The organism is Catenulispora pinistramenti, from assembly GCF_018274385.1.
Taxonomy (GTDB): domain Bacteria; phylum Actinomycetota; class Actinomycetes; order Streptomycetales; family Catenulisporaceae; genus Catenulispora; species Catenulispora pinistramenti.
Map to the genome: position 1 here is coordinate 1 of NZ_JAAFYZ010000029.1, position 57,671 is coordinate 57,671.

Sequence of the window (57,671 nt, forward strand, 5' to 3'; positions counted from 1 at the left end):
CGGCTGGTTTTCGGTTCGTTCCCCTCGGTCGCGTCGGCAGGGCTTCGCCTACAGTGCCGGTGGCCGGGGGTCAAGTTCGCGCTGCACAAAACCGCAGCTCACACACCCAACCGCAGCGCGCGGACTTGACCCCCGGACACCGGTGCTGTACCCCCCGGGCTGACGACGCGACCGAGGGGAACGGACCGCACCACCCCACAAACCGCAGCCGCTGAGACTCACCCGGCCACCCGAGGGAACCGCGCTAGTTTCCCTGAGGTTGTCGAGGCCCGCCGGAGGCCCGGCTCTTCATCACAGTTTTTGATCTTGATCTGACTTGCTGGAGTTGAAGAGGCCTGAGGTGCGGCGGGGTCGTGAACGCGAAAACCGGCAGCTGATCGACACACCCGCCGCCTCGAACCCCGAACCGGCTCAACTATGACCGAAGGCCGTAAAAAGCTTTGAAAACCACAGACCAACCGCAACCCGGTTCGCAAATTTCATCCCCCTGCAAACTCCACCCCCGCCCACTTCCACTTCCAGTTCCAGTTCCAGAATCCCGCAGCACCAGCCGGGAACCGATCCCGTTCGGCGACCGACACGTCGCGAACCACCGGGCAACGGTTGCCTGATGCGGTACCAGCGAAGCTTGTCACCACCCTGAATCAGTAGTCTGCGGCAGCCAGTAGCTGGCGGCCAGCAGCCGCAGTCATCAATCAGTTGTCTGCGATCCGCTCCATCAGCCCCGCAGCCAGCCGCAACACCTGCCGCTCCGTCTCGCTCAGCCCGGCGAGCGCCCCGGCCAGCCAGTCGTCGCGTTCGGCCACATCGTGCCTGAGGGCCGCGCTCCCGGCCTCGGTGAGGCTGATGATCGACTGCCTGCGGTCCTCCGCGCCGGAGGAGCGGATCACCAGCCCGTCGCGTTCCAGCTCGGCGAAGACCCGGGTCAGCGACTGGGGCTGCTGCCGGTCGGCCGCCGCCACCTCGCCGGGGGTGGAAGGTCCGTGCCGGTACAGGTGGCTCAGTACGTTGATCTTGTTCGTGCTCATCGCGCCGGCCGAGCGCGCGGTGCGCAGGCGTCGGGCCAGGCGGGTGGCGCCCTGGCGGATGGTTTCGGCGGCGGCGAGCAGCTCCGGCGTGGGTGGGGTGTCGGCTGGGGCCTCGGTGGCGGGCATCGACTGTGTTGGCACATCGGTACGCTATCACTTACTATTTTTACTGCGCTAGGGTCGCCGATCTTAGGCCTTGCCTGCCTTTCGAATCAGAGGATAGTAAGTGATAACCACCAATCCGCTGCGATTTCGACGGGGTGCGCTGCGGATGGGCACGCTCCGCCTTGGCGCACTGCGCGCCGCGACGGTCGCCACGGCATCGGCGCTGGCCGCCCTGGCCTCGGCGATCTGGCTCGAACACCATGCCCACCTGGGGATGGACGTCGTCGTGACCGCTGTGGCGTTGAGCGTGACGCTGGCGCGGGTACAGCGCGGCACCGGTCATCTGGACCGGCTGATCGGCGTCGTGGTCATCGCCGCCTCGGCCGCTGTCGCCTCCGAAGTGGGCTCGCTGCTGGTGCGGCACCCGATCCTCGGGGACGCGGCGTTCGTGACCGCTATGTCCGGTGCCATCTGGATCCGGCGGTTCGGCGCCCGCGCCACGATTGCCGGCACGTTTCTGGTCCTACCGTTCGTGGCGCTCCTGGTCACCCACACCGAAGGCGCCCGCCCCTACGCCGCCGACCATGACGCGTGGAGCGCCCTCATCGCCGTGGTCGCAGCGTCCTGGGTCTGGCTCGGCCAGCTACTCGCCGCGGCGGTGCGGTTCGATCGGCCGCGTCCCCGCCCCGCGGCGCGCCCTGCTCCGGCCGGGGGCACCAAGCGGCGGATCCCCGCCAGTACCCGCATGGCGTTGCAGATGGCCGCCGCGCTGGCCGCGGCGTTCGCCGCCGGCCACCTGGTCTTCCACGCGCACTGGCCATGGGCTGTGCTCACCGCGTTCATCGTCTGCAGCGGCGCGCGGGGGCGTGGCGACGTCCTGCACAAGAGCGTCGAGCGTGCCTGCGGTGCGGCTGTCGGGACCGTCGTCGCGACGTGGATCGCCGGGTCGTTCCCCGCGCACGACAGGTGGTCGATCGTCCTCATCTTCACTGTGCTCGCCATAGCCGGCTGGCTTCGCGAGATCAGCTACGCGCTGTGGGCCGGATCGGTGACCGCCGTCTTGTCACTGCTGTACGGCTACTACGGCCAGAGCGCCCCGTCACTGCTGCTGACGCGTCTCGAAGCGATCCTGGTCGGCGCCACCTTGGGCGCGGCCGCGTCCTGGCTCATCCTGCCAGTCCGCACCGGGGACGTCTTCAAACGGCGCGTGGCCGACGCACTGGCCGCACTGGCCGACTTCCTCGGCACCCCGATCGGCGACCGGGCCGAAGCCCGACAGCGCGGCGCGCGCTTCCTCCAGACCGCTGAGCTCCTGGAACAGATCGCCAAGCCGATCCGCACGCATCGCATGCTGCTCCGGCACGCCCGCAGTGCCCGCAGTGCCAGCCGCCCCCGACGAACCACCGGCCTCGTCTCGCATCCCGCCGCGCACCCCGCAGACGCCATCGACGCCGTCCGCGCCTGCATCGCTCCCGTGGAGCTGCTGGCGAAGGCCTTCGCCGACACTCCGCCGGAGCCGACACCAGCCTGGGCGGGGCTGCAAGGCGCGGTCGCCGCGAACGTCGGCACGGTCCGTCTCCGCCTGGGCGGACGCACCGGCCCCGCCTACCGGCGGCTACCGCACCTGGCGAGCACCACCGCCGGATCGGCGCTGCTGGATGTGGACGCCGCGCTGGCTGTCCTGGACCGGACGGTTTAGTGCTGGTGGGTTCCGGGTTCCGGCCGGACGGCGTGAACTGATACGGCCGCGCAGTTCCCTGCGCGGCCGTTCCCCTACGTTCCCTTAACAAGCGTCAACCAGCGGGGCTTGACTAGCGGGCGTCAACTAGCGGGCGTCAACGAAGCTGCCGCGTCGACGGCGGACGGCGTATCCGATGCCGAACAGACCGGCGAGACCGGCGGCGCCGATGGCCATCTCAGCGTTCTCATTGTGCGTGCCGCTCGCGGGCTTCGCCGGACCGGTGCTGAATCCGCCGAGCATGTGCTGGTTCGCGTACTCGGTGCCGGGAACCTTGTCGGCGTAGCGGCTGTTGACCAGGCGCTGGTAGCCCAGGAGCGAGATACCGGCCGAGCCCACCGAGTGGACCGCGTCGTTGTTGAGCGGGGTCACGTGCTCCTTGAGCAGTCCGTACCAGGCGTGGATCTGCGGCTCGTAGAACGCGATCGCGCCGTTGCCCAGCTTGGCGGCGGCTGCCGTCATGTCGGTCTCGGTGCTGCCCGAGGCGATGTTGAACTCGGTCCAGGCGTTCTGGTGGGCCGCGCTGCGGGCGGTCCAGACCGAAGCGCGTTGGCCGGAGGCCGAGACCGCCGCGGTGGCCATGAACTCCTGCTTGGCGACCGTGGCGGTGCCGTACGGGGCCGTCACGAAAGCCGGGTTGAGGTAGTACACCGGCACCGTGGCGCCGACCAGGTGCGGTGCCTCGGCCGCGACGGCCGCGGCCGCCGGTGCGGCGGCGTGCACCGCCAGCGGGGCGCCGGCCGGGCCCAGCTGGGCGAAGAAGCCGCCGAGGCGCTGGAGCACCACCGGGGACGCCGCCGCGTGGCTGGCGGCGGAGACGTCGGTGCTGGACGCGCCGGGGACGGCCGGGACCGCGGTGGCCGCCGAGCTCAGCGGCGCGACGGCGACCACGAGCGCTCCGGCCACGGCCGAGGCGCCGATCAGGGTGCGCAGGGCGGACACTTTGTGGGTACGCACGGTCGTCTCACGCTCCGATCTGGGAAAGGGTGTCGTCCCAGGTGAACTGGTCGTTGCTGACGTAGCTGTTGTAGTCCATCTGGTTCATGCGCTGGTCGTCCGGCCACGGGTCGCCGAAGCTGATGGTCTGGCTGCCGGAGTCGTAGCCGTAGATCACCTCGGAGTGGCCGCCGCCGGCGGTCCAGGAGATGCCGGTCTGCAGCGGGTGGCCGGCGTCGATGTCGGAGACGATCTGATCGAAGCCGACCGCGCCGCTCTCCACCCCGGGCGATATCCCCAGGGCCTGGTAGGCGGTCTGGTCCCAGGCGAGCTCGCCGGCCTGGTTCGGGCACTGTTGCGACGTGTCCTGGCCGATGGCCAGGTCGCAGAACGAGTTCTGGTCGGTGCCGTGGCCCAGGAAGGTGGCGATGGTGTCGCCGGAGGCGGCCCAGCACCACTCGTCCTGCTGCTGGACCTGCATGTCGATGCCCAGCTCGGCGGCCGACGCCGTCGTGGCGAACACGAAGGCCAGTACCGCGGTACAGGCCGCGACGAAGGCGCCGCGCCGGGCAGGCGCGCGCAGCGGAGTTCTTGCTCCCATTCCAGTCTCCTTGCAGTGGCGGTGGGTGTGCTGATGGGGAAGCGGAGCGGCTGACGGCGCCGCCGGTTGAAAGCGCCGACCGGTCCGGGCTTCGGCCGACGTGAGCCGACGTGGGCCGAGGTGGCAAGTCGCCCGGACCGAGCAGCGCTTTCGACCGCAAAGATAGGCACCGGCAAGCGCCTCGAACAGCACCCTGCGACGCCTTCGTCCACGTACCGGGAACGCCTGTGAACGCCCCGCCCGCCGCCGCGGCCGCCGGCTTCGGTCCCGACGTGCCGCGACGCACGATTAATCAAGGCGCGTGCATGGAAGGACCATGGATAGCCGGTAAATTCACACCGGCCTGCAGGCATCCACTCGCCCGTGCCAGCCGCCGAACGGCCGCGAATCGGAGTTCTGATGGCACACCCGGACAAGATCGGTGCCGCGGACACCGCGGTGGCGGCGGCCATCCACACCGGGCCGTTCGACGTCGCGCTGCGCACGGCGATAGCCGCCCGCGGCCTGAGCCTGGAACGGCTCCGGAACCGGCTGGCCGACCACGGCCTGAACGTCGGCGTGACCACCCTGAGCTACTGGCAGCGCGGCGTCCGGCGGCCCGAGCGCCCCGAATCGCTGCGCGTGGTGGCCGCGCTGGAGGGAATCCTGGGCCTGCCGCCGCACTCGCTGACGGTCCTGCTCGGGCCGCCCAAGCCGCGCGGCTTCGCCCTGCGCACCGGCCAGTGGCCCAATCCGTTCGCCGACATCGTCCGGGTCCCCGGCGACCTCGGCCGCCAACTCGCCGACCTGGACAGCCCGGCCGCCGGCAAACTGGACATCGTCGCGGAGTACAACACGGTCACCGTGGGGGCCCGGCGCGAACTGGCCGAGGTGGACGTCATCTGGGTGCTCCGCGCGCACTACGACGGCGTGGACCGAGCCCTGATGATCTACAACGGCGACCCGGGAACCGACGCCGACGCCATCGAGATCGTCGTCGGCGACGGCTGCCGGATCGGCCGCGTCCGGCGCCACACCCAGACCCGCTCCGTCGTCGCCGAGCTGCTCTTCGACCGGTCCCTGCGAGCCGGGGAGACCCAGGTCCTCACCTACGCGATCCGTCCCCACAGCGACATCGAATGCTGTCAGCACTTCAACGGCTACCGCTTCCCCGGCGGGATGTTCGTGCTCTACATCCGCTTCCACCCGGACGCCCTCCCGGTACGCTGCCAGCGATTCACCGCCCGCCACACCCAGGGACCGACGGACGAGAGCGCCGAACTCACCGTGGACAGCCATCGCGCCATCCACATGGTGGTGCCCGACATCCGGCCGGGGATCATCGGCGCGCGCTGGGAGTGGGATTGAGTCCTGGCACGGGGGAGCAGGATCCTTATCGAGGCGGCAGCGCGAAGTGCAGGTGTGCCAACCGCTGCGGATCGCCGATCACCGAGTACTCGATGATCCTGCCGTCCTTGATGTCGAACGTGAGCGCCAGCAGCAGCCGGCCGCGCGGTGCGACGACCAGTCCCATCCCTCCGTTGACGAGTACGACGTCTGCGAACCTGGCGTTGCGGGTGAGCAGCAGCGTCTCCTCCACGACCGCGTTCGCTCCCGTGACCTCCAACGGCACCCCGGGCGGCAGCCCGGCGGCGTCGGCGTGCCGGACGACGCCGGGGTCCAGGACGGCGAGCAGTCCGGCGAGGTCGCGGCCGCGTGCGGCGGCCAGGAACGATTCGACGACCTGCCGGTGCCAGGCGAGGTCGACGTGTCCGGCTGAGGAGGCCGAGGCGTCGGTGACGCGCAGTCGTGCGCGGCTGGCGAGCTTCTTGGCCGCGACCGGCGTCCGGTTCACGATGGCGGCGATCTCGTCGAACGGCACCGAGAACATGTCGTGCAGGACGAACGCGACCCGCTCGGCGGGACTGAGGCGGTCCAGGACGACGAGCATCGCCCGGCCGACCGACTCCACCAACAGCGTCTCCTGCTCCGGTTCGGCCGTGCGCTCGTCGGGGATCGCGGCGACGGTGTCGTCGTGGCCGCCGATCTCCCGGCGTGCCTTGCGGGAGCGGAGCATGTCCAGGCAGATGCGCCCGACGACGGTCGTGAGCCAGCCCGGAAGGTTCTCCAGCTGGTCCGCACCGGTGCGGTCGAGCCGGACCCAGGCCTCCTGGACGGCGTCCTCGGCGTCGCTGAGCGACCCGAGCATGCGGAAGGCGACGCCGCGCAGATGGCCCCGGTGGGCTTCGAACCGCTCGGCCAACTGGTCGCGGTCGTCCATGAGGTCACCTTTCCGAGGGCCGATCCGTCATACCCACGCCCGGCCCGAAAGCCCTCGGAGTCAGGCGTGGAAACCTCCATGAAAGAGCATGACATGCCCGAAACGACGCCGCCGAGCGTCCTCCTGAACGAGCCCATCCGCATAGCGGTGGCCTTCCACAGCGGCTACGGCCACACCGCCCGACAGGCGCAGGCCCTGGCCGACGGCGCCGGATCCGCCGCCGGGACGGCGGTGGACCTGGTGACCGTCGACGACCCCGACGACCCGGTGCTGTGGTCCACCCTGGACGCCGCCGACGCGATCGCCTTCGGCACGCCCACCTACATGGGCGGCTCCTCGGCGGTCTTCAAGGCCTTCGCCGAGCGCACCAGCCGGGTCCTCGCCGACGACCTGCGCTGGCGCGACAAGATCGCGGCTGGGTTCACCACCAGCGGCGGCAAGAGCGGGGACAAGTTCAACACCCTGGTCGACCTGGCGGTGCTGGCCGCCCAGCACGGCATGATCTGGGTCGGCCTGGACCTGCCCGCCGGCTGGACCACCAGCACCGGCTCCGAGCACGACCTGAACCGGCTGGGCAGCTGGCTCGGCGCGATGGCCCAGGCCAACGCCGACCAGGGCCCGGACGTCGCGCCCCCGGCCGCCGATCTGCGGACCGCGTTCCGGCTCGGGGAACGTGTCGCCGAGGTGACCCGGATCTATCGGCTGGGGGTCGGGGCACAGGGCACCGGGGCACAGGGCATCGGGGCACAGGGCATCGGCGCGCAGCACGCCACCGGATTGTCAGCGGTGCGCTGAAACGATCGCGGTGCGGCCGTGGCCGAGGCCGAGGCCGACCGATCGCTTTTTTGCTTCCGCAATGCGCGTGGTTCCACGGATACGAGAGCCCTGAGACGCCTCCTAACCTGATCCGGTAATCGGGAATTCGGGCTTTTAAGGGAGTGACATCGTGGGAGCTTTCACACGTATCACGCTGGCCGGCTGCGCGGCCGGGATCGCGCTGAGCGTCGGCGGTACGGCGGCGGTCGCCGCGGCGAGCAGCACCTCCAGCACGCCGCGTCCGGCCGGGGTGGCGCACGCCGCGGCGGCCATGTCCTGCGCGGATCTGGACCAGGTGTTCCAGTCCCCGCAGACGAACGGCACCTATCCGGTGACCGTCGTGTCCAACCAGCCGGACGGGATCGTCGGCTACGGCGGCGAGCAGTACGCCTACAGCTACCCCTCCGGCGGGGTTTCGGGCCAGTTCGCGAACGGTCAGCTCACCGGCAGCACCAGCAACTACCTGTTCAGCGACCGGGCCACCTTCATCCCGCCCACGGGCGGCGGGTTCGGCGGAGCGTCCCAGCCGTTCTCGATCAACGCCCCGGTGCCGCTCAGCTACACGCTGGCCCGGACCGGAACCGGCCAGTACACGGTCGGGCTGAACTTCGGCTCGGGAATCAACCGCCAGTTCTCCTTCGCGGCGCAGTGCATGGGCGAATCGCTGGTCGGCTACACCCGGGCGATCGGCAACAACGAGTACACGGACGACGCCACCTACACCATCACCATCGGCACCTTCGTTCCCACCACCATCATCCACTAGACGCTCAAGCCTTGGACGCTCAAGTCCTGGACGAGCGAGCCCCAGCGCGCTGCCCGCGATCTGATCGCGGGCAGCGCGCTGTCTTAGACCACTGATACTTCATGGGCGTCCGGTCTAATCCGGTCCGCAGAAGCAGCCGATGCAGGAGTTGACGAAGACCCGCACGGCATCGCGCCGATCCGGGCCGCGCCACGCGACCCCGAGTTCGCCGGGCGACAGGCCGTGCACCGGCCGGTAGACCACGTCGTCTCGCTGGTAGATCTCGACATTGCCGGCGGGCAGCAGGGCCATGCCGAGTCCGGCGGCGACCGCCTCCAGGGTCTCCTCCGCGGTCTCGGCCTCCGCGGCGACTGTGGCGGGGCGCGGCCGGTCCGCGGCGGCCAGCCAGAACTCGCGGAGCGGACCGGCGCTTGCGGGGAGGGCGATGAAGGGCTCGTCGACGAGGTCGGCGAACGGGATCGCGTTCCTGCGGGCCAGGCGATGTCCGGGAGGCAGGGCCACCCATCGCTGTTCGGTGGCGATCACCCGCCAGGACAGGCCGGTGTCGCGGGGGAGGGGCAGCCAGGTGATGGCCACGTCCACCTCGCCCTTGGCGAGTCCGATCGACGGATCGCTCCACGGCACCTGACGAAACAGCAGCCGCCAGTTCGGCAGGTCTTCGGCCAGCCGGTCGGTGACGGCGGGAATGAGCCCTCGGCCGATCCGGGTCTGGAAGCCGACCGTCAGGATGGCTTGCTCGGTGGCGGAGGCCTCGGCCGTTTCCTGGCGTGCCTGTTCCCAGAGTTCGATGATCCGCCGGGCGCGCGGCAGCAACGCCGCGCCGGCCGCGGTCAAGGTGACCGTGCGGCGATCCCGGTCGAACAGGGTCACCCACAGGCAGGTTTCCAGCTGCCGGATCTGTTTGCTCAGCGCCGGTTGCGAGATGAACAGCCGGTCGGACGCGGCCCGGGTGAAGCTCAGTTCTTCGGCGACCGCGATGAAGTAGCGCAGGTCCTGGAGGCGGGCATCCATAACCGCAGGCTATAAGAACTTGTCTTGGACGCGCGGTCCGATCGGTCGCAAAGATCGCAGCATGGGACTGACGGGAAAGACGGCTCTGGCGGGAAAGACGGCTCTGACGGGAAAGACGGCGCTGGTGACCGGCGCGTCTCGGGGAATCGGACGGGCGATCGCGACCAGACTGGCCGGCGCCGGTGCCCTCGTCGCCGTGCACTACGGACGCGACGACAACGCGGCGCGGGAAACGGTGGCCGCGATCGAGCGCGCCGGCGGGAAGGCGTTCGCCCTCCGCGCCGAACTCGGTGTGGACGGCGATGTGGACACCCTGTTCGAGGGACTGGAACGGGGGTTGGCCGGTCAGGCGCTGGACATCCTGGTGAACAACGCCGCCGTGTTCTCCGGGACCCTCGACCAAGTGACACCGGACGAGTTCGACCGGCTGTTCGCCGTCAACGTGAAGGCGCCGTACTTCATCATCAGGCGGGCGCTGCCGCTGCTGCCCGACGGCGGCCGGATCGTCAACGTCTCCTCCGCCGCCACCCGGATCGCCATGCCGGAGACCGCCTACGCGATGACCAAGGGCGCCTTGGACGTCCTCGGCCGGAACCTGGCCCACCGACTCGGCCGGCGGGGGATCACGGTGAACACCATCGCGCCCGGGATCACCGAGACCGACCTGAACTCCTGGATCCGGGACTCGCCGCGGCTGGTGGAACAGGCCACCGGCCTCATCGCGCTGCGCCGCGTCGGCCAACCAGCCGACATCGCCGATGCGGTGGCGTTCCTGGTCTCCGACGACGCCCGCTGGATCACCGGCAACTGGGTCGACGCGACCGGCGGCATGCTTCTGGGACCCGGCACGCTCGGTGACCAGACGGTAGAGGCCTGATCCACGAGTGCCCTTGATCACAGAGCTGTTCCAGCTCGACGTCTCCCGCCACAATGATCACCATGGCGATCCGTGGAGTGCTGTTCGACGTCGATGGGACCCTGTACGCGTTTGAGGGCGCCGAGGAGGCCGGCCTTCACGAACACCTAGCGGCCGAAGGGCTCACCGACCGGTTCTCATCCCCGGCGGAGGCGCTGCGCGTGTGGCGGGAGATCAAGGAGGAGGAGTACGACCGGTTCCTGCGCGGCGAGTCGACCTTCACCGGCCAGAAGAACGATCGGACCCGACGCTTCCTCGCAGCGGCCGGAGTGGCCGACGCATCCGAGATGCCGGATGACGCGGCGGCGGCGTGGTTCGCGACCTACGCGGCGCGCAAGAACACGACCCGGCGGGCGTTCGACGACGCGCAGCCGGCGCTGGACGACCTGGCGGCCCGCTACCGCCTCGGCGTCGTGTCGAACTCGGCGACCGCACACCAGCGCGCGAAGCTGGAAGCGATCGGCCTACTCGGCTACTTCGCCGAACCACTGGTCTGCTCCCAGGAACACGGCGCCGCCAAGCCGGCCGCGAGCATCTTCCTCGCCGGCTGCGAGGCCCTGGGACTGGCCCCCGCCGAGGTGGCCTACGTGGGCGACAACTACGAGACGGACGCGGTCGGGGCACGGGACGCGGGGTTGCGGGCCATCTGGCTGGACCGCTCGGCTGGCGGCGCTACCGGCGGCGGTGTGGGTGTGGGTGCGGGCGCCGGTGCTCGCATCGCTCCGGACACCGGTATCCGGGTGATCGCCTCGTTGACGGAGCTGGAGCGCTTGTGACAGCAGTGGATTCTCACGCTCGTGCGCGGCGACAACTGGAGGCTGACAGGCTCGCCGGTCAGGGCTGGACGAAGTGGTAGCCGGCCTCCAGCAGCTGCGGTAGAAACCGCCGGAGCGCGGCGACGGTTTGTGACCGGTCGCCGCCGCCGTCGTGTTCGAGGATGATCGAGCCGGTGTGGGTGTGGCCCATGACGGTCTGCACGATGTGGTCGGTGCCGGGACGCGACCAGTCGCGCGGGTCCACGGACCAGTCCAGCGGCCGCAGGCCCATCTTCGCGCAGACCGAGAACACGGTGGGCGACCAGTTGCCACCAGGCGCGCGGAACAGCACCGGCTGCCTGGCGCCGCCCTTGGTGATGGCATCATTGGCGCGCTCGATCTCAGCGGTCACCCGCGCCTCACTCATCCGCGACAGGTCGGGATGATCCCAGGTGTGATTGGCGACCAGGTGCCCGGCGGCGCTGACCTCAGCGACCAAAGAGGCATGCTGCGCAGCATTCTGACCGATCATGCAGAACGTCGCCGCGATCTTGTACTGGGCCAGCAGCGCCAGCACCTGCGGCGTGTATTTGGAGCTGGGCCCGTCGTCGATGGTCAGCGCTATCGCCTTGTCGCCCTCATGGACGTAGAACTGCGGATGCCCCGCCGCCGGCGGAGCATCACCGCGATTCGTGGCGGGCGCGGTAGTGGACGACCCAGCGGCGCCGCCTGTGCTGGAACTAGAGCTAGAGCCGGCAGTGCTGGAACCGGACCCCGCAGAGCTGTGGCCGGGGAACGGAGCCCCACCGGTGGCCGGATGCGAGCTGGGCTCCGACCCGGTCGGAACGGTCGCACCAGTCGGCGTCGTCGCCCGAACCGGTCCCGCACCGGCGGACCCGCCGCTGGTGGAAGCACATCCGCTCAGCAACGTCACACCACCGACGCCCAACAACAGCCGACGTGACAGCCTCCCGCCGAGCCGGGGCCCGGCGTCGTGGCGAACTTCTCGAGGATCAAGGCCCGGTACGTTCATGCCAATGGGACGCGCCAGCCCCGCGCGGGGTTGAGCCCATCTTCGGGTCTTTAGAAAATGGAGAAGGGTGCCCCCGCCGCCAAGCAGCCTTTCGCCGGGCTGCCGGGACTCCGTAATGTTGCGAATCCGCGATACTGGGGTGACGTTCAGCCGCCCCGGGTTCTTCGCCGATGCCGGGCTGAGCGTCAGGCCAGGGCTCCCGTGGTCGCGGCAGCTTCCAGAATTCGTCGCGCAGTGCATGGCGGCCGCGCCTGAGGAGCGGTTGGACGCGGCCACGCGCAGAGCGTGGGCGAAGCTTTGCTCGGCCCATGCCCCGGCTCTGGTCGGAGTCGACAACCAGGCCCGCTTGGTCCACTCCGACCTGAACCCCAAGAACATCCTGGTCACCCGCGCTCGCGGCGGTTGGCGGGTCGACGCGGTCCTGGACTGGGAGTTCAGCTTCTCCGGTTCCCCATACGCCGACGCCGCCAACATGATCAGGTTCCGTGCCGATGCGCCCGAGGAGTTCCGGGCCGGGTTCCGCGCGGCGTTCGCCGAGCACCTGCCGGCCGACCTTCATCCCGGTAGGGACTGGCTCTACCTCGGACGGGTCATGGACATGTTCGCACTCAGCGATCTGGTCACCCGCCCCGTCGGGCATCCCGTCGCCGACCAAGCGGCGCGGGAGATCCGTCGTTGGACCGCCGAAGGAGTACCCGACGCGCGACCCGACTTCCGGTGAACGGGGCTGGTTGAACGGACCGGTTAGACGGCCGGTTAGACGGGCCGGTTAGACGGGAGCGACCGTACTCTCCCTCACCACCAACTCATACGGCGCCCAAAGCTCAGCAGGCGCCGTCTCATCCTCCTTGTCCAGCCGAGCGATAAGCCGGTCGACAGCAAGCTGCGCGATCGCCGTCTTGTCCGGCGAGATGGTGGTCAGCGTCGGCGTGTTGTACCGACCGGCCTCGATATCGTCGAAGCCGACCACGGCGATGTCCTCGGGGATCCGCACCCCGTTCGTCAACAGAGTGCGGATGGCACCCAGCGCGACCAGGTCGTTGTAGCAGAACACCGCGTCCGGTGGACCCTGCGGATGCTCCAGCAGCGCCGCCATCGCCTCGGCGCCGCTGGCGAGGTGGAAGCGGCGCGTGGTGACGATCAGTGACTCCTCGACGGCCAGGCCGCGCGCCTCGTGCGCGTCGCGGTAGCCGCGGGTGCGGAGTTGGGCGGTCTCGCCGCTCTCCCAGGGTTGGTCGCCCACGGCCGCGATGCGGCGGCGGCCCAGGTCCAGCAGGTGCTCGGTCGCGGTGCGGGCGGCGGCGACGTTGTCGATGGCGACGTGGTCGTAGGCGCTCTCGGCGATGCGCTCGCCGAGTAGGACCAGCGGCTGGTCGGCGCCGCGGCGGGCGAGGTCGGCGTGAGTGAGGGCGAGCGGGCTGAGGATCACGCCGTCGAACATGGCCGCCGCGGCCGAGTCGCGCATGACCAATTCGCGTTCCCGGTCCGGCTCGCCGTCGGTCTGGTCGACGACGACGGTGTAGCCGTGCGCGCGGGCCTTGGTGATGACCGCGCGCGCCAGCTCGGAGAAGTACGGCACGTCCAGTTCCGGGACGACCAGCGTGATCAGGCCGGTGCGGCCGCGCTTGAAGTTGCGGGCCATGAGGTTCGGCTTGTAGCCGAGTTCGGCCACGGCCGCCTCGACCCGCGCGCGCACCTCGTCGGAGACGGGTGCGTAACCGTTCACCGCGTTCGAGACGGTGCGGATCGAGACGCCCGCACGTTCGGCTACGTCGCGGAGACGGACGCCGGCCATTGATGTCCTCCTACGGAAGGCTTGCTTGACGAAGGATTGCTGGGAACGAGTGCTGGTAACGGGACAACAGGAACAACGAGTTCCTGGGCTGAGATCCTATTGCCGAGGCACGGTGGGGGAGCCGTCAATCGCCGTCCGCCCCACCGGGCGCGTCGCGACGTCCACGCAGGTGTGGCCGACGACCCCACCCGCGCTGACCAGCACGAGGTGCAGCCGCGCGACATCCGCCTTCGGCCTGGCACCCTCCGTCTCCGCCGCCGCAGAAGGCATCAGCTCCCTGATCCGGACTGCTTCGCTGAGTCGGAACGGCTGCACCTTCACACTCTGTCCCGAGCCGCTGTCGGGTACCCGCGTGAAGTCATAGGGCTGCAACGCCGCACCCCACACCGGCACGACCGTCACCTCGACCGCCGCCGGCCCATGGTGCGAGATCCGCACGTCGAACTCGACGCCACCGCCCTCAGCCGCGACAAGGTCGCACCCGGGTGCCAGCGGGACGACATCGGGGATGGCGACCGTCACCGCATTGGTCAGGTCCGGCGGGTTCCCTCCGTCGTCCTTGGCGCCGCGATCGAAGGCGTAGATCCCGGCCGTCTCGTGCTCGATGTCATACAGCTCGGTCCACACATAGCCGGACAACGCGTCGTACCGCCGCAGCTCCAGCGTCTGCCAGCGCAGGTTCCAGCCCCGCTCGACGCTCGTGAGGCCGCCGCCGAACTCGCTGTTCAGGTTCGGCACCCGCGGGACGGGCCGGCCGTCGGCCATCAGCACCTTCTCGACCACCGTGCCCGGCCCGATGCCGACCGGGAACCCGGGCTCGCCGTCGGCGAGCAGCGCGCGGACCTTGGCGGCCCAGCCGTCCGGGTACTCGTCGTAGACGTGCCAGTCGAGGAGGTCCGTGGCCACGTGCGACCAGCCGGAGTCGTCCACCGCCGGCCGGGTCGGGTCCAGCGCCTTGAGCAGGTCGTAGGCGTGGCGGGTCGCTTCCTGCTTGCGCGGGTCCGCGGCCACGTCCCAGTCCAGGCCCCACTCCTCGTTGTAGAGCCCCCAGATCACGATGCTCGGGTGGTTCCCGTCCCGGCGCACCATCGGCTCGATCTGCGCCTCGAAGCGCGCGACCGCCTCGTCCGTGAACACCCCGGTGCTCGCCGGCTCGGCCCACACGAGCATGCCGAGCCGGTCGGCGTGGTGCAGGAACCGCGGGTCTTCGAGCTTGAGGTGCTTGCGGACCAGGTTGAACCCGGCGGCGCGGGCCGCTTCGAGGTCTGTGACGAACGCCTGGTCCTCCGGTGCGGTGATCCCGGTACGCGGCCAGTAGCCCTGGTCCAGGACGCCGCGGACGTAGAGCCGCTCGCCGTTGAGCAGGATCCGGTCGCCGTCGGTCTCGACGCGGCGCAGGCCGGTGGTCGCGGCGACGCGGTCGGTGCCGTCGGCGGACTCCAGAGTCACGGTCACCGGGTAGAGGTGGGGATCGGCGGGGCTCCACAGACGCGGCTCGGCGATCGGGAGCCGGAACGAGACCGGCTGGCTCGGGTCGGCGACTTCGACGGTGACCGGCTGCTCGCCGGCGACCGTGGCCGTGAGACGCACGCCCGAGCCACTCGCGCTACCCGAACCAGCCGAACCAGCCGAACCGCCGATCGAAACAGTCGCCTCAATCGCGTCCAACTCCGCACCAGCCCGCAGCGCGACATCAGCCAGATACGTAGCCGGCCGCGCCTCCAACCACACCGGCTGCCAGATCCCACTGCTCGGCGTGAAAGCGCAGACGTCATAGACATCGCGCGGAATGCTGCGCTGCTTCCCGTGGACGATCTCCCGCTTGTCGAGCGGCGCGTGAACCCGCACGACCAGCGTGCCCCCGCCCTGGCCGTCGAGGGCATCGGTGACGTCGAGCTCGAACGGGGTGTATCCGCCCTCGTGCTCCCCGACCAGCGTCCCGTTGACCCACACCGTCGCAAAGTGGTGTACCGCACCGAAGTGCAGCACGATCCGCTGCCCGGACCAGTCGGCCGGAGCGGCGAGCTGCCGCCGGTACCAACCCCACTCCAGCCAGTGTGCCTCAGGCCCGGCGGCCTCCGTCTCCCACGCGAACGGGACGACGATCTGCTCGCCCCAGCCATCCGGGTCGCGGGAGAAGTCCCACGTCCCGTTCAGGTTCAGCCAGGCGTGCGAACGGTCGAAGTGCGGTCGGGGGTATTCAGGACGAACGGTGGACAACGGTGCTCCCAAAGATGTGCGGATACGGTCTGCCGGGCGATGCGCCACGAAGTCAGCCGGTGAGGCTGCCCCGCAGCGCGCCGCCACGGAAGTACCTTTCGAGGAAGAGGAAAAGGACGATCAGCGGCACCACCGTGACCAGGCCCCCGGCGATGAGCACGGGCACCAGCTGCGCCTGCGTGCCGGTCTCAGCGGCCTGCGACAGCGAGGACAACCCGACGGTGAGCGGGTACAGATCGTTGCGGCTGAAGATGATCAGGGGCAGGAAGTAGTTGTTCCAGATCGCCACGACGCTCAACAACAGCACGGTGACCAACCCCGGCAGGCACAGCGGCAGCGCGATCCGGAAGAAGATGCGCAGCTCGCCGGCCCCGTCGATGCGCGCGGCGGCGATCATGTCCTGCGGCACCGAGGCGTCGATGAACGTGCGCATCAGGTAGATGCCGACCGGGGACACCATGCTCGGCAGGATCATGCCCCAGATCGAGTTGACCAGCCCGACCTTGGCGTAGACCAGGAACAGCGGCAACGCCAGCGCGGTGATCGGGACCAGCAGCGTGGCCATCACCAGATAGAACAGCGAGTTCGCGCCGCGGAACCGGAACCGGGAGAACCCGTATCCGGCCAGCGCTGACAGCGCCGTGGCGCCGATCGCACCCGCGACGGCATACACCAGCGTGTTCTGCATCCAGTGCAGATACACCCCCGCGCCGCTGATGTCCTTGCCGAGGTCGGCGAGGTTCTGGAACAGCCGGAAGGGCTTGCTGAACCAGAACCCGGGGCCGGCGTAGACCCCGGCCTGCGTCTTGGTCGCGTTGATCAGCAGCCAGACCAGCGGCGCCAGGATGAACACCGCGAAGGCCGCGCAGACCAGCGTCAGGAACGTTGTCGTGCCCCGGCGCAGCCCGTACAGCCGGACCGGCACCGCGCCGTCGTCAGGACGCTGCTTCAAGGGAGTACGAGTACTGCGTTTCACCGGAACTCTCCGTTCCTGCGCCGTACCGCGAAGGCGCCGAGCGAGACCAGGCCGATGATCAGCGCGAGCACCACGGCCGCGGCGGCGCCGAGGTTGTACTCGCCGCTGCCGACCGCCGTGTTGTAGACGTACAGCGTCGGCGTGAACCCGTAGGAGACGGCCTGCGGTTGGAAGGCCGACAGGATCGACGGCTCGGTGAACAGCTGGAGCGCGCCCACCATGTTAATGAACACCAGCATCACGATCGTCGGCCGGACCATCGGCAGCTTCATCCGCATGATGATCGTCCGCAGCGGTGCGCCGTCGATCACGGCCGCTTCAGTCACGTCCCTGGGGATGGACTTCAGCGAGGCGTAGAGGATCGTCATGTTGTAGCCGGTCCACTCCCAGATCACGATCAGGACGATGGTCGGCAGGATGAGTTTCGAGGAGAAGAAGTCGACGTGCCCGAACCCGAGCGACTTCAGCGCCTTGGAGTACGGGCCGAAGCCCGGCAGCAGCAGGAACGACCACATCACGGCCGCGACCACGCCCGGCACGGCGAACGGGATGAAGAAGACGGTCCGGAAGAACCGGCCGAACCGCACGACGCCGGCGTCGAAGACCGCGGCGAAGAAGAACGCGATCGCGATGGTCAGCGGCACCTGCACGACGGCGAACAGCAGCACCCGCCACACGCCGTCCCAGAACTCGTGGGAACTGAGCACCGTGCGGTAGTTGGCCAGTCCCGAGAACCGCGTACCGCCGACCAGCTTGCTGGTGAACAGACTGTCGTAGACCGCGTAGCCGGTCGGCACGATCATGAACAGCGTCAGGATCACCAGATGCGGCGCGACGAACACGGCGCCGGGCCACTGCCGGCTGCGGCTGCGGCCGCGTCGGGGCCGCCGGCCGGTGTGGTGCGGCGGCGCCTGCCCTTTGGACACCGCCGGTCCCTTGGCAGCCGCGGGTCCGGTGGACACCGCCGGCCCCGGGCCCGCCGACGGCCGCACCGCCGCCGGGAATCCGCTCTGCTCGCTCACGTCCTCGTACTCGCTTCCTGTCGCACCCCTTCCCCCGGCACCCTCAGCTCGCGGTGACGGTGAACCCCTGGGCCTTGGCGTAGTCGCTCAGCTGCTTCTGGAAGGTCTGGAACGCCTGCGGCAGCGTCTCAGTGCCCTTGGTCACCCCGGCGAACGTGGACGTCCACTGGGTCAGCGCCGCGGTCATGATCGGCGGCCACTGGGTCTGGGTCAGGTGCTGGGCGGCGTCGGCGAACACGGCGTTCGACTTGGCGTCGCTGGAGATCGGCAGCGTCGTGTTCTGGAAGTCCGGGGAGTTCAGCAGCGGCACATAGCCGGGGAACGCGCCGGCCACCGGTCCGCTGAGGATCTTCCAGGCGTCGGCCGAACCGCCGAACCACTGCGCGAACTCCGCCGCCTGCTTGGCGTGCTTGCTGCCCTTGACCACCGCGAGCGTGGAGCCGCCCCAGTTGCCCGCCAGGTTCTGCCCGGCCTGCGCCTGCGGCATCGGCGCCGCGCGCCAGTCGCCGATCGTCTTCTTGATGCTCAGCTGCATGCCCACCGGCCCCCACGCCGGGCTCAGCCGCGCGGCGTTCGCCCCGGAGTCGAGGTTCGCCCACTGCGCGGGCGAGAAGTCCGAGGCCGTGGTGACTTCCTTCTTGTCGATCAGACCCTGCCAGTAGTTCGCGAAGGCGGTCTGCGCGGCGCCGGTGAAGTTGATGCCCACGGACGTGCCGCCGCTGTAGGTGAAGGGGAAAGCGCCGTACTGCTGCATCAGCGCCAGTACGTCCTGGGTGCTCTCCGGATCGAAGTTGGTGATGGCGGCGTTGGCGTCGGCGGCGTGCAGCTTGTCGGCGGCCGTGGCGAACTGGTCCCAGGTCGTCGGGACCGTCAGGCCGGCGGCCGAGAACTGCTTGGAGTTGTAGTACAGCGCGAGCGGCCCGAGGTCGACCGGCATCGCGTACAGCGCCGAACCCTGACTCACCTGCGACCAGGCCGCCGGCGCGATGTCGGCCCGCGAGGAGGCGACGCCGTACTGGGACAGGTCCACGAGGTTGTGGGTGATCTCGAACGAGGGCACCTCGAAGTACTCGAGCTGCGCGACGTCGGGGGCGCCGTCCCCGGCCTTCAGCGCGTCGTTGAGCTTGACGTACTCGGCGGTCGTCGCCCCGGCGTTCTGCAGCTTCACGCAGACGTCCGGGTGCGTCTTGTTGAACTCCTTGACGACCAGGTCGTAGCCGGCCGACCAGCCCCAGAACGTCAGCGGGGTGGCGTTGGCGGCGCAGCCGGACCCGCCCGCGGCGCCGGAAGCGGAGCCGCCGGAGGCCGCACCGGGGCCGGCGGTGGACGGGGAACTGCTGCACGCCGCCGCCGAGACCGCCACCAGGGCCGCGGCCGTCAGCCCGACCAGACGCCGGCCGCCGGGGCCGGGGAACGCGCGGCGGGCCGAGCCGCCGGCACCGTGGGAGGTACGCATTCTCATTCCTGCTCTTTCGTCGTCATCGATCTGCATTCGGCAATCAAGATCTCGCGAGCTCGGTGGCTGGCTCTGCAACGTTGCAGAGAACCGTAACCCGGCTCCCTGCAACGTTGCAATAGAGTGAACATCACGTTTCGGCCGCTTCAGATGCGACCGGATGCAGCGGGACGCGACCGGCGCGCGCCGGTGGCGCCTGGCTGGCGTGTGGCTGGCGCCTGGCTACACGGCGGTCGTCCAGACCTGCGTGGACAGGCCGTTGCAGTCGTAGATCTGGAGCTGGGTGCCGTCGGCGGTGTTCGCCTGCGGGTCGTCCAGGCAGCGTCCGGACTGCGGGTTCAGCAGCGAGCCGTTGCTCTGCGGCGCCCACTGCTGGCCGCCGTTGCCACTAGTGCAGTCGTTCAGCTCGACCTTGGTGGAGTTCGCGGTGCCGCCGCCGATGAGGTTCAGGCACTTGCCGAAGGCCCGGACGGTGCCGTCCGGCCGCATCGCCCACTGCTGGCCGGGCACGCCGTTGCAGTCCCAGAGCTGGACCGCGTTCCCGCTGGTCGGCGTGTTGGTGTTGACGTCCACGCACTTGCCCGTCGCACCGGGGTCGGTGATCGCCGCGGTCGGCGCGCCGGGCATGTTCCAGACCTGCGTGGACAGGCCGTTGCAGTCGTAGATCTGGAGCTGGGTGCCGTCGGCGGTGTTCGCCTGCGGGTCGTCCAGGCAGCGTCCGGACTGCGGGTTCAGCAGCGAGCCGTTGGCCTGCTCGCGCCACTGCTGGCCGCCGGCGTTGTCGCAGTGGAAGAGCTCGACTTTGGTGGAGTTCGCGGTGCCGTTGCCGTCGATGTCCAGGCAGCTGCCGAAGGCGCGGACGGTGCCGTCCGGCTCGACCGACCACTGCTGGCCGGGCACGCCGCTGCAGGTCCAGAGCTGCACCGTGTTCTCGTCGGTCGAGGTGTTGGTGTTGACGTCCACGCACTTGCCGGTGGTCCCGGGGCCGGTGATCGCGCCGGTCGGGCCGGGGGCCGCGTCGTAGCCGAACTGGACCTCGCACTTGCCGTTGTTCAGGTGCGTTCCGGCCAGGTAGAGGACGGTCGAGCCGGAGACGGACGGCAGGATCGGGGAACTGTAGCCGGCGCAGGCCGTCTCCCCGCTGTCGTAGCCGCCGGTGGGGTTGGTGTTGACCGGGGCCGTGGTCTCGGTCCAACTGCCCGAGCCGAGATTCGTGTTGGCGAACAGCACGGTCCCGGATTCGTGCTGCACGGTCACCGCTCCGTCGTTGCCGGAGACCACCCGCTGGCCGGAGACGAGCAGCGTGCCGTTCGGACCGCCGATCGGCGACCAGGCCAGGCCCGGCGTGTGCAGGAGGTGCCGTCCGTCCGAGGTCTGGACGAGGCTGCCCAGGCCGGACGCCGGGGTCCAGTTCTCGCCGTCGGGCGAGGTCTTGAAGTAGACCGAGCACGCCGTGTCGGGGTCGAACCCGGCCTTGCAGTCCTCGTACGTCATGCCGTAGGTGCCGTTGGGCAGCTTGACGACCGTGGTCATGCCCGGCCGCTGGACGTTGTCCTGCACGGCGACGTCGTAGGCCTCAGAGCCCCACGTCGCGCCGCCGTCCGTGCTCGCCACGTGCGCCAGCACCTGGTTGTAGCCGTTGGAAGAGGGCCGCTCGTCGGAGAAGTAGCAGACCAGGTCGCCGTTCCCGGCCACCCCGAACTCCGGCTCCCAGATGCCGTGGCCCTGGCTGTTCGCCATCCCCGACTCCGAGGTGCAGGAGCTGCGATAGCTCCAGGTGGCGCCGTGGTCGGTGCTGGCGAACACCTCGATCGCCTGCTGCGTGTAGTCGTTGTGGTTCCACGCCGTACCGGACGCCAGCAACGTCCCGGCCGGCAGCGAGCCCTCGGCGCGCGGCAGCTCGAACAGCGTCGGGCCGTCCAGGTCCCAGCCGTGCACGGTGTCGGTCACCGTCCCGATCGGCGAGGCCGACCAGGTGTGGCCGTCGTCGGTCGAGGTGTAGATCGGGAAGTTCGCCTTCGTCGATCCCACCCCGGAGTGGGCGAAGGTGGCGAGTAGCTCGCCGTTGAGGGAACCGCTGTTCGCCAGGCGGATCACCCGGGGGTAGCTGGCGTCCTCGGTGGGGTTGGCGGACAGGTTCGGCGCGTAGAGGACGCCGGTCGTCGGCATCGCGGTGGCCGGGGTGGCCGGGGTGGCCGCGGTGGTTGCAGTGGTCGCGGTCGTTGTCGTGGCTGTTGTCGTGGCTGTTACGGCGGTTGCGGGCGGCGCGGCGATCAGCACGCCGGTCGTCACCGAACCCAGCAGGAGCGCGGCTGCCGCACCCGCGGCGGCAACCCGCCCCCGCGTCCAGCGGGACAGTCTTCGTGGTCTGCTCCGGATCATGGAAGTCTCCTCGGTCGCAGGACTCTGCAACGTTGCAATGTGGAGCGATGATGAACGCTGCAACGTTGCAGAGTTATGTGCGCGGAACGTTAGCGACAGATGTCCGGCACCACAAGCCCGCCGGGAGCGATCACCCGTTGGACGGCGTCTCCTCGAAGGCGTCGGTCAGTTCGGCCAGGGCCTCGGAGACGATTGCCGGGTCAAGAGAATCGCAGGGAGTGTCGGAGCGGTCGGGGTGGGAGTCGTCGAAGCGGACGTGCGTGATCTGCTGGTCAGGATCGTCGATGCCGTTCCCGGGCTCGATCCCCGGATCGAGACCGACCACGAGCTGGCAATCGGCCGCCAGGTCTCGGGAGATCGAGCGCGTGAGGTTGTGGTGCTGCGGTTCCCCGCGTAGCCAGCCGCGGCGGATCAGCCTTAGCACGCCGCGGATCGGCATTGTGCGTCCCTCGAAGCGTTCGGCCCGGCCGCGCTTACGCTCGTCTTCGGTCAGGGTGCAGACCGGTCTGCCGAGCTGGGGGAAGGGTTGCAGGATCTCGTAGTCGGCGAACAGTTCGGACCAGGCCGGTAGGTCGGGGCCGAGGTCGACGGGGTGCGCGAGGCGGATCGTGGCCGTCTCGGGGAGCTTCAGCGGGTCGTCGGCGAGGTCGGCCAGGGTGCGGTCCTCGGCGATGCGGAAGGCTGTCATGCGTTCGTTCTCGGCGCCGTCCGTGTCTCCGTCCCCGTCTCCGGCGATCCAGACCAGCCGGCGGGTGATGTGCCAGGTCAGCGGGTGCGCGATGAACAGATCTCGGAACTCTGCGAGCGTCCAGCGGCGCCGGGTGGCCATGGCGGTCTCCAGCCGCCGGATCTGGTCGTCGGCGATCATGCGGACGTCCTTCCGGAGCCCGGCGAATCTCTGGTACGCCGCTTCGGCGCGCGCCGGGTCGTCCTTGGTCCCGGGCTTCGGCAGGGTTTTGCGTTGCTTGCCGTGCTCGTCGGTGACGTACGGCCGGAGGTGTTCGTCGAACCCCGCGACGAAGCGCCGGGGCCCGTAGTCCAGGACGAGCGTCCCGTCGGGATCGAGGCCGAAGTCCGGTACCAGCCGGTCGGCGAGCTGTTCAGGCGTCAGTCCCAGCCGCGCGGCGACGTCGTCGATCCGTTCCTGCGCCCGGGCCTTGAGCGCCGGGTAGCGGATCTTCTGCGCGATGCCGTTGAGGTGCATCAGGGCGACGTCGGTACCGATCTCGCCGAGCACGTCCAGGCCCTTGACGGCCTTGGCGGTCCGGCCCTCGCCCGGCCAGGCCCGCAGCAGCGGGGCCAGTCGGCGTACCGTCCCGTCGTCGCCGAACCAGCCGAGTTGGGTCAGGGCCCAGTCGTCCCGGGCCGGCGCGCCGTCCGCCTGCCAGCCGCGGAACAGCGCCCAGGAGAACTCGGCCAGGGACTCCGGGTCGCAGGCTTCGCGGACTGGTCCGATGCCGGGGTACATCGCGCCCGGACTGGATATCGCGAGCATGGTCAGGAGGTGGTCGGTCGCTTCGCGGGGGAGGGCCTGGTCGTCGTCGCCGCCGCCGCCGCCGCTGCTGCTGCTGCTGCCGCCGTCGTTGCCGCCGCCGTCGCTGCCGCGCAGCCGGATCTGCGGGAGCGGTCCGGATCTGGCCCACCGGCCGATCGTCGGTATCCGATCCGGGAGCAGTTCCGTCGGGTCGGCCGCGAGAAGCCGCTCGATCGCGCTGGTGGCGGTCACGTCTGCGAACGCTTTTGTCGCCGCCAGGATCGCCTCGGCGCCGTGTTCGGACGCGAGATGCCGAAGCGCGCCCTCGGCTTCCTTCCGCTGCTGCCCGGGCTCGCCGAGTGCGGCTGGCACGAGGTAGGGCACTGCTTCGGTGCCGTGCCGGGTGAACCAGGCGACTGCGGCGTCGCGGACCGACGGCAGCCGGGCCAGCCAGCCGGCCGTCAGCTGCGCTACCTCGGCGTCCAGGTATGGCAGGAGGAGCGCTGCGGCCACCGCCGGCTTCGACCGCGCGGCGTGCAGCGCGACCGGGAGGGCGTCGAGCTCGAACCGCGCGACGACGGGCGTCAGCCACCTCGCCGCGCCCATGAGTTCTGCGGGTCGCCAGCTCCCGACCAGCGGCCGAACCAACTCCTCGGGGCCGTGTATGAAGAGCAACGGGGTGTGCCTGGTCGTCTTTCCGGCCTGGAACTCCTCGACGGCCTTGAGCGCGTATTCGGGACGCTCGTACTGGCGGCCAATCTGCGAGGACTTCTCCCACTGCCCGCGTTCGCCGTCGGCCCAGAGCACCGCCTGGCGGGTGGGTGCGGTCAGCCCGGTGTGGACGGTGGGTTCCGGCAGCGTGCGCGGCCGGGTCCACGGGGGCGTGACCAGCATCGGCGGCAGGGTGTCGGCGGGGGCGTCGGGTATGCGGGTGTTCGTCGCGGTGAGGGAGGTGATGACAGCGCGGACCTCGGGCGCCAGCTCCGGCAGCGCGGCCGCTGTCTGCTGCGGGGCGGCCAGCAGGTGCCCGGCCAGCAGGTCGCGGGCGAGGACCGCCGCCTGCGTCGATCCGCTGGTCGCGGGGGCGAGCAACCGCATCGCCCGGACCGGGAAGCGCTTCATCGCGCCGAGCAGCGCGGGCTGGACGTACTTGCGGCCGACCCGGTCCACCAGGGCCTGGAAGGCCTCGTCCGAGGGCAGCAGCGCGAGCGCGTTGAGCATCGTGCGGGTCTCGGGCACGGAGAGGTCTTGGTCCAGGGCGTCGATCAGCAGCGGCGCCATCGCCGCCCCGAGCCCGTCGACCATGGTGGCGACCACCCCCGACGGGTAGTCCCACCAGCGGCCCGGAATCCAGTCGCGCAGCGCGGCGAGCTGGTCGGCCGAGGTGAGGGCGAGCAGCAGCATCCAGCGGATCGGATCCTGCGGGGGAGCGGCGCAGCACTCGTCGACCCAGTCACGCCGGTCCGGCACGAGATAGGAGACGACGGCCCGCTGCGCGGAGTCGCGTCGGCACCCCGCCAGCCGCTCCACGGCCTCGGCGTAGACCCCATCGTCGGCGGCGGCCATCCGGGTGCGAAGCCGGCGCGACGCGTACTCGTCCCGCCACCACGCGCGCGTGTGATGGCCATAGCGCGGCACAGCGACGACCCGAAGCCCCCCGGTGCCGGGCGAGGAGTCGACGGCGGCCGAACCGAACTCGGCGTACGCACAGGCGGCGAACGGCAAGCCGTGCTCAGCGACCCACCCGTCGGCGAACGGCCACGCGACGCCCCCCACCGACCGGTGCACCTTGACCGCCGCGATCACCGCCGCCCCCACCGCATCCGCCGCACCGTGCAGATAAGCCAGCCCCCGCTCAGCCAACTCGGGATCAGAGCCCGGATCACGCAGCACCCGCTCAACCTCGGCCCGGGCCTGCGCCGACAGCATCGCCCGCGAACTGGCCTCCCGCGCCCCGACCACCACCGCATCCCCCCGCCGCTTGTGCCGCCGCTCCTTCCACGCGGCGGGGAGGATCAGCGCGCTTTCGTCGGACTTGCGGCGCTTGCCGGGCTTGCGGGAGGAGGAGGCGGGGCGGGTGCTCATGGTGGGACACCGTAGAGCAGCGGGGCGTCAGATCGCCGCGTGGATGGGGTGATTCCGGCCCGCCGAGCGGCCCGGCACGCCACGCACGGCGGTGCTCAGCCGATGCCCTCGTGCTCCACAGCCGGCCACGCCACGATCAAGAAGGTGGCCACCGGACCGAGCAGCAGCGAAGCGATAGGACGAACCAATTGAACCCACTGCGGTTCTTCCCCTGCGCGAGGCCCGCGTTGACCAGGCTCAGCGTGAACCAGCCCGCTCCGGTGCTGACGTAACCGTTCATCCCCGACACCCCCGTTGTCTGGTCGCACTAACGCACGAGGCTCCCACCGCTCCCAGCTACGAGGCAAGCTCCAGCCCCAGCGCCTCCCGCAGCGTCCCGCCCTGATAGCCGGGCGGCGCGACGATGCCGCGCTCCCGTAGCTCGGGAAGCAGGCCGTTGACGATCAGGTCGTGCTGGCGCGGGTCGTCGAGTCCGTTGAGCATGATCACGTCGAGTACCCCGGCTCGGAAGCGCTGCTCGATCGCGTTCGCCAGCTGGTAGGGCGTGCCTGCCTCGCTCCAGTGGCCGGTGTCCTGGGCTGCGATGATCAGTTCGCGCAGGGTTTTGCCGTCGCGGACGTAGCGGGAGAAGATGTCCACCCGGCCGCGGCGGCCGTTGATCGAGGCGATGTCCGGGAGCAGGGTTTCCGGCAGTGGCTGGTCCAGGGGTGCTTCGGACAGGTCCACCGTGCCGCCGAGCATGTCCGCCAGGAGTGTGCGGCCGCGCTCGTAGTCGATCGCGTCGATGCGCTCGCGGACCAGGCGCTGTGCCTCCTCCTCGGTCGCGCCGTAGGTGGCGTGGAAGGAGCTGAAGATCAGGGGGAGTCCGGCGGGGCGGCCGAGGGCGGCGGCTTGGGAGCGGATGCGGGTGGTGTGCTCGCGGGCTATCGCCAGGGTCGGCAGTGAGGTGAAGACGATCTCCGCGTAGCGGGCGCCGAGGCTGATTCCCTCCTCGGACTGTCCGGCCTGGATCAGTACCGGTCGACGCTGGGGCAGCGGTGGGATGTTCAGCGGCCCGGCCACCTGGAAGTACTCGCCGATGTGGTTGATCGGCTTGATCAGGGAGCGGTCCAGGACGGCGTGTCCGTCCGGGGCGAGGGTGAGGGCGCCCGGCTGCCAGCTGTCCCAGAGGGCGTGCACGATCTCCAGGGTCTCGGCGGCGCGGGCGTAGCGGGCCGGCGGGCTCGGCAGCGGGTCGGCGGAGTAGTTCTCCTCGCCGATCGAGGAGGTGACCAGGTTCCAGGCGGCGCGGCCGTTGCTGAGGTGGTCCAGGGTGCCGAACATCCGGGCCAGGTTGAAGGGGTGGTGGAAGGTGGTGGACACGGTCGCGATCAGGCCGATGTCCCGGGTGACCTGGCTGAGCGCGGCCACGTAGAGCAGCGGCTCCTGCGCCCCGATCGCGCCCTGCGCGCCGAAGCGCAGCAGGTCCGGGACGAACAGCGCGTCGAACCCCGCGGCCTCGGCGAGCCCGGCCACCCGGATCGCGCTGTCCAGGGTCGAGCGCTTCGGGTCCAGGGCGAGTTCGTAGACGCCGGGCTGGCCGCCGGCACCGGTCACGGTTCGCAGGGTTCTGGGTTGCTTGGCAGGCATGACGGACTCCGGGTACGGCTCATGGCCCCGTTCGGGGCGGCAAGGGGTGGAGCAAAGGGTGAAGCGGGAGGGGTGTGGGAGGAGGCGTCAGTTCAGCAACGGGAACGCGTGGTCAGCGGCCCCTGATCCATGATCCCAGTCTGGGCGGGGCCTCCAGTGCGCGTCAACACCGTCCCACGGCTGCGGTCCTTACACGCCCGAGGGGTGAACCACTGCTCCGCCTGCTCCGGCCGCGCTCTATATAAGTATCCTGTTGAAGTAGCAATTGAAGTAGCAATCGGCGGATGAACGTTCATGGTGGAGGCCGCTATGCGGTGGGGACTTTTTTCCGGTGGCGAAGTACTGAGCGTGGACGAGCACGTCGCCAGAGCGCGGGCCGTGTCCGCGGCCGGTCTGGACGCGATGTTCTTCGGCCAAGTCGGGTCCTGGGACGCGATCGGCCTCGCGGGAGTCTGCGGCCGGGAAACCCCGGGCATCGAGGTGGGAGTGGCGGTCACGCAGACCTTCCCGCGCCACCCGCTCGCGCTGGCCGCCCAGGCGCTGACCACGCAGGCGATCAGCGGCAACCGCTTCACCCTCGGCGTCGGGCCGAGCCACCCCGCGGTCATCGAGGGGCAGTTCGGACTCGCCTATGACCGGCCCGCGCAGCACACGCGCGAGTATCTGGAGGCGCTGACCTCGCTGCTCGACGGCCGGGCGACCGAGTACCGGGGTGAGCGGATCACGGCGGTGGGCCGGGTGGACGCGCCGGGAGCCGAGCGGCCCTCGCTGCTGCTCTCGGCGCTCGGCCCGGTGATGCTGCGGATCGCCGGCGAGCTGGCCGACGGGACGACCACGGTCTGGGCCGGCCCGCGGGTCATCGGCGAGCATGTGGCGCCGCTGCTCAACCAGGCCGCGCAGGCGGCGGGACGCCCGACGCCGAGGATCGTGGCCCTGGTCGTCGCGGCTCTGACCGGCGACCCCGACGCGGCCCGGGCGCACCTGTCCGAACAGTTCGCGATGGCCTCGCAGATGCCCGCCTACCAGGAGATCCTCGGTCGCCAAGGGAAGACGAGCGTGGGGGACACCCTGGTAGCGGGCGATGAGAAGACCCTGGAGCGCGAACTGCGGGCCTACGCCGACGCCGGGACGACCGACCTGCTGGTCAGCCCGTTCGGCGACGCCGAGCGCATGATCGAGTTCCTGGGCTCGATCCGCTGAGGCTCCGGCCGGGACCGCCGAAGATTCCGGCCGGGACTCCCGACGATTCCGGCCGGGACCGCTGAGGATTCCGGCCGGACCCCCGCGGAACCGGCCGGAATCCCTGAGGCAGCGGCCAGCCTCACCCACGCCGCCGTCGTGCGGCCTCCGTGACCGAAGGCGGCTGATACCCGGCATCCCGCGAGGACACGGTCACCCCGGGCGGCACGATCTTGTCGATCTCGTCGAGCACGTCCGGAGTCAGCCGCAGCGACGCCGCGCCGAGTTGCCCCTCCAGCTGCTCGAACGTGCGCGGGCCGATGATCGGCGCCGTGACCGCCGGGTGTTCGAGCACGAACGCCAGCGCCAGGTGCACCAGCGAGACTCCGGCCTCCTCGGCGAGCAGGGCCAGCGCCTCGACCGCCCGCAGCTTCTCGGCGTTGGCGGGGTCGCCGATCTCGAAGCGACCCTGCTGGGCACCGCGGCTCGTCTCGGGCTGCCCGCCGCCAGCCCGGAACTTGCCGGTCAGCCAGCCGCCGGCCAGCGGGCTCCACGGGATCACCGCGAGGCCGTACTTCTGCGCGATCGGCAGCACCTCGCGTTCGATGCCCCGCGCGAGGATCGAGTACGGCGGCTGCTCGGCCACCACCCGCTCCCGGCCGCGCTTCTCGGCCACCCACTGCGCCTCCACGATCCCGGACGGCTCGAAGGCGGAGGTGCCGATGTAGCGGATCTTGCCCTGGTGCACCAGGTCGGACAGCGCGCCGAGGGTCTCGTCGATGTCGGTGTCGTCTTCGGGCCGGTGCACCTGGTACAGGTCGATGTGGTCGGTCCGCAACCGGGTGAGCGACTCCTCGACGGCCCGGAAGATCCACCGCCGCGAGTTGCCGAACCGGTTGACGTCCTCGCCCATCCGGCCGTGGAACTTCGTGGCCAGGAAGACCTCGTCCCGGCGGCCGGCCAGGGCCTTGCCGACGATCGTCTCGGACTCGCCCTGGCTGTAGACGTCGGCGGTGTCGACCAGGTTGATGCCGGCGTCCAGCGCCCGGCGGATGATCCGGACGCTGTCGTCGTGGTCCGGGTTGCCCCGCGCCCCGAACATCATCGTGCCCAGCGCGAGCGCGCTGACCTTCACGCCGGTGCGGCCGAACGGGCGCAGCGCAATGCTCATCGGGGCTCTCCTTGGGATTGCGACAGCAAGTCGATGTCGGCGTTCGGGCCGGCGCTCTGGAACGCCTGCCACAATCGGGCATAAGGCCCGTCCGCCTGAAGCAGGTCGGTGTGTGAGCCGACTTCCAGCACCCGGCCGTGACCGAGCACCACGATCCGGTCGGCGGTCATGGCGGTGGTGAGCCGGTGCGCCACCACGATGGTGGTGCGGCGGCGGGTCAGCGCCGCGGTCGCCTGCCCGACCCGGCGCTCGGTGGCCAGGTCCAGCGAGGCGGTGGCCTCGTCCAGGAGCAGGACGTCGGGATCGACGAGTTCGGCGCGCGCCAGGGCCAGCAGCTGCCGCTGCCCCGCCGACAGCGTCCGGCCGCGTTCCCCGACGTCGGTCAGGTAGCCGCGGGCCAGCCCGGCGACCATCTCGTGCGCGCCGACCGCCCGGGAGGCCGCCTCCACCTCGGTGGCGGTGGCGTCGGGCCGGCCGTAGGCGATGGCGTCGCGTACGGTGCCGCCGGAGATGTGGGACTCCTGCGGCACGATGCCCAACCGGTGCCGGAACTGGCCGAGGTCGAAGTCCCGCAGATCGACGCCGTCGATCCGCACCGCGCCCGACGTCGGGTCGTAGAACCGGGCCACCAGCTTGACGATCGTGGACTTGCCGGCGCCGGTGGTGCCGACCAGGGCGACGGTCTCGCCGGGCGCGATCCGGAAGCTGATGCCGTGCAGCACCTCGCGCGGCTCGGCGCCCCCGGCCTCGCCCTCGGCGACAGCCTCGGTCCGGTAGCCGAAGCCGACGTCGTCGAACTCGATCGCCCCGGCCAACTCCGGCACCGGTACCGGATCGAGCGCCGCGGGCGTCGCCGAGGGCGTACGCATCAGGGCCCGCAGCCGTCCCAGCCCGACCACCGCCTGCTGATAGCCGTCGAAGACCTGCGAGAGCTGCTGGATCGGCGAGAAGAACAGGTCGACGCAGAGCAGGAACGCGATCAGCGTCCCGGCCGACAGCGCCCCGTCCCGCACCTGGTGCGAGCCGACGAAGAGCACCGCCGCGCTGGCGACGACGCTCAGGAACTCCACGAACGGGAAGAACGTCGCCATCAGCCGCTGCGCGTACAGCCGCGAGTCCCGGAACGCCCATGCCCGCACCGCGAACGCGCGGTGGTTGTACGCCTCACGCCCGAACGCCTGCGTGACCCGGATCAGCGTCACGTTCTCCTGCAGGTCGGCGTTGACCGCGCTGACCTTCTCCCGGGCGTCCAGATACGCCGGCACCGAGCGCCACCGGAACAGCGCCGTCGACACCGCCAGCACCGGGAGCGCGGCCACCAGCACCAGCGCCAGTCCCGAGTCGATGAACAGCAGCGCGATCAGGACGCCGAACACCGTGAGCACGCTGACCACGAACGTCGCCAGCCCGGTCTGCAGGAAGTTCGACAGCGAGTCGACGTCGGTCGTCATCCGGGTCATGATCCGCCCGGCCTGCTCGCGCTCGTAGTAGTCCAGTCCGAGCCGCTGCAACTGTGCGAAGGTCTTGACCCGCAGCGTGTAGAGCAAGCGCTCACCGGTGCGGCCGGTGACGCGGACCTGGCATATCCCGGCGATCCAGTCGGCGATGACGATCGCCGCCGCGGCTGCCGAGACCAGCAGCAGGGTGCGCTCGGAGCGGCGCGCGATGCCGGAGTCGACGCCGTGCCGGACCAGGACCGGGATGGCGATCTCGGCGGCGGCGTCGAGCGCGACCAGGATCAGGCCGAGCAGCAGGGCGCCGCGGAACGGCCGGACCAGCGAGCCGAGCCCGAAGTGCGGGTCGGCGGCGCGGGCCTGTTCGTCCGGGACGTCAGGATCCTGATCGACCAGCGGCATCTCGGCCAGGTGCTTCATCATCCGCGGGGTCGGCGGCGCCGATCCCAGGACGCCCCCGCCGCCGCCCAGGCCGGCCCGGCCGCCACCGCCGTGGGCGCCGGCGGCGCGTGCGGCGAAGGCCTGGGCCACTCGCAGACCGACTGCTTCGCCTGCCGCGCCCACTGCATTGGTGGTGCTTGCCGAGCCCGCACCTGCCGAGCCTGCGCCTGCCATGCCTGCGCCTGCCGAGCCAGCGTCGGCCCCGCTGGAGGCGCCTGTCCCGCGCGCGTCATCCGGCCCGCTCGCCTTGCCCGCAGCGTCTGTGCCTGTCCCGTAGGCGGCTGCCTTGCCCGCTTCGCTCGCTGTGCCCGCAGCACTTGCCCCGGCTGCCCCGCCCGCCTCGCCGGGCCGCCGCCACAACGACTCGGTGATCCCGTCCGGCCGGTACGGCTCGGCCGCCTCGACGGCGTCGAGGTCCAGCTCCCCGGGCGTCGCCTCGCCCGACAGCAGCGCCCGATAGACCGCGCTGCGTTCCTGCAACTCGGCCGCCGTCCCGACGTCGACCACCCGGCCGCCGTCCAGCACCGCGATGCGGTCGGCCAGCTCCAGCGTGGAGGCCCGGTGCGCGATGATCAGCGTGGTGCGCTTGCGGGTGATGCCGTGCAGGCCCGCGTGGATCTCCTTCTCCACCCGGGCATCGATCGCCGAGGTGGCGTCGTCCAGGACCAGCACCGCCGGATCCCGCAGAATCGCCCGGGCCAACGCGATCCGCTGGCGCTGGCCGCCGGACAGCGTCAGGCCCTGCTCGCCGACGACGGTGTCGTAGCCGTCCGGCAGCCCGTCGATGAACTCGTCCGCCCGGGCTATCCGCGCCGCCGCGCGTATCCGCTCGATAGCGGCGTCCGGCTCCGCGAACGCGATGTTCGCCCCGATGGTGCCCGAGATCAGCCGGCTCTCCTCGAACACGAACCCGAGATGGGAGCGCAGCGAGGCCAAGCGCAGGTCGCGGACGTCGATGCCGCCGACCCGGACCGAACCCGACAGCGGATCGTAGAAGCGCGGGATCAGGTGCGCCGCCGTCGACTTGCCGGATCCGGCCGCGCCGACCAGCGCCACGGTCTCGCCGGCCTCCACCCGCAACGAGAAACCGTTCAACAGCGGGGTGCCGCCCTGCTCGCCGTGGCCGTAGACGACGTCGTCCCACTCCACGGCGAGCGGCTCGTCCGGCAGCTCCACGGCGTCTTCGTGGTCTGCGATGCCCGGCGTGACGTCCACGATGTCCAGCACCCGCTCGACCCCCGCCCGCGCCTGCTGCCACACGGTCAGCAGCGTGGCCACCTGACGGACCGGGTTCACGAACGAGCTCAGATACGTGGTGAACGCCAGGAACGTGCCCAGCGTGATGTCCCCGCGCAACGCCAGCCACCCGCCGAGCGCCAGCACCGCCACCTGCCCCAGCGGCGGCACGGCCTGCAGCGCCGGGTTGTAGCGACTGGTCAGCCGCGCCACCCGCACCCGGGAGGAGAACAGCCGGCGCGCGCGGGTCTGGAGTTCGCGGATCTCGCGCTCTTCCTGGCCGAAGCCCTTGACCACCCGGACGCCGGTGACGGCCTCCTCGACGCCGGTGGCGACCTCGGCCGCCTCCTGCTGCGCGTGCCAGGTGGCCGGGAACAGGTCGTTGCGGCTGCGTCGGGCGATGACATACAGCGCCGGTGCCACCACCAGGGCGACCAGCGTCAGCACCGGCGAGAGCACCGCCATGAAGACCAGCGAGACGAAGAACATCAGGATGTTGCCGGTCATGTTCGGCAACATCTGCAACAGCTGCTGGATGAGCGTGATGTCCGAGATGGAACGGCTCACCACCTGGCCGGTCCGCAGCTCGTCCTGATAGCCGCCGCCGAGCCGCAACAGGGCGGCGAGCGCGTCGTTGCGCAGGTCGTACTGGACGCCGAGGGAGAGCCGGCCGGAACAGTAGCGGCGCAGGAAGCTGCCGGCGAACCGCACCAGTCCGAGCCCGGCCAGGACCACGAGCCACGGGGTCATCCGCAGCGAACGGTCGTCGACGCCGTCGACGATGTGCCGCAACACCAACGGCAGCACCGCGGTCGCGATGGCCGAGACGAGCGCCGCCCCGTAGGCGGCGAAGAAATCGGCGCGGTGTCTCAGACAGTAGCCGGCCAGGCGCCGCAGCCACTGGTCATCCTGTGTTTCGGCGCTACCGCCGGCCGTCTTTTCAGAACTGATCGGGGCTGAGCTCACGAAGCGGCACCCACGCGTTCGGCCGCGTCGTGGATCCGGTTGGCCGGGCGGGCCAGACCGTAGCGGTCGCGCAGTGTGCTGCCTTCGTATTCGGTGCGGAACAGACCCCGCTCTTGCAGGATCGGCACAACCTTGTCCACGAATGTCTCCAATCCGGACGGCAGGACGGCCGGCATGATGTTGAAGCCGTCGGCGGCGCCGTTCTCGAAGTAGTGCTGGATGGTGTCGGCGATCTGCACCGGCGTCCCGGTGAAGGTCCGGTGGCCGCGGCCGCCGCCGAGGCGGGCGATCAGTTGCCGCACCGTCAGGTTCTCCCGCCGCGCCAGATCGACGATCAGCGTGTAGCGGCTCTTGGCGTCCTCGATGGCGTCCTCCTCGGGCAGCAGATGCAACGGCAGCGGCTGATCGAGATCGAGTGTTTCAGGGTCGAGTCTGAAGCGGGCGGCCAGGTTCTGCTTCTGGTGCTCGGGGTCGATCAGCCGCTCCAGCTGATCCTCCAGTTCGCGGGCCTCGGCCTCGGTGTCCCCGATGACCGGCACGATGCCGGGCAGGATCTTGATGCTGTCCGGGTCGCGGCCGTGGGCGGCGGCGCGGGCCTTCAGGTCGGCGTAGAACGCTTGCGAGTCCTCCAGTGTCTGCTGGGCGGTGAAGACCGCCTCGGCCCAGGCCGCCGCGAACTCCTTGCCGTCCTCCGAGGAGCCGGCCTGCACCAGCAGCGGCCAGCCCTGCGGCGGACGCGGCGAGTTCAGCGGGCCGTCGACCCGGAAGAAGCGGCCGCGGTGGTTGATCGCGCGGACCTTCTCCTTCAGCGTGTGTACCCCGGCCGCCTTGTCCGCGATCGTCGCGTCGTCGGCCCAGCTGTCCCACAGCTTGGTGACGACGTCCACGAACTCCTCGGCCCGGTCGTAGCGCTCCTTGTGCAGCGGCACGTCGTCCAGGCCGAAGTTGCGGGCGGCGTCGGCGCCGGCCGTGGTGACGATGTTCCAGCCGACCCGGCCGCGCGAGGCGATGTCCACCGAGGCGAACCGCCGGGCCAGGTTGAACGGCTCGTTGTAGGAGGTGGACGCGGTGGCGATCAGGCCGATGTGCTCGGTGGCGCCGGCGATGACGGTCAGCAGCACGGTCGGCTCCAGCTTGCCCGGCGGCCTGCGCGAGGGGTCCTGGCCCTGGGCCGGGCTGTCGGCGAAGAAGATCGAGTCCAGTTTGCCGCGTTCGGCGATCCGGGCCACCCGCTTGTAGTACTCGACGTCCCAGATCGCGTACGGATCGGACTCCGGCAGCCGCCACGACGCCTCGTGGTGGCCGGTGTCCATGAGGAACGCGTTGAGATGGAGCTTCCTGCCGCCGCGGGGTGTGTGCTCGTTCTGGTCGGTGCTCATGAAGTGGTGTCCTTTCAGGAGGCCCGGCGCTGGCCGGGGGCGATGAAGTCGGAGCCGAGGTGTTCGCCGGTGGCGCCCAGCGCGTCGAGCAGTTGGTGCCGCAGCCCGGCGAACCCCGGGTCCGCCTGCGACCGCTGGGCGAGGTCGATCCGCAGATCGGTGGCGACCACGCCGCCGTCCAGCAGGATCACCCGGTCGGCGAGCACGATCGCCTCGTCGACGTCGTGGGTCACCAGCAGCACCGCCGGCCGGTGCACCGCGCAGAGCTTGCGGAGCAGCTCGTGCATCTGCAGCCGGGTCAGGGCGTCGAGCGCGCCGAACGGTTCGTCGGCCAGCAGCAGCTGTGGCTCGCGCACCAGCGAGCGGGCCAGCGCGGCGCGCTGCTGCTGGCCGCCGGACAGTTCGGCCGGCCACGCCGACTCCCGTCCGGCCAGGCCGACTTCGGTCAGAGCACGGAGTCCTCGCTCGGCGGCGTCCCTGCCTTCCAGGCCGAAGGTCACGTTCGCCAACAGCCGCTTCCACGGGAGCAGCCGGGAGTCCTGGAAGACGACCGACACCTGCTCCGGAACCGAGATCCGGCCGTAGCCCTCGACATCGCGGTCCAGTCCGGCCAGCGCGCGCAGCAGCGTGCTCTTGCCGCTGCCGGAGCGTCCGATCAGCGCGACGAACTCACCCGGCGCGATGTCCAGGTCCAGACCGTTCAGGACCCCGCCGGACCGGTTGAAGCTGCGGTGCAGGTTGCGGACTGTGACGCCGGCCGCGCTCAGCCCTCCAACGTCCGTCGCCATGACAGTGCCTTCCTTTCCACCAGACGGACGGCGGCGTCGGCGAGGAAGCCGTACAGGCCGTAGAGAACCAGACCGACCACGATGACCGAGGTCTGGCCGTACTCCTGGGCCAGCGTCATCATGTGCCCGATGCCGGACAGCGAGTTGTACTGCTCGACCACGACCAGGCCGAGCATCGCCGAGGTCACCGCGAACCGCAGGCCCAGCAGGAAGCCGGGCAGCGCGCCGGGCAGCACGACGTGCCGCAGGAACGTGCCGCGCCTGATGTCCAGGGTCTCGGCGAGCTCGGCGTAGCGGCCGTCGATGCCGCGCAGGCCGTTGTGGGTGTTGATGTAGATCGGGATCATCGAGATCAGCGCGATGGTGATGATCTTCATCTGCTCGCCGATGCCGAACCAGGCCACGAACAGCGGGATCAGGGCCAGGGTCGGGATGGCGCGCTTGATCTGGATCGGGCCGTCGATGACGGCCTCGCCGAGCCGGGACAGGCCCGATACCAGGGCCAGCGCGAAGCCGGCCGCCGTGCCCAGGGCCAGGCCGTAGCAGACCCGCCCCAGCGAGGCCGTGATGTTGCCGAGCAGATCGTGGTTGCTCCACTGGTCGCCGAACTCCTTGACCACGTCCCACGGCGCGGTCAGCACCTGCGCGGCGATGAAGCCGGTCAGCGACCCGACCACCCAGATCGCCAGCAGCAGCGCCGGGCCGATCCAGAAGGCGAAGCGGATCCGGGGGCCGGGTCCGAGCTGGCGCCGGACGACGCGGACGTCGTCCCGCGTCGGTTCCTCGGCCACGACGGCCCGGTCCAGCGCGGTGCTGGTCATGACGCACCTCCGGTGACCACGTCCGAGCCCGCCGCCGCGGCCTCCACCGCGGCGAAGCGCGGGTCGACGACCTCCGAGACGTTGAATTTCGTGTTGCCCTGGTCCTGCGCCAGCAGATCGGCGGTGGCCTGGAGCCGGGCGTCGGCGTTCGTCCAGTCCGCCGGGATGCCGGTCAGGCCCTTGAGCTGGACGGCGTGCTGTGCGTTGGCGGCGCTCAGGCCCTGGTTCTGTTCGTAGTAGAGCTGCGCGTACTGGGCCGGGTGTGTGTTCTCCCAGAGCAACGCCTTGGTCCGGGCGGTGACGTAGGCCCGGAGCGCGGCGGCCTTGCCCGCGTTCTGGACCGCGGAGGTGAGGCAGTAGAGGTTCGAGGCGTCGTCCCGGATGCCGGTGGGGATCTCCGACGAGCCCGGGTACTGGTCCAGGTACGTCACGATGGTGCTGGTCCCGAGCGGCGCGACGTCCACCGCGTGGCTGCCCAGCGCCTGGTTGTACGTGCTCGCCGTGCTCGGCAGGTCCACGAGCGTCACGTCCTTCTTCGTCAGCCCGGCCTTCTGCAACACCCGCAGCACCAGCGCGCCCTGGGCCTGGCCCGCGCTGTAGGCGATCTTCTTGCCCTTGAGGTCTGCCAGGGTCTTGATGTCCTTGCCGGGGGCGATGCCCAGCTCGTAGACCGGGTAGGAGAGCGGGTCCACGGTCACCGACTGGAACACGATCTTGGTCGAGGTGCCGGTCCAGTGCGCGAACAGCGACGGGATGTCGGCGACCGCGCTGCAGTCGAGCTGGTCGCCGCGGAACGCCTTGATGCTGTCCGGGCCGCCGCTGATGTTGGCCCACTTGATGGTCACGCCCTCGGCGGCGAGCTCCTTGTCCAGGCCGGCGGCCTGGATCGCGATCTGTGCCGCCGGGTCGCCGATGCGCAGGACGGTGCCGGCGGGCACGGTCGTGGGCAGGGCGGCCGTCAGCGACAGCGACGGGTGGCTTGAAGACCCGCAGGCCGTCAGTCCGACGACGGTCGCGATCGCGGTCGTGCCCGCGATGGCTGCGCGACGGAGGGTTGGTACCCGGTCGGTCATGTGTCTCGGCCTTTCAAAGTCATCCATCCAGATAGGTTCGGTCGGGTTTCGGGGACAGGTGTGCCTGGGTTCGAACAGCGAACAGTGGGCGGTGATCAGAGGGGAGCGAACAGCGAGGGCACAGCGGATAGGGGTCAGCGGAGGGTGAGCAGCGTCCCCTCAGACCGCGACCGGCTCGCGCAGCCGCCCGATCAGCGCGTCACCGACGCGGGCGGTCTCCTGCTTGTAGGGGGTGTCGGACAAGATGAAGTGGCTGATGCCGAGGTCGGCGTACTTGCGCAGGGCCGCCGCGACCTGGTCGGCCGAACCGACCAGCCAGGTCGTGCCGGCCCCGCCGCCCCCGTACCGGCCCGGCGTCGTGAACAGGCAGTCGTCGAGGACTTCGCCGCGCTCGGCGAGATCCAGGAGGCGCTGCTGGCCGACCGCGGTCCGGCGGATGTTCCGGTCGGCGTCTCGCTTCGCGAGCTTCGCCACCTTCTCTTCCGCGGCCTGCCAGGCTTCCTCCGGCGTGTCCCGGACCAGGGTGGTGATCCGCAGCCCGAACTCAAACGGCTCCAAGTCACGGTCCAGGTCGCGACTGAGGGCACGGAGCCGGTCGATGCGTTCGGCGATGCCCGCCAGCGGCTCGCCCCAGAACAGCTGGACGTCGGCCTCCGTCGCCGAGACCTGTTCGGCCGCGGCCGATGCGCCACCGAAGTACAGGCGCGGTCCGCCGCCGGGAAGACGCGGGACGACCGTGGAGTCGGCGACCCGGAAGTACTCGCCGGCGAAGGTCACGTTCTCCTCGGTCCACAGCCGCCGGGCGATCCGCATGAACTCCTTGGTCCGGGCGTAGCGCTGCGCCTGGTCGCCTTCGGCGTCGCCGTACGCGGCGAGGTTGTCCTGGCCGCTGACGATGTTGACGAGCAGCCGGCCGCCGGACAGGTGCGACAGCGTCGCCGCCGAGCTCGCGAAATGGGCCGGCCGCCAGTAGCCGGGACGGATCGCCACGAGGGGCTTGAACGTGGTGGTCCGCGCCGCGACCGCGGTGCCGACGGTGAACGTGTCGGGACGGCCCCAGCCGGTCCCGAACAGCGCGCCGGACCAGCCGTGGCGCTCGGCGGTGGCGGCCAGGTCCAGGGTGAAGTCCAGGCTGCCCCAGCCGTCGGCGGTGTCGTCACCCCGGTGGCCGGGTTCGATGGTGTTGGGGACGTACCAGAGGAATTCCATATGTCCTTCTTCGGGAATCGCCAGACGAGTCGCCAGGCGGTCTGGCGGTCTGGCGGTCTGGCGGTCAGGCGGTGTGGCGGCGTGGGGGTGCGGGGGTCAGGCGGCGAGCGTGCGGAAGCCGCTGCGGTGGAAGACCAGGGGCTGGCCCTCGGCGGCCGCAGCCCTGGCGTGCACGCGCAGCAGGGCGATCGTGTGGTCGCCGGCCTCGACCTCGCGATAGACGCTGGTGTTGAAATGGGCCAGACCGTCCACGACGAACCCGGAGCCCTCGGCGGCGCGCGCCAGCGGGATCCCGTCGAACCGGGAGTCGACCGGCCCGGCCAACTGCCGGGCGAACGCGCGGTGCTGTTCGGCCAGGACCGTGATCCCCAGGTACGTGGCGGCACGCAGCTCCGGCCAGGTCTTCGAGCCGTTCGCGATCGACACCGACACCAGCGGCGGGTCCAGGCTCACCGAGGTGAAGGAGCTGGCGGCCAGTCCGACCGGCTCGTCCGCCACGAAGGCGATCAGGGCGACGACCCCGGAGGGGAAGGCGCCGAACACCTCGCGCAGAGCGTCCGGGGACAGGTCCTGGTTGGTGGTGAACAGGGTCATGACACGACAGCGCTCTGGGCCAGGAACGGCCGGCCGGCGATGAGCTCGGACTCGCGGCCGTCGACCCCCACCGGGCGGTCCCCGATCAGGGTGACGCGGTGCAGCGTGCGCCGGACGTTCAGGTGGTCCAGGTCGCGCGGGGCCAGGTGCGCGGTGGCGCGGTTGTCCCAGAACGCGACGTCGCCCGCGCGCCAGCGGAAGCGCACGGTGTATTCGGGCCGGGTCAGGTGTTCGTAGAACAGGTCCAGGACGCGCCGGGACTCCACCGCGCTCAGCCCGACGACGTGGTCGGTGAAGCCGGGGTTGACGAACAGCGCCCGCTCGCCGGTCTCGGGGTGCACCCGCACCACCGGGTGCTCGGCGATCAGCAGGTTGGCGTTGACCCGCTCGGCCCGCTTGGAGTCCTCGTCGGCCGGGATGCGGAAGCGGTGCACCGCCCGCAGCGACTCGGCGAGCCGCTGAAGCGGGGCGCTGAGGCCCTGGTAGGCGGCGACCAGGTTCGTCCACTGGGTGTCGCCGCCGAACTCGGGCACGTCCTCGGCCCGCAGGATGGAGGCGGCCGGCGGGTTGACCGCGGCGGTGACGTCGGTGTGCCAGCCCGCGAAGTACGAGTACTGACGCTTGCGGTACTCCTGCCGGAAGTCCTCGCCGTACTTCTTCGCGTAGCGGTCCGGGTCGATGGTCAGGATCTGCGGGAACCGCTCCGGCGGCGCTTCCTCGTGCGGGTGTGCGTGGGTGAGCTCGCCGAACTGCCGCGCGAAGGCGATCTGCGAGCCGTGGTCCAGGCGCTGGGCCCGGAAGAAGACGACCTTGTGCTCCAGCAGCGCGGCACGGACCGCCGCCACGGTGCCCTCATCGAGCGGTTCGGCGAGGTCGAGTCCGTCGACCTCGGCACCTATGTGCCCGGCGACACGGGTGATGGTGAGCTGGTTTTCCGGCATGACGACATGGGCCTTTCAGAAGGCGGGGGAGAAGACAGGAGAAGGCGGGGGAGAAGGCGCGCGCGGGCACGCCGACGGGTAATCAGCGGCGCGATTCAAAAGCTCGAATGCAGAACCCTGAAATAGTCGCCGGATTCATCAGAGGCGACGTGAGGGCGGCCCTTTGGGCGCGGAGAACTACCGAGAAGCGGAACAGACGGCACTGGCCTGCCGTCGAAGGTCGACGTGCAGACGGGCCACGAGGAGCGCGCCGGAGGTCATGCGTCCACGATCGCAGCGTGATTCGCGGGCGTCAACACGCGTCCATTTCATCTCTACTGAAATAATGCAGGCCGGGGCTGCCAGGCGTGCTCTGGTGTCGCTTTCCGTGGATGTGTTCCATCGGCGCGATGCCGGGAGTCTTATCTGGTGAGACATCACCGTGAGACATCGACTCTGGTGGGACATCAGCTCGGCCGGGTATTCGCGGCCAGTGCGGCGCGCACCGGAGCGCGCGCGGCGGCGAGCCAGGGCTCGTAGGCGGCCGGGTCGTCGTAGGAGGAGTCGAGCAGGTACAGGGCGCGGGTCGGCAGCAGCGCGCCGAGTTCGGTCAGCACCGGCTTGAGGAAGACCTCGGGCGCCATCGCGTGGCCCGGTCCGGCGCCGAGCATCAGCGGAATGGTGACCACACCGGCCAGCGAGTCGGCCTGGAACCGGTCGAGGAAGAGCTTGAGCAGACCGGTGTACGAAGCCTTGTAGGTCGGGCTGGCGACCACCAGCAGGTCCAGTGCGATGACGTCGGACACCGCGCCGGCGGTGGCGGCGTCGGACCAGTCCAGCAGGCCGGCGCCGTACTCGGCCAAGTCGATGGTCAGGTCCGGGGCGCGCCCGGTGAGCAGTTCCGCCAGGCGAACCGCGGCCTGATACGTGCGCGAGGCGGGCTTGGGGTTGCCCACCACGACGCCGGTGCGCAGATTCGCGGGCAGCGGCGCGGCCGGGCCGGAATCAGGGGTCTGGGACTGGGACTGGGACTGGGACTGGGACTGGGACTGGGACTGGGACATCAGTGTTCTCCATCGGTGGTGATGCGGCGCGCGGCGGCGCTCTGCCGGGCCGGCGGATGGCGGATGCGGGGGAGTTCTCGAAGCTAGGGACGGCGGCTTCGTCATGTCAATCACCGTCCGGCAGCCGACGGACGGCTGTCCACGGCGGAGATCCGCCCTCGATCGCGCACCGGCCCGGGAATAACCACGTCCGCGGCCCACGTTCGGGCCAGCATGGTTTCCCAGGCAGCCCGGCCGCGTCCGTGAAACCCGTTGTCAGCGATCATCGCGACGCCGCAGCGGGCGCTCCGGCTGCCGACGCGGGTATGCGTCCGCACTATCGTCCGCACCAGCGTCCGCCCGCAGCCAACAAGCGCGAGGCGAGCGCCGCCGCGATCCTGCGCGCCGTACTCGCCCACGGTCCGGTGGCCCGCAGCACGATCGCCCGCCTGACCGGCCTGTCCCCGGCCTCGATGACCGGGTACTGCACCGAGCTGATCGCCCTGGGTCTGCTGCGCGACCTGCCCGAGCAGACACAGTCGAACGGCGTGGGCCGTCCGCATCTGCCGGTGGACATCGACACCGCCCGCTATGTGGTCGGCGCCGTCCACATCGCGGTCCCGCGCACCACTGTCGCAGTGCTCGATCTGCGCGGCCGAGTCCTTGCCGAATACCGGATCCCGCACCAGGGAGCGTCGGCCGCCGATACCGTCCGGCGCGCTGCCGGTACCCTGCTCGATCTGCTGCGCAGACACAGCGCGGGCGCCACGGCGCTCGGCGTCGGGGTGGCCTGCGGCGGCTGGGTGGACCAGGAGACCGGCACCGTCGTCGAGCACGCGATGCTCGGCTGGCGCCAGGTGCCGCTGGGTGATCTGCTGCGCGAGCACACGGGCCTGCCGGTCCACGTCGACGGCCACTCCCGCGCTCTGCTGCACGGCGAACGCCTCTTCGGCGCGGCCCGCGGCGCCGGAAGCGTCCTGCACCTGTTCGTCGGCAACGTCGTGGAAGCCGCCTTCGCCCTGGACGACGCGGCCCACTACGGCCCGCGCTCCCAAGCCGGCCTCATCGCGCACCTGCCGCTCGCCGACAGCGCCGAGCACTGCCCCTGCGGCCGCACCGGCTGCTTCCAGGCCTCGGTCTCGGAACGCACGGTCTCCGGCCGCGCCGTCGAGACCGGGGTCCTCACCGTCCACGACTTCCCAGCCCTGCTCACCGCGGCCCGCACCGGCAACCAGGCGGCGCTAGACCTGCTGGTCGAACGCGCGCGCCTGATCGGCCAGGGCGCCGCGCTGCTGATCGACGTGTTCAACCCCGAACTCGTGGTCGTGGCCGAACAAGCGGTCATGGCCCTGCCTCCGGCCCTGGCGGCACTGCGGGACGCGATCAGCGCCGCCTCGCGCACTCAGATCGACGCGACGACCGCCGTCGTGCCGTCGAGCTTCGCCGGGGACACCCTGGCCACCGCGGGCGGGTCGGCGATGCTGGATGTGCTTTACCGGAATCCGCTTGCTGTAGCTCGTTCCAGCGGCCGATGAAGGCGCGTGCCGGGACTGTGGCGGGGCTGACGGGGCCGGTCAGCGGTCAGCGGTCGGCGTTCGGCGGTCAGTCGTCGGGGGTCAGTGGTCGACGGTCACCCGCACCGGCGCGCTGCGCGGACCGAGTCGTTCGCCGCGCGCCGAGGCGACATCGAACTCGTAGACGTGTCCGGCGGTCAGGCCCTGCGCCAGCCAATGGTCGCCCAGCACCGGGATCGGTCCCACCTGGCGCGGCTGCCCGAGCGTGACGTCGCGGAGTGCGACTCGGTACCCGGCGGCGCCTCGCACCCGGCTCCACTCGAATCTGACGCCGGTGCCGTCCTGAATCCGCGCCGCGAGGATCGTCGGCTTCCCCAACGGAAGCTCATGGAGCCGCGAGCAGGACGGTCGCGGCCGATCGTGGCCGACCCCGAACCGCCGCAGGGCGTGGGCGAAGCCGGCGGCCATGGCCGATTCGCCGGCCGGGTTCGGGTGGATGCCGTCGTAGGTGTGGGCGTCGGGGTCGAAGCCGTCGTGCAGGTTCACCAAAGTGACCGGAGACTGGTCCGTCGACAGGGCCGCGACGGTCGCGGGGAGTTCGGCGTTGTAGTCCTCGACGGTCTTGCGGAACCAGTCGTTGCCCCACGTGGTGCCGGTGATCGTGGCCACCAGGACGGCGACGTCGGGGGCGGCCGAGCGGGCTTCCGTCACCACCGCGGTCAGATCCCGCAGCGCCTGCTCGGGCGGTCCCACGGTCGCGAGGTCGTTGAACCCCAGCTGGATCAGCAGGAAATCCGGGCGGTGCGCGGCGACGTGGCGGCGCACTGACGACTTCGCGGCGTGCGCGGTCCATCCCGGCCGGGCGCAGTGCCCGCCCTCGAACCGGCCCTCCCGATACCGACCGGTCATCGGGTTGTCAGTCGCCGGGCCGGTCGGAACCGGACGGCCCTCCACGAGAGCCAGGAGCACCGGGTCCTCGTACATTGAGAAGGTCCCGGTGTGCGGGCCCACGAACTCGGCGGCCGTGCCGGTGTGCCGGAAGTGCTGTGCCAGCTGCCAGCGCCAGGTGTAGTCGTCCTGCATCCCGCTGGCCAGGGAATCGCCCAGGACCATGATCCGAGGTGCGCTCATTGAGATCCTTTCCTGTCCGACCGCAGGGAGCCCTCCGAGTGTCCCGGAGCGGCGGGGATAAACGTGGGTGGTCACTTGAGGCGGTGAGGTTCGGCGGATCAGGTCGGATCGGTGCCCGGCATCGGCAGGGTCGTGCCGGGCTCGGTGATCGGGAGCGCTCCGGGCGCAGGCGCAGGCGCAGGCGCAGTCGTAGGCGCAGCAGCCGTCGCTTCAGGCGCCGGCTCAGACGGCAGGGGCATGACCGCCGCGGCCAGGAAGGTCTCCTCCGGCGTCGGGATGTCCACCTGGTCCGTGCCGGTGAGCAGGTCCAGGAACGGCCCGACCTGGAGGCCCTCCTGGGCCGCGTGCCGGAACGGGTTGTCCGGGTGCAGCACGTAGTGCGTGCGCCGTCCGATCTTGACGCGCTCCACGTACCCCGCGCGCTCCAGGTCGGCGATGATCGCCTGGGTCGTGCGCTCGGTGATGCCGATGATGGCGCTGAGATCGCGGACCCGGGCCTGGGGGTTGCGCGCGATCTCGACCAGGACGTGTCCATGGGAGGTGAGCAGCGTCCACTTGCGACGCTCGTCTGCCTCCATCCCAACACCATATCCCGGCGGATATGGAATGTTGTTGACTTCTCGTGGCCGACGGCAGCCGGTCGGGCGGTGCGGCGCCCCTATTCGGCGGGTCTGCCGTACCAGTCCATGCACACCACGACGGCGTCATCGTCGGCGTCGGCCGACCGGTGGCTCGACACCTCGCGCAGGATCGCGGTGGGCACGGCCTCGGCCGGAAGCAGGCTGGAGGCGCTGATGCCGCGCTGCAACGCGGCGGTCCCGTAGACCTCCCCGCCCGGCGAGCGCGCGTCGTGCGCACCGTCGCTGACGATGACCAGGCGGTCGCCGGGCAGCACCTGGAAGGTCTGGGGCGTGTAGGCGGTCTCCTCGAACATACCCAGCGGCAGTTGGGGCTCGACGGTGATCCGTTCCACGACCCGCCCGCGGCGCCGCCAGATCTGCGGCGAACCGGCGTCCACGACGCTCACCAGACCGGAGTCGTAGGCGAAAGACATCAGCAGGGCGCTGATGTACAGCTCGCCCCGGTGCTGCGCGTACACCGCCTGATCGGCCAGCACCGCCTGGTCGGCCAGATCGATGCCGGCCCGCCGGGCGTTGCGCAGCGCGTTCACCGCCAGCGAGGTCAGCAGCGCGGCGGTGGTGCCCTCGCCCATCCCGTTGACCACGGTCAGGGTCAGGTCGGTGGCGGTGGCGGCCCAGTCGTAACCGTCACCGCGGATGGCGTAGGCGGGCTCCAGCTGCGCGCCCAGGGCGTACTCGCGGCGCCGGCTGGAGCGGCCGGGCAGCAGCTGCCACTGGGTCTCGGCGGCCAGCGTGAGTCTGGAGGCCCGGCGGGCCTGCTGGTACCGGTCGGTGTCGCGCTCGGCCACCACGATCTCGTGCCCGAGCAGCCGGGCGACCGCCTGCAGGACCTCGACCTCGGCGCTCCCGGCGGCGTCGGCCGGCAGCCGGGCGGTGAGCGTTCCGTGCCGGTCGCCGCGCACGGTCACCGGCACCGTCACGACCGTGCTGCCATCGCCCGGCCGCCGCACCTGCGGCTGCTGGCTGGCGAAGGCCTTGCCCTCGATGCTGGCGTGGATGGGCAGCGTGCCGGCCGGGGCCGGGCCGCCGACCGGAGCGAGCACCCGCAGTCCGTAGTCGGCCAGGTGCACCTCGACGTCCTCGACGCCCATGGCCAACAGGACGGCGCGCAGGACTTCCGGCAACGCCTCGGGGTCGGCCGAGCGCAGCATGCGCTCCACAGTCGGATAGTCGATCACTTCAGTTCCTGATTCTAAGCGGGCTCTTCGCGAGGCGGCGGCTGGTCGCTTCGGCTCGGCAGTGGCACAGTGGTGGCGTGCACCAGGATCCACCACTGCCCGCGACCGTCGCCGAAACGGCCGCCGCAGTCGTGGAATTGCTGGACGCACTGCACGGACGGGGCATGGAATCGCTGCCCGACGGTCCGGTGCCGCCCTCGCAGCTGCGCGCGCTGCGGGCGATCGAGCGGTGCGAGGGCATCAAGCTGCGGGCGCTGGCCGAGGCCCTGGGCAGCCGGCCGCCGGCCACCAGCCGGCTGTGCGACCGCATGGAGGCCGACGGGCTCATCCGGCGCGCGCCGAGCGCCAGCAGCCGCCGCGAGGTCGAGCTGTGGCTGAGCCCGCGGGCCCGCCGGGTGCTCGCCGAGGTCCGCTCGGCCCGGGTTCGGGAGCTGCAGGAGATCATGCGGACGCTGGCGCCGGATTCCCTGGCGGGGCTGTCGACCCATCTGGGCCGGCTGCACACGGCGATCGAGGAGCGGCTCGGGACTTCGCAGACCGCCGGCTTGGAAACTGCCGACGCACAGATCGCCGACGTACAGATCGCAGACGCGCGGATCGGCGAGGAGCGGATCGCGGACGCGCGGATCGACGGCTCGGCGATCGGCGAACAGGAGAGCAGCGCGGCCTGACCACCCACTGGACTCCCCTCCACCACGGCCGTAGGTGTCGCCAGTATCGCCCTGTATCGCGCAACACCCGGCGGGCGACGAGGCGGCCGGGAGCCGGCGCCGCGTCAAATGTTGCCACATGTAAACGATTAAATCTAAAGTCAGTCCCGGCCGCCCGGCGATCGCCGGCGGCCGACGGTTGTCCCCAGCGCAGGAGCGTGCCATGAACCCCTTCGGTCACACGGTCACCGAGCACGGCGACCACGTGCGCCTGGCGGTGGTCGGGGACGTGGACTTCGCCGCCTATCCGGTGCTGGCCGCGCGGATCCAGACGCTGATCGAGGAGGACCGGCGGGCCGTGGTCGTGGACTGCGCCGGGGTGACGTTCCTGGACTCGATGGGCCTGCGGGCCCTGGTCGAGGGCCTGCGCGCGGCCGACGACCGGGGCCAGGGCTTCGCGCTGGCCGCGCCCTCGCCGCCGGTGCTGCGGGTGATGGAACTGTCGGGAACCACGGAGCTGTTCCCGATTCGGGACCCCGAGCCGGGGGAGACAGGATCCTGAGATCTCGGCCCGCCCGGCCGCCGGCGCCCGCGGGGTGCCGCCGGGCCCGGTACGGGAGCAAGATGGCTGACGTCGGCGCACGACGGCTGGCTCGGCGAAACGGCGGGCGCACCCGCTTGGGAAGAAAGCAGGGCGGTTGATGAACGACCGGGCTGAGCAGGCGACCGCCATCGGGCGGACGGGCGTGCCGGGCGGGACGCAGGATTCGGAGGCACCGGGGCTCAGCCAGCTCCTGGCCGGGCTGACGGCGGTGCGCGACGGCGACTTCGGCACCCGGCTGCCCGAGGACGGCGACGGGCTGCTGGTCGAGATCGCGACCGTGTTCAACGGGATGGTCGACCAGCTCTCGCTGTTCACCTCCGAGGTGACCCGGGTGGCCCGGGAGGTCGGCACCGACGGCCGCCTCGGCGGGCAGGCCGAGGTCCCGGGGGTGTCCGGGACCTGGAAGGACCTCACCGAGTCGGTCAACGCCATGGCCGGCAACCTGACCGCGCAGGTGCGCTCGATCGCGCGGGTGGCCACGGCGGTGGCCGAGGGCGACCTGACCCGCACCATCGACGTGGACGCGCGCGGGGAGATCCTGGAGCTGAAGGACACCCTGAACACGATGGTGGACCAGCTCTCCTCCTTCGCCGACGAGGTCACGCGGGTGGCCCGGGAGGTCGGCACCGACGGCCGCCTCGGCGGGCAGGCCGACGTCAAGGGCGTGTCCGGGACCTGGAAGGACCTCACCGAGTCGGTCAACGTCATGGCCGACAACCTCACCGCGCAGGTGCGCTCGATCGCCGAGGTGACCACCGCGGTGGCCAAGGGCGACCTGTCGCAGAAGATCCGGGTCGACGCGCGCGGGGAGATCATGGAGCTGAAGGAGACCATCAACACGATGGTCGACCAGCTCTCGGCGTTCGCCGACGAGGTGACCCGGGTGGCCCGCGAGGTCGGCACCGAGGGCAACCTGGGCGGGCAGGCCACGGTGCGCGGGGTGTCCGGGACCTGGAAGGACCTGACCGACAACGTCAACGTCATGGCCTCCAACCTGACCGGTCAGGTCCGCTCGATCGCCCAGGTCGCCTCGGCGGTGGCCAAGGGCGACCTGTCGCAGAAGATCACCGTGGAGGCCAAGGGCGAGGTCGCGGCGCTGGCCGAGGTGATCAACACCATGGTCGACACGCTGTCGGCGTTCGCCGACGAGGTGACCCGGGTGGCCCGCGAGGTGGGCACCGAGGGCACCCTGGGCGGCCAGGCCCGGGTCCCGAACGTCGCCGGGACCTGGAAGGACCTGACCGACAACGTCAACTTCATGGCGAACAACCTGACCAACCAGGTGCGCAACATCGCCCAGGTGACCACGGCCGTGGCCCAGGGCGACCTGACCCGCAAGATCGACGTGGACGCGCGCGGGGAGATCCTGGAGCTGAAGACCACCATCAACACCATGGTCGACCAGCTGTCCTCGTTCGCCGCCGAGGTCACCCGGGTGGCCCGGGAGGTCGGCAGCGAGGGCCGCCTGGGCGGGCAGGCCGAGGTCGAGGGGGTCTCCGGGACCTGGAAGCGGCTCACCGAGAACGTCAACGAACTGGCCGGGAACCTGACCCGGCAGGTGCGCGCCATCGCCGGGGTCACCAGCGCGGTCGCCGAGGGCGACCTGACCCGGTCGATCACCGTCGACGCCTCCGGCGAGGTCGCCGAGCTCAAGGACAACATCAACTCCATGGTGGAGTCGCTGCGCGAGACCACCCGGGCCAACCACGACCAGGACTGGCTGAAGTCCAACCTGGCCCGGATCTCCGCGCTGATGCAGGGCCGCCGGGACCTGGCGGTGGTGGCCGAGCTGGTGATGGACGAGCTCACCCCGCTGGTCGGCGCCCAGTACGGGGCGTTCTTCCTGGCCGAGGAGGCCGTCGACGGCGGCGGCCGGACCGAGCTGCGCCTGATCAGCTCCTACGGTGATCCCGGCGACGGCCGGCCGACCCGCTTCCGGCTCGGCCAGTCGCTGGTCGGCCAGGCGGCGCGCAGCAAGCGCGTCATCGCGATCGACGACGTCCCGGCCGACTACGTGGAGCTGGGCTCGGGCCTGGGCCGGACCGCCGCGGCCAGCCTGGTGGTGCTGCCGATCGTGGTCGAGGGCCAGGTGCTGGGGGTCATCGAACTGGCCTCGATGCACCGGTTCACCCCGGTGCACCGCGCCTTCCTGGAACAGCTGATGGAGACCGTCGGCGTCAACGTCAACACCATCGTGGCCAACGCCCGCACCGAGGAACTGCTCGGGGAGTCCCAGCGGCTGGCCGCCGAACTGCAGGCCCGCACCGGCGAGTTGCAGGTGCGCCAGGAACAATTGCAGACCTCGAACGCCGAGCTGGAGGAGAAGGCCGCGCTGCTGGCCACCCAGAACCGGGACATCGAGGCCAAGAACCTGCAGATCGAGCAGGCCCGGCAGGAACTGGAGACCAGGGCCCAGCAGCTGGCGCTGACCTCCAAGTACAAGTCGGAGTTCCTGGCCAACATGAGCCACGAGCTGCGCACCCCGCTGAACAGCCTGCTGATCCTGGCCCAGCTGCTGGCCCAGAACTCGAACCGGAACCTGACGCCCAAGCAGGTCGAGTACGCCGGGGTGATCCACTCCGCCGGTTCGGACCTGCTGCAGCTGATCGACGACATCCTGGACCTGTCCAAGGTCGAGGCCGGCAAGATGGACGTCGATCCCGAGCCGGTCCTGCTGCCGCGGCTGCTGGACTACGTCGAGGCCACGTTCCACCCGCTGACCACGCAGAAGGGCCTGCGGTTCGGGGTCAGCACCGGGACCGGCGTGCCCGGGCAGCTGCTCACCGACGACTCCCGGCTGCGCCAGGTGCTGCGCAACCTGCTGTCCAACGCCGTGAAGTTCACCGAGACCGGCGGCGTCGAGCTGAGCATCGAGCCGGCCGCGCCCCAGGAGCTGCCGGTCGAGGTCCGCGACCACGGCCCGGCCGTGGCGTTCCGGGTCCAGGACACCGGCATCGGCATCCCCGAACAGCAGCTGGAGACCATCTTCGGGGCCTTCCAACAGGCCGACGGCACCACCAGCCGCAAGTACGGCGGAACCGGCTTGGGGCTGTCGATCAGCAGGGAGATCGCCCAGCTGCTCGGCGGCGCAATCACCGCGCACAGCGTGTTCGGCGAGGGCAGTACCTTCACTCTCTATCTGCCGATCGCGCATCCGGACTGGACTGATCCGGCCTTCGCCGACGGCGGTCAGGACGCTGGCACCGCCGGCCGGGCCGGCGATCTGCCCGGCGGCTCCGAAAACCCCGCCGGCCGTCCCGTCCTTGAATCCGGGGTCGCGGTGGCCGCACCCCGGCGGCCCGGCGCCTCGGGCGCCGTCACCGCCGTCCCGCCCCGGCGCCTGCTGGTGGTGGAGGACCGGTCGCGCGGGCTGCTCTCGCTGGTCGCCGAGAGCGCGGCCGAGGACCTTTCGGCCGCCGGGGAGCGGCTGGGGCCGCAGGCCGGGATCCAGATCCGGACCGCGGTCGGCGCGCAGGAGGCGGCGGCGATGCTGGCCGCCGAACCCCACCACTGCGTCGTGCTGGAACTGGACATGGCCCAGGACGGGGCCGCGTCGTTCCTCCAGGCCCGCGCCGCGGACCCGGCGCTGCACTCGATCTCGGTCCTGGCCCATCACAACCGCACGCTCAGCGCCGAGCAGGACCGGCTGTTGCGCGCGCACGCCGACCGCTATCCGCTGGAGCTGTTGCCGAGTCTGGACGAACTGCGCGAGCGCATCGTCCTGCACCTGGGCGCCGAGCGCCCCGACGACGTCGTCCCGCTGGCCCGGCCCGGCCGGGAGCGGCCGGCCGAGACGCCGGACAGCGGCGGACGGCTGGCCGGGCGCAGCGTGCTGGTCATCGACGACGACGCCCGCAACCTGTTCGCGCTGACCGGGATGCTGGAGATGCACGGCATGCGGGTGGTCGACGCCGAGGACGGGGTCAAGGGCATCCAGGCCCTGCGCGGCGACCCGGGTATCGAGCTGATCCTGATGGACGTGATGATGCCGGAGATGGACGGTTACGAGGCCACGGCGCGGATCCGCACCATGCCCGAGTACGCGGACCTGCCGATCATCGCGGTGACGGCGAAGGCCATGCACGGCGACCGGGAGAAGAGCCTGGCCGCGGGGGCCAACGACTACGTCACCAAACCGGTGGACGCCGCGCTGCTCATCGCCAGCATCCAGCGGGTTCTGGGCTTGTGACCGGCCACACCGGATCAGTACCGGAGCCGACCGGGCAAGAAGCACGCAGCCAGTACCTCGCTCCGTCCGGCGCCGGCATCGGCCGCCTCGCCGCGACCGTCGGGCGGCTCCAGGACCTGTTGGACGACGCCGAATCCAGCGCCGATGTCCGGGTCCTGATCGCGCTGGCCCGGGGCGTGCTGATGGAGCGCCTGCACATCGCGCCCGCGGACGCGGCGCGCCAGCTGGAGGAACTGGCCGAGCGCAGCGGCCGGCCGGTGCTCGAACTGGCCGCCGACATCGTCAACGAGATCGCCGGCGACCCGGTCGGCCGGGCCGGGGATCCCGGCCGCCAGGACCAGCACCGGGCCGGCTCCGGCGCGCTGTCGCTGAACGTGCGGTTGCGGGCGGCCGAGGCCGGCGTGCTCACCGCCTCCGATGTGCACGCCGCCGCCGGATCCCTGCACCGCCAGGCCCTGGAGCCGCTGGGCGCGACCGCCGTGGCCATCTGGGCCCTGGCCGCCGACGGCTCGCTGCTGCTCGCCGGCCACTCCGGGTTCCCCGCCGCCGAGGCGCGCAGCTGGCGCCACACCCCGCCCGGGGTCCAGACGGTGGCGCGGCAGGCGATCCGTACCCGGACCACGCTGTGGAGCACCGGTCCGGCCACCCTGCGCGCGCCGAGCATCGGGGAGCGGACACTCGGCGAGCAGGCCACACGCGTCGCGATCCCCGCGCAGCTCGGCGGGCGGCTGCTCGGCGTCCTGGAGATCTGCTGGCCCGGGCCGGTCGGGGAGCTGCCCCAGCCGGTGCACCGCCAACTCCAGGCCCTGGCCGAGTTGTGCGCGCACACGCTGGACGTGGTCCCGGCCGCGGGTCCCGACTCGCTCGGCGGCGCCGTCGACCCCGGCCTGGTGGACCTGCTCGACTCCCTGTTGGAACCGGCGTTGATCCTGCAGCCGCGCCGGGACGAGGCCGGCGGGCTGGCCGACTTCCTCATCGCCCACGTCAACGAACGGTTCGTCGACCCGTCCGGCCGCCCGGCCGCGGCGATCCTGGGGCTGCCGTTCCTGAGCGCCTACCCGATGGCGGCCGAGGACGGCGGGCTGTACGAGCGGATCGAGCGCGTGCACGCCACCGGCGAGCCGTTCCACCACGACCGCACCGTGCTCCGGTCCCTGATCGCGGGGATCCCGGTGACCACCGCGCTCATGGTCGGGATCAGCCGGCTCGGCGGCTCCCTGGTGCTCACCTGGCACCCGGAGGACGAGGAGGCCCGGCTGGCCCGGCTGCTTCAGCACGCGCAGCGCCTGGGCCGGATCGGCGGCTTCGAGGAGAACCTGCTCACCGGGGAGGTGACATGGAGCGCCGAACTGCTGGAGCTGTTCGCCCTGCCGACCACCGCGCGGCCGGTGCCGATCCGCGAACTCAGCTCGCACGCGCACCCCGACGACGTCGCGGCGATCTCCCGTTTCGTGCGCACCGTGCTGCACCACCGCGCGCCGGCCTCCACCGCCTTCCGCCTGCTGCGCAGCGACGGGGTCCAGCGCTACATCCGCATCGTCGCCGAACCGGTGCTGGAGGACGGCACCATGACCGCGGTCCGCGGCGCCTGCCAGGACGTCTCCGCCCAGCACTGGACCGAGATCGCGCTGGCCGCCACCCGCGACCGGCTGGAGCACACCGAGCGTGAGGTCGAGGAGGGCAACCGCATGACGCTGCGGCTCCAGCGGGCGATCATGCCCGTGGAGCCGACCCTGATCGACGCCTCGGGGCTGCGGATAGCGACCCGGTACCGGCCGGCCGAGAAGGGCCACCTGGTCGGCGGCGACTGGTACGACGCCCTGGTCCTGCCCGACGGGCGGGTCCTGCTCGTCGTCGGCGACGTCGCCGGGCACGGGATCGACGCGGCCACCGAGATGGTGGCGCTGCGCAACGCGCTGCGCGGGCTGGCCGCGACCGGCGCCACCGCCGCCCAGATGCTCAACTGGCTCGGCACCGTCGCCCACCACCTGTCCGGGAACGTGGTCACCGCCACCGTCATCTGCGGTATCTACGACCCCGAAGACCGCACCCTGCGCTGGTCCCGCGCCGGGCACCCGCCGCCGCTGCTGGTCCGCGACGGCGTCACCACGGTCCCGCCGATGCCCGAGGGGATACTGCTGGGGACGCTGGGCGATGCCCGCTATGAGGAGCAGACCCTCCAGCTGCGGCCCGGCGACGTGCTCCTGATGTACACCGACGGCCTGATCGAACGCCGCGACCGCGACATAGAGGAATCGCTGCAGGACCTGATCACCCTGGTCCGGCCCGGAACCGGCTCGCTGGAGGAGCAGCTGGAGCATCTGCTGCTGCACAGCAGCGCCGACACCGACGACGACACCTGTCTGATCGGGGTCGAGGTGCGGTGAACGGCTGGCTTGCTAGAGGCACAGCCGGACCATCTGCCGCACAGCAGCGCCGACACCTATCTGATCGGGGTCGAGGTGCGGTGAGCAGCGGATCAGCCCGGATGTTTCACTCCCGGGAATCCGGCCATGAGGGCTGCGACCGCCTGCCGCCCCCCTCGGACGGTCAGCCGGCGCCCGGCCCGTGCCAGGCGCCGGTTCAGGCGGCGGGGTCGCGTCCGGTGTCCGGGACCGGCCCGGTCAGTGGGAACAGGTCTTTGACACCGGCCAGCTCCAGGACTCGGAGCACCGGTTGGGAAGGTGCGGCCAGAGTGATGGTGCGGTCATTAGCGGTAGCGCGTTGCAGGGTGTGCACCAGGACGCGCAGCCCCATGGAGTCCAGGAAGGTGATGCCCGAGCAGTCGATGCGCAGGTCCGTGGAGCCGTCCCAGCCCTGCTCGATCTCGGACTCGAACCGGGCGTGCGCGGCCAGGTCGACGTCGCCGGCGACGGTGAGTACCACGTGGTCCGCGAACTGTTCCGCGGTGCAAGAGAACTCCATGGCGGCTCCAAATCCTCGACTTCCCCGGCGACGAGCCGCCGACGGTGGTAGTGGACACCAGCTTTGGCCATTGCCACGGACTCTGTCAACTGATACCTGAATTGTTTCTCGTGATTTTTGTTTCATGAGTAAGCTGGCGGTCCGGTGGCGATCGAGAGAGTGTGGGAGAGCGGATATGGATCCTGAATCACGGTCCGAGCGGGCGGCGGTGGCCACCGAGGCCGGGACGGAGACCGTTCTGCTCCGGGTGCCGGCCGATCCCGACTACTTAGCGGTCATCCGGTCGGCCAGCGCGCACGTCGCGACGAAGTTCGGCTTCACGCTGCCGGAGGTCTCCGATCTGCGCCTGGCGGTCGATGAGGCGGGCGGGCTGTTGCTCCGGCACACGGTGCCCCAGCGGCCGACCGGCGGCGCCGCCGACCTGGAGTGCCGTTTCGTCCTGGAGCCGTCGGTGCTCCGCGTGTTCCTCAGCCTCCAGGCGCAGGACGTGGCCAAGCCCGCGGACGACGACTTCGGCTGGACCATTCTCAGTGCGTTGGTGGACGACATCCGGTGGCGGGCCGAGGGCCCGACGGTGCGGGTCGAGATATTGAAGCGCCGCTCGGCCGGGAGGTGAGGCGATGGAAACGCCCACCGAACCGCAGGACTATGCCCGCGAACGGGCCGCGGCGCGCGCCGCACTGGCCCGGCTCAGGAGGATGCCCTCCGACGACCCCGAGTACAACGGGTTGCGCGAGTACGTCATCGGCGAGTACATGTCCTACGCCCGCTACATCGCGGGCCGATTCCGCCAGCGCGGCGAGTCCCAGTCGGACCTGGAACAGGTGGCCTACGTCGGCCTGGTCAAGGCCGTCGACAACTTCGACCCCGACTACGGCGCGACGTTCCTCACCTACGCCACCCCGATGATCACCGGCGAGGTCAGGCGGCATTTCCGGGACACGACCTGGGATGTGCACGTCCCGCGCCGGGTCCAGGAGAACGCCCTGGCGGTGCGGGCCGCGGAGCGGGATCTCACCCAGCAGCTCGGGGTCCCGCCGAGCGCCAGCCAGATCGCCGAGCGTCTGGACCTGTCGGCCGACGAGGTCGCGGAGGCGTACGAAGCCAGTGCCGCGCACTCCGCCGCCTCGCTGGACGTGCCGGTGGCCATGGCCGACGGTGACGGCGCGAGCCTGGGGGACCTGATGGGCGACGACGACCCCGCGTTCGACCTGGTCGTCGACCGGGAGGCGCTCAAGCCGCTGCTCGCCGAACTCAGCGCCCGCGACAAGCGGATCCTGCTGATGAGGTTCTTCCGGTCGATGTCGCAGAAGCAGATCGCCGACGAGCTCGGGGTCTCGCAGATGCAGGTGTCCCGGTTGCTGACGCAGATCCTCGGGCGGCTGCGTGAGGGCGTCGAGGCCCGGCACTGAGGACGCCGAGCCGAGCTGGCCGTTTAGCGGGCGCCGAAGCGGTAATCCGTGGACGGTGCCCCCTGACGGCCTTGACCGGCGGGCGGCCCCGGGCCGCGGGCTGAAGCCCGCCGCCCGGCGAGTCGCCGACAACGGCGAACCGGTCAGTCGTCTGTGTGAGGTGAGAGAATGAGCGGGCCCGCCTTCGCTGCTCAGGCCCCCGTTCCGACGGAGTCGTTCCGCCACGAGGCCTTCCTGTACTCCGGCGACGAACACTTCGTGGCGGGCGCGACCACCTTCGTGCGCGGTGCCCTGGAGGCCGGACAGGCCGTCCTGGTCGCGGTCGTCGAGCCCCGGGCCCGGCTGCTGCGGCTGGCGCTGGGCCGGGACGCCGAACGGGTCGAGTTCCTGGACATCGCCGACGCCGGCCGCAATCCCGCCCGGATCATCCCGGCGTGGCAGGACTGGGTCGACCGGCACGCCGGCGACGCCCGGGGATTCCGGGGGATCGGCGAGCCGATCTGGGCCGGCCGCACCCCGAGCGAGATCGTCGAGTGCCAGCACCACGAGCGGCTGCTCAACACGGCCTTTGACGAGGGCCCGGGCTGGTGGCTGCTGTGCCCCTACGACCTGGACGCCCTGCCCGGTCCGGTGATCGAGCGCGCGTACGCCGATCACCCCGGCGTGGCGGTCGGCGACACCCGGCGGCCGGGCTTCGGCGGTGCCTACTCCGGCCCCGGTTCGGCGGCCCTGCCCGTCGCCGCCATGCCCGCCGAACCGTTGGAGGAGCCGGCGGGGCCGGTGTGGGAGCTCAGCTTCGATCTGGCGAGCCTGGGAACGATGCGCGACCGCGTAGCGGAGTTCGCCGAGCCCGTGGTGGGCCGGCGCGGAGCCGCCAACGCGGTCCTGGTGGTCAGCGAACTGGCGGCGAACAGCATCAAATACGGCGGCGGGGCCGGGATCCTGCGGCTGTGGCGCGACGTCGCGGCCCTGGTGTGCGAGGTACGGGACGACGGGGTCATCACCGATCCGCTGGCCGGGCGGCGCCGGCCCTCCGTCCTGGTGGGCGGCAAGGCCGGGCTGTGGATCGCCAACCAGGTGTGCGACCTGCTGCAGATCCGGTCGGCGCCGGGACGGGGGACCGTCGTCCGGGCCCGCCTCGGCGGTGCCGGCGGGGCTTGAGGCGCCGAGCTTGAGGCGCCGAGCTTGAGGCGCCGAGCTTGAGGCGCCGAGTCGCTTGAGGTACCGAGTCGCTTGAGTGCGAGTCGGCGGGGCCTGAGACGCACCAGCCGGCCCGGGCGATTCGGTGCCCGGGCCGACCGGCCTTCAATCAGCCGCCTTCAATCCGCGGCCTTTCAGTCCGTCGTCATCAGCCCGCCGTCATCATCCTGCCCATAGCCAGGAGATCGTCGGCGGTACAGACCGACTGCAGGCGCGGGAACACGGTTCGTTCCTCATGGACGATGTGCAGGTTGACCAGCTCCATCAGGTGCCGCAGCGTGGCCTCGAACGGCTCGTCGTCCGGCCGCATCTCGGCCAGCTCCTTCAGAGTCTGCTCGATCTGCGCGTGCTCGCGGTTCTCCCGGTCGGCCAGTTCCGCGCCGGTGTCCACGCTGTGGCGCACCGTCGGGTAGAGGAACTGCTCGGCCACCGACGAGTGCCGGACGATCCGGATCGTGGTCCGGTCGACCAACTCCTTGCGCTGCTTGGGACCGGCGGTCTCCCGGGTCTGGTCCAGCTCGTCGAACAGCGCCTGGACTTCCCGGTGGTCGTGGGTGAGGACCGCGATGACATCATCCTGCGCGTTCTCGTTCACTGGGATATCTCCTCTCACGGTCTACAAGTCGTTGATGACCCGGCGGAGTATTCCGCCCACGACGAGATAGAAGAGCGCCGCGATGCCGTAGTTCAGCACCACGTTGAGATCGTGGCTGCTGGGCGTGAAAAGGTTCAGGAACCAGGTCGCGAGCCAGCTCGCCCAGTCGCCGTCCGTGCTCACGATGTCGTTTCCACCGTTGGCGTTGAGCAGGACGAAGACAATGTGCGCCACGATGATGACGGCGATGATGAGGGTCGCCAGGAAGATGAGGTCACCGGGCGCGCGTCGGTGGTAGAACCGTGTGCGGGTCTCAGTGGTCACCAGAGAGATCCTTTCTCGGCAATGGAATCG

At 70.8% G+C, this 57,671-nt stretch carries 46 protein-coding genes and 1 pseudogene; 16 read left to right on the forward strand and 31 right to left on the reverse strand.

Features of this window, described 5'->3' with window-relative positions; all coding sequences use genetic code 11:
- Positions 1–695: 695 nt before the first annotated feature.
- Positions 696–1,169 (reverse strand): MarR family winged helix-turn-helix transcriptional regulator, encoded by a 474-nt coding sequence (locus tag KGQ19_RS11355; protein ID WP_307856393.1) that lies wholly within the window; start codon positions 1,167–1,169, stop codon positions 696–698.
- Between the two features lie 85 nt (positions 1,170–1,254).
- Here KGQ19_RS11355 and KGQ19_RS51820 point away from each other — a divergent pair, with 85 nt between their 5' ends.
- Positions 1,255–2,832, forward strand: a complete 1,578-nt coding sequence (locus tag KGQ19_RS51820) for an FUSC family protein (protein ID WP_212009056.1) — start codon at positions 1,255–1,257, stop codon at positions 2,830–2,832.
- 126 nt (positions 2,833–2,958) lie between these two features.
- Here KGQ19_RS51820 and KGQ19_RS11365 read toward each other — a convergent pair whose 3' ends face one another.
- Together KGQ19_RS11365 and KGQ19_RS11370 are read right to left on the reverse strand one after the other, a co-directional pair.
- Positions 2,959–3,828, reverse strand: coding sequence for a hypothetical protein (locus KGQ19_RS11365; RefSeq protein ID WP_212009057.1), 870 nt, complete (start codon positions 3,826–3,828; stop codon positions 2,959–2,961).
- Between the two features lie 7 nt (positions 3,829–3,835).
- Positions 3,836–4,408, reverse strand: a complete 573-nt coding sequence (locus KGQ19_RS11370) for a papain-like cysteine protease family protein (protein ID WP_212009058.1) — start codon at positions 4,406–4,408, stop codon at positions 3,836–3,838.
- Between the two features lie 399 nt (positions 4,409–4,807).
- On the opposite strand from KGQ19_RS11370, the gene KGQ19_RS11375 reads away from it, so the two are divergent.
- Positions 4,808–5,755, forward strand: a complete 948-nt coding sequence (locus tag KGQ19_RS11375; RefSeq protein ID WP_212009059.1) for a helix-turn-helix domain-containing protein — start codon at positions 4,808–4,810, stop codon at positions 5,753–5,755.
- 25 nt (positions 5,756–5,780) lie between these two features.
- On the opposite strand, the gene KGQ19_RS11380 is transcribed toward KGQ19_RS11375, so the two are convergent.
- Positions 5,781–6,668 carry a sigma-70 family RNA polymerase sigma factor gene (locus tag KGQ19_RS11380; RefSeq protein ID WP_212009060.1) on the reverse strand — a complete coding sequence of 296 codons (888 nt, stop codon included), beginning with the start codon at positions 6,666–6,668 and terminating at the stop codon, positions 5,781–5,783.
- 93 nt (positions 6,669–6,761) lie between these two features.
- Here KGQ19_RS11380 and KGQ19_RS11385 point away from each other — a divergent pair, with 93 nt between their 5' ends.
- Both KGQ19_RS11385 and KGQ19_RS11390 read left to right on the forward strand, forming a co-directional pair.
- Complete coding sequence (locus KGQ19_RS11385; protein ID WP_212009061.1) at positions 6,762–7,463, forward strand: flavodoxin family protein; 702 nt, start codon at positions 6,762–6,764, stop codon at positions 7,461–7,463.
- Between the two features lie 151 nt (positions 7,464–7,614).
- On the forward strand, positions 7,615–8,250 hold the full coding sequence (locus KGQ19_RS11390) for a hypothetical protein (protein WP_212009062.1): 636 nt from the start codon (positions 7,615–7,617) through the stop codon (positions 8,248–8,250).
- A gap of 114 nt (positions 8,251–8,364) precedes the next feature.
- Here KGQ19_RS11390 and KGQ19_RS11395 read toward each other — a convergent pair whose 3' ends face one another.
- Positions 8,365–9,261, reverse strand: coding sequence for a LysR family transcriptional regulator (locus KGQ19_RS11395; protein WP_212009063.1), 897 nt, complete (start codon positions 9,259–9,261; stop codon positions 8,365–8,367).
- A gap of 61 nt (positions 9,262–9,322) precedes the next feature.
- Between KGQ19_RS11395 and KGQ19_RS11400 the strand changes: the two genes are divergently transcribed.
- The gene (locus KGQ19_RS11400) at positions 9,323–10,138 is read left to right on the forward strand and encodes an SDR family NAD(P)-dependent oxidoreductase (RefSeq protein ID WP_212009064.1); all 816 of its coding nucleotides are present in this window, start codon (positions 9,323–9,325) and stop codon (positions 10,136–10,138) included.
- A gap of 62 nt (positions 10,139–10,200) precedes the next feature.
- Positions 10,201–10,953: an HAD family hydrolase gene (locus KGQ19_RS11405; protein ID WP_212009065.1), complete on the forward strand. Its 753-nt coding sequence runs from the start codon at positions 10,201–10,203 to the stop codon at positions 10,951–10,953.
- A 58-nt stretch (positions 10,954–11,011) separates the two neighbouring features.
- On the opposite strand, the gene KGQ19_RS11410 is transcribed toward KGQ19_RS11405, so the two are convergent.
- A complete protein-coding gene (locus tag KGQ19_RS11410) occupies positions 11,012–11,866 on the reverse strand; it encodes a polysaccharide deacetylase family protein (RefSeq protein ID WP_212009066.1) in 855 nt (284 codons plus the stop codon).
- A gap of 238 nt (positions 11,867–12,104) precedes the next feature.
- On the opposite strand from KGQ19_RS11410, the gene KGQ19_RS11415 reads away from it, so the two are divergent.
- A complete protein-coding gene (locus KGQ19_RS11415) occupies positions 12,105–12,686 on the forward strand; it encodes a phosphotransferase family protein (protein WP_212009067.1) in 582 nt (193 codons plus the stop codon).
- Positions 12,687–12,734: 48 nt separating this feature from the next.
- On the opposite strand, the gene KGQ19_RS11420 is transcribed toward KGQ19_RS11415, so the two are convergent.
- The 9 genes and pseudogenes from KGQ19_RS11420 to KGQ19_RS11455 all read right to left on the reverse strand — a co-directional run bounded on the left by KGQ19_RS11420 (position 12,735) and on the right by KGQ19_RS11455 (position 27,004).
- The gene (locus KGQ19_RS11420) at positions 12,735–13,760 is read right to left on the reverse strand and encodes a LacI family DNA-binding transcriptional regulator (RefSeq protein ID WP_212009068.1); all 1,026 of its coding nucleotides are present in this window, start codon (positions 13,758–13,760) and stop codon (positions 12,735–12,737) included.
- A gap of 96 nt (positions 13,761–13,856) precedes the next feature.
- Positions 13,857–15,980, reverse strand: coding sequence for a glycoside hydrolase family 2 protein (locus KGQ19_RS11425; RefSeq protein ID WP_212009069.1), 2,124 nt, complete (start codon positions 15,978–15,980; stop codon positions 13,857–13,859).
- Between the two features lie 52 nt (positions 15,981–16,032).
- On the reverse strand, positions 16,033–16,932 hold the full coding sequence (locus KGQ19_RS11430) for a carbohydrate ABC transporter permease (protein WP_212009070.1): 900 nt from the start codon (positions 16,930–16,932) through the stop codon (positions 16,033–16,035).
- A gap of 20 nt (positions 16,933–16,952) precedes the next feature.
- Positions 16,953–17,978: a carbohydrate ABC transporter permease gene (locus KGQ19_RS11435; RefSeq protein ID WP_212009071.1), complete on the reverse strand. Its 1,026-nt coding sequence runs from the start codon at positions 17,976–17,978 to the stop codon at positions 16,953–16,955.
- Between the two features lie 43 nt (positions 17,979–18,021).
- Positions 18,022–19,434, reverse strand: coding sequence for an ABC transporter substrate-binding protein (locus tag KGQ19_RS11440; protein WP_212009072.1), 1,413 nt, complete (start codon positions 19,432–19,434; stop codon positions 18,022–18,024).
- A 222-nt stretch (positions 19,435–19,656) separates the two neighbouring features.
- Entirely contained in the window at positions 19,657–21,603 is a 1,947-nt protein-coding gene (locus tag KGQ19_RS11445) for a ricin-type beta-trefoil lectin domain protein (RefSeq protein ID WP_368862091.1), read from the reverse strand.
- A 343-nt stretch (positions 21,604–21,946) separates the two neighbouring features.
- On the reverse strand, positions 21,947–25,375 hold the full coding sequence (locus KGQ19_RS11450) for a DUF4132 domain-containing protein (protein ID WP_212009074.1): 3,429 nt from the start codon (positions 25,373–25,375) through the stop codon (positions 21,947–21,949).
- Positions 25,376–25,470: 95 nt separating this feature from the next.
- Positions 25,471–25,655, reverse strand: a pseudogene (locus tag KGQ19_RS52710) (antitermination protein NusB).
- Between the two features lie 56 nt (positions 25,656–25,711).
- Positions 25,712–27,004, reverse strand: coding sequence for an NtaA/DmoA family FMN-dependent monooxygenase (locus KGQ19_RS11455; RefSeq protein ID WP_212009075.1), 1,293 nt, complete (start codon positions 27,002–27,004; stop codon positions 25,712–25,714).
- A 348-nt stretch (positions 27,005–27,352) separates the two neighbouring features.
- Between KGQ19_RS11455 and KGQ19_RS11460 the strand changes: the two genes are divergently transcribed.
- Positions 27,353–28,204: a TIGR03564 family F420-dependent LLM class oxidoreductase gene (locus tag KGQ19_RS11460; RefSeq protein ID WP_368862090.1), complete on the forward strand. Its 852-nt coding sequence runs from the start codon at positions 27,353–27,355 to the stop codon at positions 28,202–28,204.
- 121 nt (positions 28,205–28,325) lie between these two features.
- Here KGQ19_RS11460 and KGQ19_RS11465 read toward each other — a convergent pair whose 3' ends face one another.
- The 10 genes from KGQ19_RS11465 to KGQ19_RS11515 all read right to left on the reverse strand — a co-directional run bounded on the left by KGQ19_RS11465 (position 28,326) and on the right by KGQ19_RS11515 (position 41,209).
- A complete protein-coding gene (locus KGQ19_RS11465) occupies positions 28,326–29,354 on the reverse strand; it encodes an aldo/keto reductase (RefSeq protein WP_212009076.1) in 1,029 nt (342 codons plus the stop codon).
- Positions 29,351–33,451 (reverse strand): ABC transporter ATP-binding protein, encoded by a 4,101-nt coding sequence (locus KGQ19_RS49495; RefSeq protein WP_307856394.1) that lies wholly within the window; start codon positions 33,449–33,451, stop codon positions 29,351–29,353. The genes KGQ19_RS11465 and KGQ19_RS49495 overlap by 4 nt, the downstream gene beginning before the upstream one ends.
- On the reverse strand, positions 33,448–34,830 hold the full coding sequence (locus KGQ19_RS11480; RefSeq protein ID WP_212009077.1) for an LLM class flavin-dependent oxidoreductase: 1,383 nt from the start codon (positions 34,828–34,830) through the stop codon (positions 33,448–33,450). Before KGQ19_RS11480 ends, KGQ19_RS49495 begins: the two co-directional genes overlap by 4 nt.
- Before the next feature lie 14 nt (positions 34,831–34,844).
- Positions 34,845–35,618 carry an ABC transporter ATP-binding protein gene (locus KGQ19_RS11485; protein WP_212009078.1) on the reverse strand — a complete coding sequence of 258 codons (774 nt, stop codon included), beginning with the start codon at positions 35,616–35,618 and terminating at the stop codon, positions 34,845–34,847.
- Positions 35,594–36,439: an ABC transporter permease gene (locus tag KGQ19_RS11490; protein ID WP_212009079.1), complete on the reverse strand. Its 846-nt coding sequence runs from the start codon at positions 36,437–36,439 to the stop codon at positions 35,594–35,596. The genes KGQ19_RS11485 and KGQ19_RS11490 overlap by 25 nt, the downstream gene beginning before the upstream one ends.
- On the reverse strand, positions 36,436–37,512 hold the full coding sequence (locus KGQ19_RS11495) for an ABC transporter substrate-binding protein (RefSeq protein ID WP_230418497.1): 1,077 nt from the start codon (positions 37,510–37,512) through the stop codon (positions 36,436–36,438). The genes KGQ19_RS11490 and KGQ19_RS11495 overlap by 4 nt, the downstream gene beginning before the upstream one ends.
- Before the next feature lie 159 nt (positions 37,513–37,671).
- On the reverse strand, positions 37,672–38,721 hold the full coding sequence (locus tag KGQ19_RS11500; protein ID WP_212009081.1) for an LLM class flavin-dependent oxidoreductase: 1,050 nt from the start codon (positions 38,719–38,721) through the stop codon (positions 37,672–37,674).
- 96 nt (positions 38,722–38,817) lie between these two features.
- The gene (locus tag KGQ19_RS11505) at positions 38,818–39,315 is read right to left on the reverse strand and encodes a flavin reductase family protein (protein ID WP_212009082.1); all 498 of its coding nucleotides are present in this window, start codon (positions 39,313–39,315) and stop codon (positions 38,818–38,820) included.
- Positions 39,312–40,256 (reverse strand): TauD/TfdA dioxygenase family protein, encoded by a 945-nt coding sequence (locus KGQ19_RS11510; protein WP_212009083.1) that lies wholly within the window; start codon positions 40,254–40,256, stop codon positions 39,312–39,314. Before KGQ19_RS11510 ends, KGQ19_RS11505 begins: the two co-directional genes overlap by 4 nt.
- Positions 40,257–40,702: 446 nt before the next feature.
- Complete coding sequence (locus tag KGQ19_RS11515) at positions 40,703–41,209, reverse strand: NADPH-dependent FMN reductase (RefSeq protein WP_368862093.1); 507 nt, start codon at positions 41,207–41,209, stop codon at positions 40,703–40,705.
- A gap of 395 nt (positions 41,210–41,604) precedes the next feature.
- On the opposite strand from KGQ19_RS11515, the gene KGQ19_RS11520 reads away from it, so the two are divergent.
- Positions 41,605–42,813, forward strand: a complete 1,209-nt coding sequence (locus tag KGQ19_RS11520; RefSeq protein WP_230418498.1) for an ROK family protein — start codon at positions 41,605–41,607, stop codon at positions 42,811–42,813.
- Positions 42,814–42,894: 81 nt separating this feature from the next.
- Here KGQ19_RS11520 and KGQ19_RS11525 read toward each other — a convergent pair whose 3' ends face one another.
- The 3 genes from KGQ19_RS11525 to KGQ19_RS11535 form a co-directional block, all read right to left on the reverse strand.
- Positions 42,895–43,923: a GDSL-type esterase/lipase family protein gene (locus tag KGQ19_RS11525; protein WP_212009086.1), complete on the reverse strand. Its 1,029-nt coding sequence runs from the start codon at positions 43,921–43,923 to the stop codon at positions 42,895–42,897.
- A gap of 98 nt (positions 43,924–44,021) precedes the next feature.
- Entirely contained in the window at positions 44,022–44,501 is a 480-nt protein-coding gene (locus KGQ19_RS11530; protein WP_212009087.1) for a helix-turn-helix transcriptional regulator, read from the reverse strand.
- Positions 44,502–44,581: 80 nt separating this feature from the next.
- Positions 44,582–45,742 carry a PP2C family protein-serine/threonine phosphatase gene (locus KGQ19_RS11535; RefSeq protein ID WP_212009088.1) on the reverse strand — a complete coding sequence of 387 codons (1,161 nt, stop codon included), beginning with the start codon at positions 45,740–45,742 and terminating at the stop codon, positions 44,582–44,584.
- Positions 45,743–45,819: 77 nt separating this feature from the next.
- On the opposite strand from KGQ19_RS11535, the gene KGQ19_RS11540 reads away from it, so the two are divergent.
- The 4 genes from KGQ19_RS11540 (at position 45,820) to KGQ19_RS11555 (ending at position 53,572) form a co-directional block, all read left to right on the forward strand.
- Positions 45,820–46,413 (forward strand): MarR family winged helix-turn-helix transcriptional regulator, encoded by a 594-nt coding sequence (locus KGQ19_RS11540; RefSeq protein ID WP_307856395.1) that lies wholly within the window; start codon positions 45,820–45,822, stop codon positions 46,411–46,413.
- Between the two features lie 202 nt (positions 46,414–46,615).
- Positions 46,616–46,954, forward strand: coding sequence for an STAS domain-containing protein (locus KGQ19_RS11545; protein ID WP_212009089.1), 339 nt, complete (start codon positions 46,616–46,618; stop codon positions 46,952–46,954).
- Between the two features lie 139 nt (positions 46,955–47,093).
- Complete coding sequence (locus KGQ19_RS11550; protein ID WP_212009090.1) at positions 47,094–51,185, forward strand: HAMP domain-containing hybrid sensor histidine kinase/response regulator; 4,092 nt, start codon at positions 47,094–47,096, stop codon at positions 51,183–51,185.
- Positions 51,182–53,572, forward strand: coding sequence for a SpoIIE family protein phosphatase (locus KGQ19_RS11555; protein ID WP_212009091.1), 2,391 nt, complete (start codon positions 51,182–51,184; stop codon positions 53,570–53,572). Before KGQ19_RS11550 ends, KGQ19_RS11555 begins: the two co-directional genes overlap by 4 nt.
- A 196-nt stretch (positions 53,573–53,768) precedes the next feature.
- Here KGQ19_RS11555 and KGQ19_RS11560 read toward each other — a convergent pair whose 3' ends face one another.
- On the reverse strand, positions 53,769–54,110 hold the full coding sequence (locus tag KGQ19_RS11560) for an STAS domain-containing protein (RefSeq protein WP_212009092.1): 342 nt from the start codon (positions 54,108–54,110) through the stop codon (positions 53,769–53,771).
- A gap of 175 nt (positions 54,111–54,285) precedes the next feature.
- On the opposite strand from KGQ19_RS11560, the gene KGQ19_RS11565 reads away from it, so the two are divergent.
- From KGQ19_RS11565 to KGQ19_RS11575, 3 genes are all read left to right on the forward strand, one after another.
- Complete coding sequence (locus KGQ19_RS11565) at positions 54,286–54,726, forward strand: ATP-binding protein (RefSeq protein WP_212009093.1); 441 nt, start codon at positions 54,286–54,288, stop codon at positions 54,724–54,726.
- Positions 54,727–54,730: 4 nt separating this feature from the next.
- Positions 54,731–55,522, forward strand: coding sequence for a SigB/SigF/SigG family RNA polymerase sigma factor (locus KGQ19_RS11570; RefSeq protein WP_212009094.1), 792 nt, complete (start codon positions 54,731–54,733; stop codon positions 55,520–55,522).
- A 168-nt stretch (positions 55,523–55,690) separates the two neighbouring features.
- The gene (locus tag KGQ19_RS11575) at positions 55,691–56,683 is read left to right on the forward strand and encodes an anti-sigma factor RsbA family regulatory protein (protein WP_212009095.1); all 993 of its coding nucleotides are present in this window, start codon (positions 55,691–55,693) and stop codon (positions 56,681–56,683) included.
- A gap of 187 nt (positions 56,684–56,870) precedes the next feature.
- Here the strand turns inward: KGQ19_RS11575 and KGQ19_RS11580 are convergent, their stop codons facing one another.
- Both KGQ19_RS11580 and KGQ19_RS11585 read right to left on the reverse strand, forming a co-directional pair.
- Positions 56,871–57,317 carry a hemerythrin domain-containing protein gene (locus KGQ19_RS11580; protein WP_212009096.1) on the reverse strand — a complete coding sequence of 149 codons (447 nt, stop codon included), beginning with the start codon at positions 57,315–57,317 and terminating at the stop codon, positions 56,871–56,873.
- A 21-nt stretch (positions 57,318–57,338) separates the two neighbouring features.
- Entirely contained in the window at positions 57,339–57,641 is a 303-nt protein-coding gene (locus tag KGQ19_RS11585; protein ID WP_212009097.1) for a hypothetical protein, read from the reverse strand.
- Between the last annotated feature and the right edge of the window lie 30 nt (positions 57,642–57,671).

Bases quoted from the DNA above. Each gene is read 5' to 3' on its own strand.
- KGQ19_RS11370 (WP_212009058.1), bottom strand. From the start codon at position 4,408: ATGGGAGCAAGAACTCCGCTGCGCGCGCCTGCCCGGCGCGGCGCCTTC.
- KGQ19_RS11375 (WP_212009059.1), top strand. From the start codon at position 4,808: ATGGCACACCCGGACAAGATCGGTGCCGCGGACACCGCGGTGGCGGCG.
- KGQ19_RS11380 (WP_212009060.1), bottom strand. From the start codon at position 6,668: ATGGACGACCGCGACCAGTTGGCCGAGCGGTTCGAAGCCCACCGGGGC.
- KGQ19_RS11385 (WP_212009061.1), top strand. From the start codon at position 6,762: ATGCCCGAAACGACGCCGCCGAGCGTCCTCCTGAACGAGCCCATCCGC.
- KGQ19_RS11395 (WP_212009063.1), bottom strand. From the start codon at position 9,261: ATGGATGCCCGCCTCCAGGACCTGCGCTACTTCATCGCGGTCGCCGAA.
- KGQ19_RS11400 (WP_212009064.1), top strand. From the start codon at position 9,323: ATGGGACTGACGGGAAAGACGGCTCTGGCGGGAAAGACGGCTCTGACG.
- KGQ19_RS11405 (WP_212009065.1), top strand. From the start codon at position 10,201: ATGGCGATCCGTGGAGTGCTGTTCGACGTCGATGGGACCCTGTACGCG.
- KGQ19_RS11420 (WP_212009068.1), bottom strand. From the start codon at position 13,760: ATGGCCGGCGTCCGTCTCCGCGACGTAGCCGAACGTGCGGGCGTCTCG.
- KGQ19_RS11440 (WP_212009072.1), bottom strand. From the start codon at position 19,434: ATGCGTACCTCCCACGGTGCCGGCGGCTCGGCCCGCCGCGCGTTCCCC.
- KGQ19_RS11445 (WP_368862091.1), bottom strand. From the start codon at position 21,603: ATGCCGACGACCGGCGTCCTCTACGCGCCGAACCTGTCCGCCAACCCC.
- KGQ19_RS11450 (WP_212009074.1), bottom strand. From the start codon at position 25,375: ATGAGCACCCGCCCCGCCTCCTCCTCCCGCAAGCCCGGCAAGCGCCGC.
- KGQ19_RS11455 (WP_212009075.1), bottom strand. From the start codon at position 27,004: ATGCCTGCCAAGCAACCCAGAACCCTGCGAACCGTGACCGGTGCCGGC.
- KGQ19_RS11465 (WP_212009076.1), bottom strand. From the start codon at position 29,354: ATGAGCATTGCGCTGCGCCCGTTCGGCCGCACCGGCGTGAAGGTCAGC.
- KGQ19_RS11480 (WP_212009077.1), bottom strand. From the start codon at position 34,830: ATGAGCACCGACCAGAACGAGCACACACCCCGCGGCGGCAGGAAGCTC.
- KGQ19_RS11485 (WP_212009078.1), bottom strand. From the start codon at position 35,618: ATGGCGACGGACGTTGGAGGGCTGAGCGCGGCCGGCGTCACAGTCCGC.
- KGQ19_RS11490 (WP_212009079.1), bottom strand. From the start codon at position 36,439: ATGACCAGCACCGCGCTGGACCGGGCCGTCGTGGCCGAGGAACCGACG.
- KGQ19_RS11495 (WP_230418497.1), bottom strand. From the start codon at position 37,512: ATGACCGACCGGGTACCAACCCTCCGTCGCGCAGCCATCGCGGGCACG.
- KGQ19_RS11500 (WP_212009081.1), bottom strand. From the start codon at position 38,721: ATGGAATTCCTCTGGTACGTCCCCAACACCATCGAACCCGGCCACCGG.
- KGQ19_RS11505 (WP_212009082.1), bottom strand. From the start codon at position 39,315: ATGACCCTGTTCACCACCAACCAGGACCTGTCCCCGGACGCTCTGCGC.
- KGQ19_RS11510 (WP_212009083.1), bottom strand. From the start codon at position 40,256: ATGCCGGAAAACCAGCTCACCATCACCCGTGTCGCCGGGCACATAGGT.
- KGQ19_RS11520 (WP_230418498.1), top strand. From the start codon at position 41,605: ATGCGTCCGCACTATCGTCCGCACCAGCGTCCGCCCGCAGCCAACAAG.
- KGQ19_RS11525 (WP_212009086.1), bottom strand. From the start codon at position 43,923: ATGAGCGCACCTCGGATCATGGTCCTGGGCGATTCCCTGGCCAGCGGG.
- KGQ19_RS11530 (WP_212009087.1), bottom strand. From the start codon at position 44,501: ATGGAGGCAGACGAGCGTCGCAAGTGGACGCTGCTCACCTCCCATGGA.
- KGQ19_RS11545 (WP_212009089.1), top strand. From the start codon at position 46,616: ATGAACCCCTTCGGTCACACGGTCACCGAGCACGGCGACCACGTGCGC.
- KGQ19_RS11550 (WP_212009090.1), top strand. From the start codon at position 47,094: ATGAACGACCGGGCTGAGCAGGCGACCGCCATCGGGCGGACGGGCGTG.
- KGQ19_RS11560 (WP_212009092.1), bottom strand. From the start codon at position 54,110: ATGGAGTTCTCTTGCACCGCGGAACAGTTCGCGGACCACGTGGTACTC.
- KGQ19_RS11565 (WP_212009093.1), top strand. From the start codon at position 54,286: ATGGATCCTGAATCACGGTCCGAGCGGGCGGCGGTGGCCACCGAGGCC.
- KGQ19_RS11570 (WP_212009094.1), top strand. From the start codon at position 54,731: ATGGAAACGCCCACCGAACCGCAGGACTATGCCCGCGAACGGGCCGCG.
- KGQ19_RS11575 (WP_212009095.1), top strand. From the start codon at position 55,691: ATGAGCGGGCCCGCCTTCGCTGCTCAGGCCCCCGTTCCGACGGAGTCG.